The sequence below is a fragment of the Rhodococcus sp. 21391 genome (assembly GCF_016772255.1).
GTDB classification, from domain to species: Bacteria; Actinomycetota; Actinomycetes; order Mycobacteriales; family Mycobacteriaceae; genus Rhodococcus_F; species Rhodococcus_F opacus.
In genome coordinates, this window is the sequence record NZ_CP063781.1 from 4,534,359 (window position 1) to 4,591,439 (window position 57,081).

55 protein-coding genes and 1 tRNA gene (2 of these 56 running past the window's edge) are annotated in these 57,081 nt (G+C 65.1%); 33 read left to right on the plus strand and 23 right to left on the minus strand.

The genetic code is table 11. From position 1 onward, the window contains the following. From GO592_RS21020 to GO592_RS21055, 8 genes are all read right to left on the minus strand, one after another. On the minus strand, window positions 1–351 hold the 5' portion of the coding sequence (locus GO592_RS21020; protein ID WP_007300121.1) for an acyl-CoA dehydrogenase family protein. The gene continues 858 nt to the left of window position 1, outside the view; the window shows 351 of its 1,209 coding nt (coding positions 1–351); its start codon is at window positions 349–351; its stop codon lies off the left edge, out of view. Continuing rightward, window positions 348–590, minus strand: coding sequence for an acyl carrier protein (locus GO592_RS21025; RefSeq protein WP_005568608.1), 243 nt, complete (start codon window positions 588–590; stop codon window positions 348–350). Before GO592_RS21025 ends, GO592_RS21020 begins: the two co-directional genes overlap by 4 nt. Continuing rightward, a complete protein-coding gene (acpS, locus tag GO592_RS21030; RefSeq protein ID WP_039952695.1) occupies window positions 587–1,024 on the minus strand; it encodes a holo-ACP synthase in 438 nt (145 codons plus the stop codon). Before acpS ends, GO592_RS21025 begins: the two co-directional genes overlap by 4 nt. Window positions 1,025–1,261: 237 nt before the next feature. After that, window positions 1,262–3,106 carry a putative bifunctional diguanylate cyclase/phosphodiesterase gene (locus GO592_RS21035; protein WP_007300120.1) on the minus strand — a complete coding sequence of 615 codons (1,845 nt, stop codon included), beginning with the start codon at window positions 3,104–3,106 and terminating at the stop codon, window positions 1,262–1,264. 14 nt (window positions 3,107–3,120) lie between these two features. After that, complete coding sequence (locus GO592_RS21040) at window positions 3,121–5,250, minus strand: Rv1355c family protein (protein ID WP_007300119.1); 2,130 nt, start codon at window positions 5,248–5,250, stop codon at window positions 3,121–3,123. Further along, complete coding sequence (locus GO592_RS21045) at window positions 5,247–6,023, minus strand: hypothetical protein (RefSeq protein ID WP_039952693.1); 777 nt, start codon at window positions 6,021–6,023, stop codon at window positions 5,247–5,249. The genes GO592_RS21040 and GO592_RS21045 overlap by 4 nt, the downstream gene beginning before the upstream one ends. Before the next feature lie 194 nt (window positions 6,024–6,217). Beyond that, a complete protein-coding gene (locus tag GO592_RS21050) occupies window positions 6,218–6,643 on the minus strand; it encodes a hypothetical protein (protein WP_005568617.1) in 426 nt (141 codons plus the stop codon). Further along, a complete protein-coding gene (locus GO592_RS21055) occupies window positions 6,640–7,104 on the minus strand; it encodes a GyrI-like domain-containing protein (RefSeq protein WP_005568618.1) in 465 nt (154 codons plus the stop codon). Before GO592_RS21055 ends, GO592_RS21050 begins: the two co-directional genes overlap by 4 nt. Window positions 7,105–7,452: 348 nt before the next feature. Here GO592_RS21055 and GO592_RS21060 point away from each other — a divergent pair, with 348 nt between their 5' ends. From GO592_RS21060 to GO592_RS21075, 4 genes are read left to right on the plus strand one after another with little or no spacing between them, the layout of a single operon-like run. After that, window positions 7,453–8,712 carry a class I SAM-dependent methyltransferase gene (locus tag GO592_RS21060; RefSeq protein ID WP_005568620.1) on the plus strand — a complete coding sequence of 420 codons (1,260 nt, stop codon included), beginning with the start codon at window positions 7,453–7,455 and terminating at the stop codon, window positions 8,710–8,712. After that, entirely contained in the window at window positions 8,709–9,503 is a 795-nt protein-coding gene (locus tag GO592_RS21065; RefSeq protein WP_005238822.1) for a glucose-1-phosphate cytidylyltransferase, read from the plus strand. Before GO592_RS21060 ends, GO592_RS21065 begins: the two co-directional genes overlap by 4 nt. Beyond that, window positions 9,503–10,153, plus strand: coding sequence for a PIG-L deacetylase family protein (locus GO592_RS21070; RefSeq protein WP_037203464.1), 651 nt, complete (start codon window positions 9,503–9,505; stop codon window positions 10,151–10,153). The genes GO592_RS21065 and GO592_RS21070 overlap by 1 nt, the downstream gene beginning before the upstream one ends. 1 nt (window position 10,154) lies before the next feature. Beyond that, window positions 10,155–11,195, plus strand: a complete 1,041-nt coding sequence (locus tag GO592_RS21075) for an NAD-dependent epimerase/dehydratase family protein (protein ID WP_005255587.1) — start codon at window positions 10,155–10,157, stop codon at window positions 11,193–11,195. Between the two features lie 19 nt (window positions 11,196–11,214). On the opposite strand, the gene GO592_RS21080 is transcribed toward GO592_RS21075, so the two are convergent. Next, window positions 11,215–11,814 carry a dTDP-4-dehydrorhamnose 3,5-epimerase family protein gene (locus tag GO592_RS21080; RefSeq protein ID WP_005568622.1) on the minus strand — a complete coding sequence of 200 codons (600 nt, stop codon included), beginning with the start codon at window positions 11,812–11,814 and terminating at the stop codon, window positions 11,215–11,217. 17 nt (window positions 11,815–11,831) lie between these two features. On the opposite strand from GO592_RS21080, the gene GO592_RS21085 reads away from it, so the two are divergent. Together GO592_RS21085 and GO592_RS21090 are read left to right on the plus strand one after the other, a co-directional pair. Next, a complete protein-coding gene (locus GO592_RS21085; protein ID WP_007300117.1) occupies window positions 11,832–13,070 on the plus strand; it encodes a transferase in 1,239 nt (412 codons plus the stop codon). Beyond that, a complete protein-coding gene (locus GO592_RS21090; RefSeq protein WP_007300116.1) occupies window positions 13,067–14,515 on the plus strand; it encodes a sugar transferase in 1,449 nt (482 codons plus the stop codon). The genes GO592_RS21085 and GO592_RS21090 overlap by 4 nt, the downstream gene beginning before the upstream one ends. A 42-nt stretch (window positions 14,516–14,557) precedes the next feature. Here the strand turns inward: GO592_RS21090 and GO592_RS21095 are convergent, their stop codons facing one another. After that, window positions 14,558–15,406: a glycosyltransferase family 2 protein gene (locus GO592_RS21095; RefSeq protein ID WP_007300115.1), complete on the minus strand. Its 849-nt coding sequence runs from the start codon at window positions 15,404–15,406 to the stop codon at window positions 14,558–14,560. A gap of 302 nt (window positions 15,407–15,708) precedes the next feature. On the opposite strand from GO592_RS21095, the gene GO592_RS21100 reads away from it, so the two are divergent. The 8 genes from GO592_RS21100 to GO592_RS21135 are packed head-to-tail and all read left to right on the plus strand — an operon-like array spanning window position 15,709 to window position 25,331. After that, the gene (locus GO592_RS21100; RefSeq protein WP_007300114.1) at window positions 15,709–16,770 is read left to right on the plus strand and encodes a glycosyltransferase family 4 protein; all 1,062 of its coding nucleotides are present in this window, start codon (window positions 15,709–15,711) and stop codon (window positions 16,768–16,770) included. Further along, complete coding sequence (locus tag GO592_RS21105; protein ID WP_005255581.1) at window positions 16,767–17,951, plus strand: glycosyltransferase family 4 protein; 1,185 nt, start codon at window positions 16,767–16,769, stop codon at window positions 17,949–17,951. The genes GO592_RS21100 and GO592_RS21105 overlap by 4 nt, the downstream gene beginning before the upstream one ends. Continuing rightward, window positions 17,944–19,233 carry a lipopolysaccharide biosynthesis protein gene (locus GO592_RS21110; protein WP_005568632.1) on the plus strand — a complete coding sequence of 430 codons (1,290 nt, stop codon included), beginning with the start codon at window positions 17,944–17,946 and terminating at the stop codon, window positions 19,231–19,233. The genes GO592_RS21105 and GO592_RS21110 overlap by 8 nt, the downstream gene beginning before the upstream one ends. Next, a complete protein-coding gene (locus tag GO592_RS21115) occupies window positions 19,230–20,234 on the plus strand; it encodes a CgeB family protein (RefSeq protein WP_005568634.1) in 1,005 nt (334 codons plus the stop codon). Before GO592_RS21110 ends, GO592_RS21115 begins: the two co-directional genes overlap by 4 nt. Window positions 20,235–20,258: 24 nt before the next feature. Further along, window positions 20,259–21,950, plus strand: coding sequence for a hypothetical protein (locus GO592_RS21120; RefSeq protein WP_202714947.1), 1,692 nt, complete (start codon window positions 20,259–20,261; stop codon window positions 21,948–21,950). Window positions 21,951–21,955: 5 nt separating this feature from the next. Next, window positions 21,956–23,350 (plus strand): polysaccharide biosynthesis tyrosine autokinase, encoded by a 1,395-nt coding sequence (locus tag GO592_RS21125; protein ID WP_005568637.1) that lies wholly within the window; start codon window positions 21,956–21,958, stop codon window positions 23,348–23,350. Further along, the gene (locus GO592_RS21130; RefSeq protein ID WP_005568639.1) at window positions 23,347–24,711 is read left to right on the plus strand and encodes a glycosyl hydrolase family 28-related protein; all 1,365 of its coding nucleotides are present in this window, start codon (window positions 23,347–23,349) and stop codon (window positions 24,709–24,711) included. The genes GO592_RS21125 and GO592_RS21130 overlap by 4 nt, the downstream gene beginning before the upstream one ends. 2 nt (window positions 24,712–24,713) lie before the next feature. After that, a complete protein-coding gene (locus GO592_RS21135; protein ID WP_039952690.1) occupies window positions 24,714–25,331 on the plus strand; it encodes a YdcF family protein in 618 nt (205 codons plus the stop codon). Between the two features lie 24 nt (window positions 25,332–25,355). On the opposite strand, the gene GO592_RS21140 is transcribed toward GO592_RS21135, so the two are convergent. Continuing rightward, entirely contained in the window at window positions 25,356–26,468 is a 1,113-nt protein-coding gene (locus GO592_RS21140) for a glycosyltransferase (protein ID WP_007300111.1), read from the minus strand. A gap of 288 nt (window positions 26,469–26,756) precedes the next feature. On the opposite strand from GO592_RS21140, the gene GO592_RS21145 reads away from it, so the two are divergent. After that, a complete protein-coding gene (locus GO592_RS21145; RefSeq protein WP_082325022.1) occupies window positions 26,757–27,455 on the plus strand; it encodes a GNAT family N-acetyltransferase in 699 nt (232 codons plus the stop codon). Here the strand turns inward: GO592_RS21145 and GO592_RS21150 are convergent. Then, the gene (locus GO592_RS21150; protein ID WP_005568645.1) at window positions 27,397–28,821 is read right to left on the minus strand and encodes a polysaccharide pyruvyl transferase family protein; all 1,425 of its coding nucleotides are present in this window, start codon (window positions 28,819–28,821) and stop codon (window positions 27,397–27,399) included. The genes GO592_RS21145 and GO592_RS21150 overlap by 59 nt on opposite strands. Window positions 28,822–29,068: 247 nt before the next feature. Here GO592_RS21150 and GO592_RS21155 point away from each other — a divergent pair, with 247 nt between their 5' ends. Further along, on the plus strand, window positions 29,069–30,445 hold the full coding sequence (locus GO592_RS21155; RefSeq protein WP_007300110.1) for a glutamate-1-semialdehyde 2,1-aminomutase: 1,377 nt from the start codon (window positions 29,069–29,071) through the stop codon (window positions 30,443–30,445). A 23-nt stretch (window positions 30,446–30,468) separates the two neighbouring features. On the opposite strand, the gene GO592_RS21160 is transcribed toward GO592_RS21155, so the two are convergent. Together GO592_RS21160 and GO592_RS21165 are read right to left on the minus strand one after the other, a co-directional pair. Next, window positions 30,469–31,110 (minus strand): ScbR family autoregulator-binding transcription factor, encoded by a 642-nt coding sequence (locus tag GO592_RS21160; RefSeq protein ID WP_037203446.1) that lies wholly within the window; start codon window positions 31,108–31,110, stop codon window positions 30,469–30,471. A gap of 114 nt (window positions 31,111–31,224) precedes the next feature. Then, window positions 31,225–31,839, minus strand: coding sequence for a TetR/AcrR family transcriptional regulator (locus GO592_RS21165; protein ID WP_206031502.1), 615 nt, complete (start codon window positions 31,837–31,839; stop codon window positions 31,225–31,227). 238 nt (window positions 31,840–32,077) lie between these two features. Between GO592_RS21165 and GO592_RS21170 the strand changes: the two genes are divergently transcribed. The 8 genes from GO592_RS21170 to GO592_RS21205 all read left to right on the plus strand — a co-directional run bounded on the left by GO592_RS21170 (window position 32,078) and on the right by GO592_RS21205 (window position 38,517). Next, window positions 32,078–32,148 (plus strand) — tRNA-Gln (locus tag GO592_RS21170). 75 nt (window positions 32,149–32,223) lie between these two features. Next, window positions 32,224–33,726, plus strand: a complete 1,503-nt coding sequence (gene glmU, locus GO592_RS21175; RefSeq protein ID WP_039952684.1) for a bifunctional UDP-N-acetylglucosamine diphosphorylase/glucosamine-1-phosphate N-acetyltransferase GlmU — start codon at window positions 32,224–32,226, stop codon at window positions 33,724–33,726. After that, window positions 33,723–34,703, plus strand: coding sequence for a ribose-phosphate diphosphokinase (locus tag GO592_RS21180; RefSeq protein WP_005238800.1), 981 nt, complete (start codon window positions 33,723–33,725; stop codon window positions 34,701–34,703). The genes glmU and GO592_RS21180 overlap by 4 nt, the downstream gene beginning before the upstream one ends. A gap of 70 nt (window positions 34,704–34,773) precedes the next feature. Further along, on the plus strand, window positions 34,774–35,409 hold the full coding sequence (locus GO592_RS21185) for a DUF2461 domain-containing protein (protein ID WP_007300107.1): 636 nt from the start codon (window positions 34,774–34,776) through the stop codon (window positions 35,407–35,409). Window positions 35,410–35,673: 264 nt separating this feature from the next. Beyond that, complete coding sequence (locus GO592_RS21190; protein ID WP_007300106.1) at window positions 35,674–36,237, plus strand: hypothetical protein; 564 nt, start codon at window positions 35,674–35,676, stop codon at window positions 36,235–36,237. A gap of 43 nt (window positions 36,238–36,280) precedes the next feature. Continuing rightward, a complete protein-coding gene (locus GO592_RS21195; protein ID WP_005255557.1) occupies window positions 36,281–36,667 on the plus strand; it encodes a hypothetical protein in 387 nt (128 codons plus the stop codon). Window positions 36,668–36,721: 54 nt separating this feature from the next. Then, the gene (locus GO592_RS21200) at window positions 36,722–37,942 is read left to right on the plus strand and encodes a cytochrome P450 (protein ID WP_007300105.1); all 1,221 of its coding nucleotides are present in this window, start codon (window positions 36,722–36,724) and stop codon (window positions 37,940–37,942) included. Continuing rightward, the gene (locus GO592_RS21205) at window positions 37,939–38,517 is read left to right on the plus strand and encodes a TetR/AcrR family transcriptional regulator (protein ID WP_007300104.1); all 579 of its coding nucleotides are present in this window, start codon (window positions 37,939–37,941) and stop codon (window positions 38,515–38,517) included. The genes GO592_RS21200 and GO592_RS21205 overlap by 4 nt, the downstream gene beginning before the upstream one ends. 85 nt (window positions 38,518–38,602) lie before the next feature. Here GO592_RS21205 and GO592_RS21210 read toward each other — a convergent pair whose 3' ends face one another. From GO592_RS21210 to egtA, 5 genes are all read right to left on the minus strand, one after another. Beyond that, a complete protein-coding gene (locus GO592_RS21210) occupies window positions 38,603–39,088 on the minus strand; it encodes a hypothetical protein (protein WP_005574296.1) in 486 nt (161 codons plus the stop codon). Between the two features lie 70 nt (window positions 39,089–39,158). After that, entirely contained in the window at window positions 39,159–40,133 is a 975-nt protein-coding gene (gene egtD / locus GO592_RS21215; RefSeq protein ID WP_007300103.1) for an L-histidine N(alpha)-methyltransferase, read from the minus strand. Beyond that, window positions 40,130–40,876 (minus strand): ergothioneine biosynthesis protein EgtC, encoded by a 747-nt coding sequence (gene egtC, locus GO592_RS21220; RefSeq protein WP_039952740.1) that lies wholly within the window; start codon window positions 40,874–40,876, stop codon window positions 40,130–40,132. Before egtC ends, egtD begins: the two co-directional genes overlap by 4 nt. A 1-nt stretch (window position 40,877) precedes the next feature. After that, a complete protein-coding gene (gene egtB / locus GO592_RS21225; RefSeq protein WP_005255519.1) occupies window positions 40,878–42,182 on the minus strand; it encodes an ergothioneine biosynthesis protein EgtB in 1,305 nt (434 codons plus the stop codon). After that, the gene (gene egtA / locus GO592_RS21230) at window positions 42,182–43,396 is read right to left on the minus strand and encodes an ergothioneine biosynthesis glutamate--cysteine ligase EgtA (protein ID WP_007300101.1); all 1,215 of its coding nucleotides are present in this window, start codon (window positions 43,394–43,396) and stop codon (window positions 42,182–42,184) included. The genes egtB and egtA overlap by 1 nt, the downstream gene beginning before the upstream one ends. 145 nt (window positions 43,397–43,541) lie before the next feature. Between egtA and GO592_RS21235 the strand changes: the two genes are divergently transcribed. The 3 genes from GO592_RS21235 (at window position 43,542) to GO592_RS21245 (ending at window position 46,767) form a co-directional block, all read left to right on the plus strand. Then, on the plus strand, window positions 43,542–44,717 hold the full coding sequence (locus GO592_RS21235) for an aminotransferase class V-fold PLP-dependent enzyme (protein ID WP_007300100.1): 1,176 nt from the start codon (window positions 43,542–43,544) through the stop codon (window positions 44,715–44,717). 40 nt (window positions 44,718–44,757) lie between these two features. Continuing rightward, window positions 44,758–45,159, plus strand: a complete 402-nt coding sequence (locus GO592_RS21240) for a PPOX class F420-dependent oxidoreductase (RefSeq protein ID WP_007300099.1) — start codon at window positions 44,758–44,760, stop codon at window positions 45,157–45,159. A 135-nt stretch (window positions 45,160–45,294) separates the two neighbouring features. After that, the gene (locus GO592_RS21245; RefSeq protein ID WP_007300098.1) at window positions 45,295–46,767 is read left to right on the plus strand and encodes an FAD-dependent oxidoreductase; all 1,473 of its coding nucleotides are present in this window, start codon (window positions 45,295–45,297) and stop codon (window positions 46,765–46,767) included. Window positions 46,768–46,772: 5 nt separating this feature from the next. Here GO592_RS21245 and GO592_RS21250 read toward each other — a convergent pair whose 3' ends face one another. Continuing rightward, the gene (locus GO592_RS21250) at window positions 46,773–48,023 is read right to left on the minus strand and encodes a GAF domain-containing protein (protein ID WP_007300097.1); all 1,251 of its coding nucleotides are present in this window, start codon (window positions 48,021–48,023) and stop codon (window positions 46,773–46,775) included. After that, window positions 48,020–49,807 (minus strand): flavin-containing monooxygenase, encoded by a 1,788-nt coding sequence (locus tag GO592_RS21255; protein ID WP_005569427.1) that lies wholly within the window; start codon window positions 49,805–49,807, stop codon window positions 48,020–48,022. Before GO592_RS21255 ends, GO592_RS21250 begins: the two co-directional genes overlap by 4 nt. 333 nt (window positions 49,808–50,140) lie before the next feature. Between GO592_RS21255 and GO592_RS21260 the strand changes: the two genes are divergently transcribed. Then, window positions 50,141–50,767, plus strand: a complete 627-nt coding sequence (locus GO592_RS21260; RefSeq protein WP_039952679.1) for a 50S ribosomal protein L25/general stress protein Ctc — start codon at window positions 50,141–50,143, stop codon at window positions 50,765–50,767. Window positions 50,768–50,874: 107 nt separating this feature from the next. Beyond that, the gene (pth, locus tag GO592_RS21265) at window positions 50,875–51,447 is read left to right on the plus strand and encodes an aminoacyl-tRNA hydrolase (RefSeq protein ID WP_005255495.1); all 573 of its coding nucleotides are present in this window, start codon (window positions 50,875–50,877) and stop codon (window positions 51,445–51,447) included. 11 nt (window positions 51,448–51,458) lie between these two features. On the opposite strand, the gene GO592_RS21270 is transcribed toward pth, so the two are convergent. Beyond that, a complete protein-coding gene (locus GO592_RS21270; RefSeq protein ID WP_007300095.1) occupies window positions 51,459–53,090 on the minus strand; it encodes a fatty acyl-AMP ligase in 1,632 nt (543 codons plus the stop codon). 213 nt (window positions 53,091–53,303) lie between these two features. Here GO592_RS21270 and GO592_RS21275 point away from each other — a divergent pair, with 213 nt between their 5' ends. The 4 genes from GO592_RS21275 (at window position 53,304) to GO592_RS21290 (ending at window position 56,741) form a co-directional block, all read left to right on the plus strand. After that, on the plus strand, window positions 53,304–55,007 hold the full coding sequence (locus tag GO592_RS21275) for a peptide chain release factor 3 (protein WP_007300094.1): 1,704 nt from the start codon (window positions 53,304–53,306) through the stop codon (window positions 55,005–55,007). Between the two features lie 161 nt (window positions 55,008–55,168). After that, window positions 55,169–55,663 (plus strand): hypothetical protein, encoded by a 495-nt coding sequence (locus tag GO592_RS21280; protein WP_007300093.1) that lies wholly within the window; start codon window positions 55,169–55,171, stop codon window positions 55,661–55,663. Next, on the plus strand, window positions 55,660–56,118 hold the full coding sequence (locus GO592_RS44565; RefSeq protein WP_007300092.1) for an IclR family transcriptional regulator domain-containing protein: 459 nt from the start codon (window positions 55,660–55,662) through the stop codon (window positions 56,116–56,118). The genes GO592_RS21280 and GO592_RS44565 overlap by 4 nt, the downstream gene beginning before the upstream one ends. A gap of 110 nt (window positions 56,119–56,228) precedes the next feature. Further along, entirely contained in the window at window positions 56,229–56,741 is a 513-nt protein-coding gene (locus GO592_RS21290; protein ID WP_007300091.1) for a hypothetical protein, read from the plus strand. Between the two features lie 19 nt (window positions 56,742–56,760). Here the strand turns inward: GO592_RS21290 and GO592_RS21295 are convergent, their stop codons facing one another. Then, window positions 56,761–57,081, minus strand: partial view of a pyridoxine/pyridoxamine 5'-phosphate oxidase gene (locus tag GO592_RS21295; RefSeq protein WP_007300090.1) — the end only. 357 nt of this gene lie beyond the right edge of the window; the window shows 321 of its 678 coding nt (coding positions 358–678); the start codon falls outside the window, past its right edge; its stop codon occupies window positions 56,761–56,763.

A 57,081-nucleotide genomic window follows, 5' to 3' on the forward strand; every position in this document is an offset into this window, starting at 1 on the left:
CAGGAAGGCGGAGACGCCGTCGCCACCCGGATGCCGTACGAGCGAGAGGATCTGGGTCTGGTGCATCGCGAACACCATCGCCGTCGCGGCGCAGTGACGCCCGAGGGTCCGGGCGATCGTGCACAGTTCCCGCAGCGACGCGCCTTCGCCACCCAGTTCCGCGGGAACGGCACACGAGAGCAACCGCTGGTCTCGGAGCGCGTCGATCGCTTCCTGCGGAAAACGCGCGTCCCGATCGACGTCGACGGCCCAGCGCGCGGCCACCTCGGCCACGACTCTCTCGGCTCGCGCCGCCGGTCCCCACGACTGCCCGGACTCGATCCCGGTGCCGCTCGCGAGGGCGATACTCATGCCACTCCGAGTTCGACGAGTGCGCCCCGAATGGAATCCACACTCGCGAACGTGCTCTTGCGCAGCAGCTCGTCGGGAAACTCGATGTCGAACGAATCCTCCAGCGCCAGCATGACGTTGACGCTCGCGTGCGACGTCAAACCCAGTTCGTAGAGATCGGCCCCGACGGCGATGCTCGCGGCATCGGCGGACAACCGGGCGTGGTCGCCGAGAACCTTGCGGATGGTCTGCTCGCTCATGGGTGGCGTTCTCCTTGGTGATGGGGTGGGGTGCCGAGCCGGAACGCGGTGACCATCGCGATCGCGACGTCGGCCTCGTGCGAGATCGAGACGTCGAATCCGCCGAGCCCCTGCCGCTCGGCGAGGGCCGACGCGTTGCCGGACAAGCGCACTCCGCATCCGCCCCAGCTCTCGCGCCGGATCTCGATGGACTGCCACGGCAAGGCGACGTCCCCGGGTCGCAACACCTTGACCACGGCCTCCTTGGCCGCGAACCGGGCGGCCAGCCGTTGGGCCCGCGCAGGTCCTTCGCAGGTTTCCAATTCGTGGGGCGTGAAGATTCTCGTCAGATAGCGGTCGCCGAACCGCTCGACGCTGCTTCTCACATGCCCGACCGTCACCACGTCGCACCCGATACGGGACTCGGGGATCGACAAGACAGAACCACCAGACATCGATCCCCCTGCTCCAGTCTTCGCCAGTCTCACGTTCCGCACCGGAAGCCGTCGTCAGCGACTATCCAGCGAACCCTTCGAGAAGTTACCGCACACTTGCAATTCAAGACAAGAGGTACTGAGGTGTGGGCATAAACATACTCCGAGTCTGTAACCCTGTCTTTGTGACGCGCTGAATCAGCACATCCGGTGTGAGCGATCCTCCGGAAGTCCGCGGCGCCGGGCAGGTAGGGCGAGCTACAGCCCGACCTCGATGGCTCCGGCCGCCAGCAACTTGCCGATCTTCTCCGCCGAGACCGGGCGGCTGAACAGGAAGCCCTGGGCCCGATGGCATCCCATTTCGACAAGTTGCCGGGCCGACTCGACGTTCTCGACTCCCTCCGCGACCAACTCCAGGCCGAACGATTCGGCGAGACCGATGATGGACTTCACGATCGCCCGATCCTCGGGGTTGGTGTCCAGATTCATCACGAAGCCCTTGTCGATCTTCAGCGTCCCCACCGGCAGCGCCTTGAGGTGGCTGAGCGAGCTGAACCCGGTGCCGAAGTCGTCGATCGCCACCTCCACGTCCATCGCGTGCAGCCCTTCGAGCGCTTCACGCGTCCAGGTCAGATCACTGAGCACTGCGTTCTCGGTGATCTCCAGGCACAGCGCGCCCTTCCGAACGTCGAATTCCGTCAACGCGCTCGCAACGACGTCGAGGAAGTCCAGACCGGCCAACTGCCCCGGCGAGACGTTGACGCGCAGATCCAAATCCAGCTCGGGCACCTGCGACCGCCAGTCGGCCCACTGCCGGCAGGCCTTCCGGATCACCCAGCGCCCGAGCTCACCGGCCACATTCGTCGCCTCGGCGACGTCGATGAACGACGCCGGTTGCAGCAACCCGAGCAGCGGGTGATTCCACCGCACCAGGGCCTCCACGCCGATGATCCGGCCGGTCCGCAGGTCGACCTCGGGCTGGTACTCGAGGAACAGCGACTCGTCCGCGATGGCCGCACGCAGACTGAGCTCGATCACGTTGCGTTTCTCGCTCTCCTCCTGCATCTCGTCGGTGAACACGCTTATCGCATTGCCGCCCTTGGTCTTCGCAACCATGACGGCCTGGTCGGCCTGGCTGAGGAGCGAACTGGTGGTGGCCTTGCCCGGAATTCCGGCCGCGACGCCGATACTGACGCTGCGGCTGACCACCTCGCGGCCGAGACGCACCCGTTCGGTCACGACGTCGCGGATGTGCTGCGCCCGCACCTCCGCCTCCTCCAGGCCCACCGATCCGCCGAGCACGAGCACGAATTCGTCGCCGCCCAGCCGGGAGACGAGGTCGTCGGTCTGGCTGGTCGATCGGAGCCGGTCCGCGATCGTGGAGATGAACCCGTCACCGGCCCCGTGACCGAAGAAGTCGTTGAGAGGCTTCAGCCGGTCCAGGTCGAGGAACAGGATCGCGACCGGCCCCGGTTCGGACTCGGCGAGACGGGTGTCCAGGTGGTGGTAGAGCGCGCGCCGGTTACTGAGTCCGGTGAGGGAATCGTGGTCGGCGGAGTAACGCAACTGCTCCTCCACGACGATGCGCGCCTGGACCTGGGCGAGCAGGGCGGCGATCGCCTTGAGGACGTCGACCTCCGGAGGCGTCCAGTCGCGGTCGCCGAACTTGATGAATCCGAGCGTGCCCGTCGTCGTGTCACCGGACAACAGCGGAACGGCCGCGAGCGACACCTGCGGCACCCCGGACGCCTCGCGAACCCGCTCGTTGTAATCCGGACCGGACACCTCCGGCCGGAAGATGGCCACTTCCTTCTGGTGCTCGATCTGCGCGAATGTCGAGTCGGCGTCCTTGAAATAGACGACGCCGAGCGGGTCGGGGTCGGGGATGAAGGGCCGGAGCGGGTATTCCGCGACCAGGACCGTCGCCGCGATCTCGTGGTCGGTGAACCGGAGGAAGCTGGTGTCGACCTCGAAGTGCTCCACGAGATCCTGCAACACGCGGGTGGCCACGGGCTTGAACGAGACCGCATCGACAGGCGTGAGCCGGGACGCCACGGTTGTCACCAGGGTCTCGAGCTTTTCGGTTTGCTTCTCGGTGTTCACTGACCCTCCTGTCCTTACGATATCCGCCTGCGAACCCGGTCGGCGAGGCGCTCACTCCGAACCGACGGGCCCGGCGCATGGCTGAGCCGCAACACCATGGCGAGCGCTTCACCCGCCTTCGCTCCGACGACGTCGAACAGTTCCTCCCGCAGCCTCTCCAATGGTGCCGCATACCGTGGTGAGAGTTGTTCGAGTTCCGCACTTTCCACACCGTAGAGAAATATCGGTGAAATCGGCTGGACGGCGAGCCCGAGCGTCTGGGCGTGGATCCACACACTCTCGGTCGCCTCACCGCCGCGCACGTAGTCCCGAGGGGTGCTGCCCGGAATCGCAACGACCGCGACAGCCGAGCTCGACGAGACGCGGTCCGCAGTTGACTTACCCAGCGCCTGTCCCCCGTCCTGTGCGCCCAACCGTTCCATGACGTCGGGTCTCCGCAGCAGTGCGAGGGTCGACAGTTCCGCCGAGTCGAGTTCCAGTGCGCGAACGTCGATGCCGGTCTCGACCGAATCCAGGGGCGGCCACCGCAACTCGCCGATCATTTCGCGGTGCAGGGTCGGTGTGAGGAATCGGATACGGTCCGACTCCGCCAGGATGGCGGCGATCGTCGCGATGTCGTCCCTGTCGGTCACCAGGCAGAGGCGTGCACCCTCCCGAGATGCCGCCTCCGAGAGAAGCCGCGCCTGCGTGTCGTCCAATGGCCGGGGCACGCCCGGCATGCGGTTGGTGGTCCGGTCGAGCATGTGCTCGTAGCGGTCGGTGAGTTCCCGGTCGTTTCCGCTGCCGAACGTCATCGTGGCAACGGGAAGTCCCGGATCTCCGTCGTGGACCGTCACGGTGCCGAGCAGTCCGGCGGCCGACGCGGCGATCCGGGCGTTGTGCAGGGCGGCCCCGACCGCGACATAACTGCCCCGGTACCCGACGTCCATGGCCGTCGAGTGCTCCGGGGCCAGGGAGATGGTCAGCCCGTCGTCGTCCGCCGCGATCGTCCACGGCTGGACGTTGCCGCCGGACGGCGCGCGGGCCGCTGCATACACGACGGCGTCGACGGCGTCGCGCGAGACCGCGGCAGCCGCCTCGCGATCCGCGGGCTCCTTCGGCAGGTCGTGCGGTCTCGGCGGATCGGCGAGGGCATCGAGATGCTGGTCCAGGTCCATGCGGCACCGACCCGACGCGAGCGGTTGTCCGAGCCCGATGCGCCGCACCGCCGCCGCAACCTCCGCCCCGCCGAGCAGCACCTCACCCCCGAGCTGAGGCCACGTGGATATGGTTTCGTCCACCTCCACCAACGACGCGGCCATCGTCGCCGACAGCTGTCCGGCGTCGAGAATCCGAAGTACGAGCGGAATCTTGTCCCGTGAGCCGAGCCCCGCCAGCGACTCCACGTCGACGTCACCGATCAGTCCGTGAAAGACGGGCCGATCGGGTTCGAGGTCGAATCGCTCGACGTCCAGCAGACCCCTGTCACTGGTCGCCATCAGCACCGGCAATCCCCTGCGCCTGGCCTCCCGCCGGAGGGACACCTTCACGTCGAGGGAGTCACATTCGTCGATCACCACGTCCAAGCCGTCCAGGAATTCGGCCACCGACTCGACGTCGAGACCGTCCTCCCACAACGTCACAGTGACGTAAGGGTCGATCTCCGCGATACGGCGGGCGGCGACCACGGCCTTGTTCACCCCGAGGTCCAGGACGGTGCCGGGAACCCGGTTCAGATTGGACAGTTCGAGGGTGTCGAAGTCCGCAAGCCGCAGGCCGCCGCACGCCCCTTCCAGCGTGAGCGCCAACGCGACCGCATGACCGACGCTCAGACCGACGATCCCGACGGTCACATGCTCGAGACGTTCCTGCTCGTGCGCGGTGATCTTGTTCCGATTCCGGTCCAGCCGCAGTCGCCGAAACGACGTGCGTCCGAGCAGACGCACCACGGTCCGACGCCACGAGTAGTACGCCCACACCGGAGACTCGTCCAGCACGCCGGCCCCCGGCGTGGGAACAAGGGAACGCAGAGCGTCCCTCTGGTGCTCGAGCCGATCGACGAAGACCACCGCGGGGTCGCGGCGGAGGCGGTCGAGTACCGCCGCGTCCCCGGAGTGGCCCTCGTCGAGCAGCAGGGCGGTGTACTCATCGTGGGTTTCGTTCACGAGACGCTCCGCATCGGCCGAACGACGCCTCCTCCCGCCCCCGTCGCGATGGCTGCCGACGGCGTCGGTCGGGACGTCGTGAGTAACAGTTGGGACAGCTGCATTGCTTCGGCGCGGCCCCTGCGCCTACTCCGATCCCACCACATCAGCCGCGTCTCGTAACGGTCATCCGGATAGGGCACGGGAGCAATATGGTCGGCCACCACGCCACCGGTGGTTCGCCACGTGTCCAGGACGTGGGATGCGGCCGTCGCGAGCATGAACTGGACGTCGAGCAGATCCATCGAGAAGGTGGCGATGCGGCCCAGTGCGCCGACGAGTTCACCCCGCCGGGCGGCGGTATCCGACACCCATGCACCCTTCGCCTCCACGACACCGAACGGAAGTCGGTCTTCGATCATTCGACGGACGGCGGGAGCTCCAGGATGGTTGCTCCATTCCGTGATCGCATGCGCCTGAACTGCGGAAAGGTACGGTCCCTGCACCCGGACACCCGCTGCGACCGAACCGTTCGGCTCGATGGCGACGAAGAAGATCGCGGTTGTGTCGCCGCCCTGTATCCGGCGGTATTCGAGAGCTTTCTCGGCGCCGTACTTGCGATAGCCCGCTACCGCACCCTCGAGATATGCTTCCCAGAGCTCAGGCTCCTCGGTGGGCCGGGCGACGACGAAGCGACACTCCGACCGCGGATCCCACACGCTCAGAGTTCGGTCAATTAAGGTATCGGTCGACCGTGCGTCGATCTGCGGACGCGACAGCTGTTCAACAGGCATTGGGCTTTCCCATCGGAGTCGGTGCGGCAATTCCGGGGACTCACGGGTTACGTAAAGACCCCAAGAACTGGACACACGAACCCGGTCACAGCCCCGCGGCTACCTATTTTCCGCGTTTACACCGGATTTGTCACCTGTGATGCCACAAACGAGCTCAAAAACAAACTTCAGGTTGGTAATTGCCAACCAGGCATTTAAGTCAGGGAAATGAACAGCTCGACGTTGCTCGGAGCGTGGAAGACCTCGATCTCCTCTGCATAGGCGCGCTCGATGCGCCCTTCCTTCTCGGCCAGCTCCGCCTGAATCCATACATCCTCGATCGGGTCTGACGACCGCCCGTCAGGTGTGAACTTGGCGAAATAGCCGGCCGGGACTCGCACCAGCACGTCACCGATCTCGAGATTGCCGAGGCCGATACACCGATATCCGATCACGGCGGTCCACCCCAGATCTGGGACCGCAATATATACGGTGGTCAACTCCGCGGTGCCGCGTTGCTGGATTCGCTCGCGGGTGAACTTCATCAGGTCGGTCGAGTGCGCCGACGAACTGAGCTCCGTGCGTGGCAGAACAAGCCCACCGAAGTCGGCGGACTCACGCTTGACGATCTCGAAACTCATTGCGGCCCCTGCATCGTGGCGGGTGACACTATCGCCACGTACAAATCGATTCCGAAGGCGTGCGGGTAGAACTCGAAGTCGCCGGTGTAGGACCGTTGAATCTGCTGCGATTCCTCCGCATCACGAATCTGCCCCCAGAGCGCGTCGAAGAGGTCGGGAAAAGTTCCGACCGAGGAGAACTTCGCATAGGTTCCCGCAGGAATCCGCGATACCAGGTGCCCGCGTGCGACCTGATCGATCGAAGTGCACTCGTAGCCCACGATTTGCGTGTAGTACGAATTGATCTCGGGAGCGTGGTCGACGTAGGCAGACGCCAATGGCTTGTCCACGTTCTGCGCGAGAAGGGTCGACCACGTCTTTTCAAGATCCTTGTCGCGCGCTTTTCCCAGCGCCCTCTTCGGACTGCGGACGGCCAGTCCGGCGACCAGTGTCTCTTCGCGTTCGACTATGACGAACGGCATCGGGCACCCTCCGATGTCATCGGCACATTGGGTTTTCAATGACAATTATTGCTCGCCCGCCTTAAATTCGGAGGGCGAGATATCACCATACCTCGTCCAGTATCCGCGGTCTGCGGCCTTAGCCGCGAAAACCTCCACGACCACGGAAACACTCAATTGATCAAGTCCCCACGAGCTGTCAAACAAAAAGGGACTCTATCGCGTATTTGAGTGCTTAACATACTCAAAGTTGGTTTTGACCCTTGCAAGACGACCTAGAGTGTGGTTTATTGGACGGATCGAGACCCTGGGTGTGACGCAACTAACACAGAGCGACCTCCAGATCTCGGTGACGAGGGGAGACTGCCCGTGCGCTGCCGACTGTGCGACTCCGATCGCTTGCGAAGCGTCCTGGATCTGGGGGCGACGCCGCCGTGCGAGCTCTTCTTGACCGAGCAAGGCCTGGACGCCCCCGAGACGAACTATCCGCTGCACCTGCGCATCTGCGAGGAATGCCTCCTGCTTCAGGTTCCGGCCCTGATTTCTCCGGAGGACACCTTCACCGACTATGCCTACTACTCTTCCTACTCGGATTCATGGGTGGAGCACGCACGGCAGTTCGTCCGGTCCTCGGTGTCGCGGCTCGGCCTCGACGCGAATTCGCTGATCGTCGAAGTCGCGAGCAATGACGGTTACCTGCTGCAGCACGCGGTCGACGCCGGGATCCGCTGCGTCGGAATCGAACCGTCGCACAACGTCGGCGCGGCCGCACGTGAACGAGGTGTTCCCACTCTCACGGCATTTCTCGACGAGGAACTCGCCGCCGACGTCCGCGCCGAGCACGGTCCGGCAGACCTCGTGGTTGCGAACAACGTGTATGCGCACATCCCCGACCTCCGCGGGTTCACTCGGGCACTGCGTACCCTCGTCGCCGACGACGGCCAGCTGAGTATCGAGGTGCACCACGCACTGAATCTGATCGTCCTCGCGCAGTTCGACACGGTCTATCACGAGCACTTTCAGTACTACACACTCCTCTCCGCCATGCGTGCGCTTGCCACGGCCGGCCTCTCGGTCGTCGATGTGGAACTTCTGGAGACACATGGCGGCTCGATCCGGATCTGGGCACGTCCCGACACTGCCGGCGCAGTGCCCACCCCGAGCGTCACCGACGTATTGAAGGCGGAGGAAGACGCCGGACTGCACAACGTCGACGGATACAGCCGGCTCGAAATTCAGGCGAGAGCCGCTCGACAAGAATTGCTCGGGTTCCTTCTCGACTGCCGGGCCCAGAACAGGACCGTCGTCGGCTACGGCGCTCCCGGCAAGGGAAACACCCTATTGAACTACTGCGGAATTCGCCCCGACCTACTCGAATACACGGTCGACCGCAATCCGTACAAGCACGGCCGGTACACGCCGGGCACCCGGATCCCGATTCTCGATCCCCGACAGATCGAGAAAGATCGGCCGGATGTCGTTCTCGCCCTGCCGTGGAACCTCGAGGGAGAGCTGACCGAACAACTGCGCTACATCAGTGAGTGGGGCGGAGAGCTCGTGTATCCGCTCCCCTCCCTGCACAGAGCGACATTCCAACCCGACAGCGTGGCAAGGAGGCTCACGACATGAAAGTTGTCCTGTTCTGCGGCGGATACGGCCTACGCATGCGCAACGACCACAATGACGTGATCCCCAAACCCATGCAGATGGTCGGACCACGTCCGCTGCTATGGCATGTAATGCACTACTACGCTCATTTCGGCCATACGGAGTTCATTCTCTGCCTCGGGTACGGGGCGGAGGCCATCAAAGACTATTTCCTCGACTACCGCGAGGCGGAATCCAACGACTTCGTTTTGCGTGCGAGCAAGATCGAGCTGCTGAATTCCGACATCAGCGACTGGTCGATCACATTCGTCGATACCGGTCTGGAGTCTGCGATCGGCGAGCGTCTGCGACGCGTTCGCCAGCACCTCGGCGAAGACGAGTACTTTCTCGCGAACTATGCAGACGTGCTCACCGACGCCCCCCTCGACGACGTCATCACAAAGTTCCACGAGTCGGGCGCGGCAGCATCCATGCTCGTCGTCACGCCCCAGTCCTCGTTCCACTGCGTCAACGTGGCCGAGAACGGCGAGGTCAAGGAGATCATCCCGGTCAGCCGGCTGCCCATCTGGGAGAACGGCGGATATTTCGTCCTCAGTCGGGAGATCTTCGATCTCCTTCCCCCTGGCGGCGATCTCGTGGCCGATGTGTGTGAACGTCTTGCCGGTGAAGGCCGTTTGTTCGGGTACCGCCATGAGGGGTTCTGGAAGCCGGCGGACACTTTCAAGGAGCGCGCCGAACTCGATTCGAACTACTCGCAAGGCATCCATCCGTGGATGGTGTGGGAGCCGTCGCAGCCCGCACACAGCGCATGATGATCAGCCTCGACACATTGGGGCTCCACGAAGTGGCTGTACTCGGTGCGCACTGTGACGACGTTGCGATCGGGCTCGGAGGCACCCTCCTCACACTTGCTTCCAGCACTCCCGGCCTTCGCGTCCGGGCGCTCGTCCTGGCAGGAGCCGACGCCCGCCGCGAGATAGAGGAGCGTCATGCGTTGGCGGCATTGTGTCCCGACGCCGACCTCGAGCTCACGGTTCTCGACGTTCCGGACGGATACGCACCGGCATATTGGGAGCCGATCAAGAAGGCAGTCGAGGCCTTCGGGCGCGATTGCCATCCCGACGTGGTGTTCGCTCCGCACCGAGCCGATGCACACCAGGACCACCGAATGCTGGCGGAGCTGGTTCCGACGGTGTTCCGTGACCATCTGATCCTGGGGTACGAGATCCTCAAGTGGGAGAACGACACACCTCGGACGTCGATCTACCACCCGCTCACCCGCGCTGTGGCGACGGAAAAGGCGCGGATACTGCTGAAGCATTACCCCTCCCAAACCACCCACGACTGGTTCGACGAAGACTCCTTCCTCGGGCTGTCGCGGCTGAGGGGTGTGCAGAGCAGACAACCGCACGCGGAGGCGTTCGTCCTCGAAAAGGCAACCATCCGATTCGGAAGGACCTGACATGCGAGTGCTCCTTACCGGCCACCAGGGATACCTCGGTTCGGTCATGGTTCCGATATTGCACACGCGCGGGCACGACGTCGTGGGTCTCGATTCCGGGCTCTTCGCCGGGTGCGTACTCGGTCCTGCACCCGCCGACCCTCCCTCTTTCGATGTAGACCTGCGGGACGTGACAGAGCAGCATCTGGGCGGCTTCGATGCCGTGATTCACCTTGCAGCGCTCTCGAACGACCCGCTGGGGTCTCTCGCACCGGACATCACCTACGAGATCAATCATCGAGCGTCCGTCCGGCTGGCTCGCCTGGCGAAGGAAGCCGGTGTGCGGCGATTTCTGTATGCCTCGACCTGCTCCGTATACGGTTCGGCCGGTATCGAGTTGGTTACGGAGTCCGCACCACTGCGTCCGCTCACGCCATACGCCGAGAGCAAGGTGCGTGTCGAGGAAGACGTAGCCGCACTCGCCGACTCCGGGTTCTCTCCGGTTTTCCTGCGCAACGCGACCGCCTTCGGATTCTCCCCACGGCTGCGCGCCGACATCGTCCTCAACAACCTGGTCGGCACCGCGATGCTGACGGGCACGGTGCGAGTCTTGTCGGACGGCACGCCGTGGCGCCCACTGGTACATGCGCAAGACATCGCCAGCGCGTTCGCGTGTGCACTCACCGCGCCGGTCGACCGGATCCACTGCGTCGCCTATAACGTCGGTACCGAGACAAACAATGTGACGGTGGCACAGATCGCCGAGGCCGCCGCCGCCGCGGTTCCCGACTCACAAGTGCTCATTACGGGAGAGACGGGCTCGGACCCGCGGTCCTACCGTGTCGACTTCTCTGCCATCCGCACGGCATTCGAGGACTTCGTGCCGCGATGGAGCATCGTCGACGGAGCGGCCGAGTTGTACGACCGGTACACCCGCTGGGGCCTCACGGACGTGCTCTTCACGCAGCGTTTCACCCGACTCGCCCATCTTCAGCAACTCGAGCGCACCGGTGTACTCGACGAGTCCCTGCGTTTCCAGCGAGTTGGAGCCGGCCATGAATGACGGACACTGCCAGGAACGGTCACAGCCGTTCGAGCAACGCCGTCCAACTCCCTGCGGCGGCGTCTCGTTCGCTGATCAGCGATACCGGAAGCGGCCACGATATCGCGAGGCGGGGGTCGTCGTGGGCCACTGCGATGTCTGCCGTCGGATCGTGCTCACGATCGATGCGATAACACACATCCGCGCTCTCGGTGAGTGCCTGGAATCCGTGCAGGAAGCCGGGCGGAACGTAGAGATGCGCGAAGTCCACATCGTCGAGCCGGAATGCCTGCTTCCTACCGAACGTCGGCGACTCCCTGCGAATATCGACCAGGACATCGTAGATCGCACCATGGGCGCACCGGACCAGCTTCGCCTCACCTGGACTCGCCCGTCCGTGCATGCCGCGAACCACACCACGCCGCGACCGGGACTGCGAATCCTGCAGGAAGTCTGCGGCCAGGATTCCAGTCGCTCCCACATGTTCATCGAACTGGCCGGCTTCGAACGTGCGAGTGAAGAGGCCTCTGTCGTCACGATGGGGCACCGGCCGGAACACCCGGACGTCCGTCAATTCGGTGGTTTCAACGTGCACGCTGCAATTCTTGCGCACAAGGGCCGGGTCGGCCACCGATTCCATCGCACCGAGGTTCCGACATGATGGCCTGTCGAGGCTGTGGCGTCGCAGTGTTCGATCGAGTACTCGACCTCGGTTCGATGCCCGCGGCCGACTTCTTCCCTCCAGTTGGTAGTCCGGTCACGCCAGCCGAATCGGCGCACTGCCTGACAATGGCGTTGTGTCGCGAGTGCGGTCTTGCTCAGCTCGTCGACGACGACACGGCGCCGGAGGAACCACGTGGCGTCGAACCGGAGGCTTTGAGAACACAAGCATGCACAGCTGTTCGAGCCGTCGCCGATGCCGGGTATCTCACGGGCGACACGGTTACCGAGTTCGGCAGTCCACACGGCGGAACATGGTTACCGCTGCTCACCGCGCGGGGGTTCCGTGTCGCGACGGACCGGCGCACAGCCTCGGTGGTCATCGATTGTTTCGGGATCATGCACGAACCTGACCAGCGGGCTGCCTTCTCGGTGCGGGCAGCGGCACTCGACGCCGACGGCGTCCTGCTCATTCAATTTCATTCTCTTACTGCGATTGTGAAGCACCAGCAGTGGACGGCACTCCGGCACGGTCACTTCGCATACTATTCCTTGACGTCACTCCGACGGTTGCTGGCCGACGCAGGACTACACCTCACACACGCCTGGCTATTCGATCTTTACGGCGGCACGGTCTTGGCGGCCGCACGCCGTTCGCCGTGCGCACCGCCGACACCTCGCGTTCATCGCATACTGGTCGATGAACGCATGGCCGGTGTTACGAACCCTGTCACGGTCCAATCCTTGCAACTCGCCGCGGACACGAATGCGGCAGCCTTTCGCGACTGGCTGACAGCGATGGCGCAGCGGCACTGTCGGGTGTTCGCCTACGGCGCCGCATCTCGGGCAGTACCACTGTTCGCCCACGCGGGCGTCGACCGAGGCCTTGTGGCGGCAGTCGCCGACGCATCCACCGCCAAACAAGGGCGGCGAATGCCCGGCACCGATGTGCCGATCATCTCGCCTGAGCAATTGCTTCGCGCTCATCCGGACAAGGTCGTGCTCACGCTGCCGGATCTGCTACCCGAAGTGTCGCAGCGTTATCCGGAACTGTCCGGGCGGTGGGTCCTTCCATCCGAAACACCACGCGTTCCTGCTCCTCCGCTCATCCGCGCTCGGAGTCGAGAGCATCTGGCGCCGAGACACCGTGAGACGTACGCGGACACGCCGACGACCCGAGGCGGCCGGCTCGATTCGCGTTCAGCCGCCAGCAACCGAGATGAAGTACAGCCATGACCACCAGCACCCGTCGAATATTGCGAATCGGCCCCTCGTATCCACGACCTCCAACGACACGCACGGTCCGCCACTCCGCAGACATCGTTCCGGATTCGCTGCAGGCTCCCACCCGGCTTCTGGCGAGAAGGCGAGCACAGGCCTATCTGCTCCCGCTCGCTGCAGACTTCATCGTGCTGTCCGTCGTGTGTTCACTGACACGGATCGATCGTCCCGCACAGTCCGCAGCGATAATCGTCGCGGTCCTGGCCTTCACGGGCGCGTACCGACCCCACCTGACGCTCTCACTACTCGACACCCTGCCCCGGCTCGCACTAGCAAGCACGCTGGCGGCATTGGCCACCGCACTGGTGCTGACCCCGAACGGAACATTGGTAGGGGCGGCGAAGCTGGCTGCAGTGACCCTCTTGGCGGTCGTACTGTCCCGCAACGCCACCTATCCGGTCGAACGTTTCCTCAGACGGAAACTCCGCGGCGGTCGTCGAACGGTGATCATCGGCGGCGGTCCGGTCGCGAAGATACTGGCGGACAGCATCGTCACGGAGCCCTCGTCTGGACTGCAGTTGATCGGACTACTCGACGACTCCCCACAAGCGGAGACCGCGCGCAATGGGAACGTACCGATCACCCCGCTGCGGGGAAACCTGCGTGAGTACCTCACGACCCACTACGTCGACACGGCAGTACTCGCCTTTCCCCACGCCGTCGACGGCGCGGTCATCCACGCGTTGCGTGAGTGCGACCGCATCGACTGCGAGATCTTCGTTGTTCCTCGACTGTGGGAGATGACTGCGGTCACCGGCGACATGGAACACATCGGCACCGTCCCATTGAAGAAGTTTCGCCGAGCGGCACACCGATCGTTCCTGTGGCGGGTGAAGTTATGGATGGGCCGAGTCCTCAGCGCGGCAATGCTTGTGGCGTTGGCCCCGACATTCCTCGCGATCGCTCTCGCAGTGTATCTCTCGGACCGATCGGCACCGGTTTTGTTCAGACAGAAGCGAGTCGGTTTGGACGACCGGGTGTTCGAACTTCTCAAGTTCCGAACAATGAGCCCAGCAAGCGACCACGAATCCGCTACCCACTGGTGCATTGCACACGACGCCAGGATCGGGCGTCTCGGTCGGATCCTGCGGGCGACTTCGCTCGACGAGTTGCCTCAACTGTGGAATGTCATCCGGGGAGACATGACACTCGTCGGCCCGAGGCCGGAACGTCCCCACTTCGTCGACAAGTTCCACGCCACGGTTCCCAACTATGAAGCGCGCCATCGCGTGCCGACGGGAATAACGGGATGGGCCGCCGTCAACGGTCTGCGCGGCGACACGTCGATCGGGGACCGCACGCGGTTCGACAACTACTACATCGAGAATTGGAGCATGTGGTTCGACGTCAAGGTACTACTCATGACCGTAGTGGCGGTAGTGAGGCTCGGAGGCAAGTAGCAGAAGTGGCGCAGGGCCCACCGGTCGGCACCCCCGGCTGACTCAGCAGCCGACGTGCAGCCGGTTCCCCCGCGACACAACGGTGCGGGAGCGCACGGCGAGTCGCTGAAAGGCCGCTCTCATCAGGCGCATATCTCCGGCTAGAACATCTGCACGACAGAGGAACTCGGGATAATCACGGGCAATTCGGTGATGGAAGCGAAGCATGTCCGACAGCTTGCTGACTGTCGATGTTCGACTGCACATGTTGAAGGTGGAGTCGCGCCACGCAGCCACGAGCTCGGGCATTCCGAAGAACATCCCGAAAGCTGTTACCCGCGCAAAAAGATCCACGTCCATGGGGAATACGAGATCACCACGGAATCCGCCCACACGATCGAAATGCTCTCGTCGGAACATCGCGGCAGCTGTCGGCCCGAAGTCGGCCGGCCCTCGTCGGACAATTGTCCTCATCAGTGTGCGCGGAGTATGAAGCCCCTCCAAGCCGGGAATCCCCAGTCGTGACTCCCGCAACGCTCCGTTCTCGTCGATCACGTCGAACTTGGCGGCGCTGAGAGCTATTGCCGGATCAGCCATTACACGCAACTGAGTTTCGAGCGATCCCGGCATCAGGACGTCATCTGCACAGACGACTTTCACCAATCGTCCGTTCGAGAATTCGACTGCCTTGTTCCAGTTGGCGCCGATCGGCAGAACGACGTCGTTGCGAAAGACTCGCACTCGTGAGTCACTGAACGACTGCGCAATCGATTGAGTGGCGTCCTTGCTCGCATTGTCGAGAACGACCAGATCGACTGCGACGTCCTGGTCGAGGATCGATCGCAACGTCTCTTCGAGAGTACAGGCGGCGTTATATGCGGGAACGCAGACGGAAACCGTGGCAGCAGCCATCGCTATTCTCCCACCGAACTTTTGACGCGAGCGACAATCATGATCCTCGTTGTGCACCAATACTTCCTGGCGGACAGGACTGATTCAAATTCTATCACGCCGAGCGGCTCGAGACCTCGGCCGGGACGAGCATCGCGAAAGTCCCGCAACGACATCGCGCGGCCGTGCGCAGCACTGTAGAGTTTAATTGTCCGGTACCGAATGGACCGGCGTGACAGCGCAATAGCAACGACAGCCGGCGCGAAATGAACTTTACGGTGGGTAGCCCACAACTCGACAACTCTCGGTCTCTGCGACTCCACATGACGGGATCGGAGTGGTTCACGTCGGGGCCTGGTGGACTGAACCGATATTTCACCGACCTGTATTCCACACTGAATCAGCGACCGGGCGTCGATGTTTCCGCTGCGGCGTTCGGTAGGCCCGAGCAGGGTGGGCATTCGTGGGGCCCGGTCGGTGCATCGACGCTGCGCCGCGCGTACACCGCTTTCCGCGACGCCAGCGCTCTACCGCCGGACGCGGTCATCGACCGACATTTCTGCCTCTATGGACGCTCGGCGATCGACGGGCATGGCAAACACCCCCTGGTTGTTCACTTTCACGGGCCCTGGGCGGCCGAAAGTCGCATGGTCGGGGCCAGTGAGACAGTTGCGCGGTCGAAGTACTGGATCGAGCGGCTCCGCTACGCCGGCGCAGATCGCTTCGTCGTGCTGTCCAAGCACTTCCGCAATCTGCTCGTCGCGAACTACCAGGTGCCAGAAGACAGGATCAGGGTTATTCCTCCTGGTGTCGATCTCAACCGATTTCGCCCATCGGATCATCCCTCGGCGTCATGCACGATCCTCTGCGTGCGACGCCTCGAGAGGAGGATGGGTATACATGTTCTGCTCCGGTCATGGCAAGCAGTCATCGCTGCTCATCCCGACGCCCGACTCGTGATAGTCGGTACGGGCACCGAAGAATCGGCGCTCCGGGTTCAAGCTGCCGAGTCCGGCTACGGCGACGCCATCACATTCGAGGGCACCGCCACTGACGGACGACTGGCTCAGTTGTACGGACAGGCAGCGGTAACCATCGTCCCATCCGTCGCCCTCGAAGGGTTCGGACTCATCGCGCTCGAATCCCTGGCCTCCGGGCGCGCCCCGATCGTGACCGAGTGCGGCGGATTGCCGGACGCTGTACAGGAACTCGACACTTCCTTGATCGTTCCTGCCGGCGACGCCGATGCGCTCGGAGACCGGATCGTCCGCGCTCTGGACGGAAACGTTCCCGGGCCCGGACAGTGCCGTGCTCACGCCGAAACGTTCTCCTGGGACGCCGCCTCGCAGCAGCACATCTCGATGTACGAGGAACTGGTCTCATGACGAAGGCCCTGTTCATCACACACACAGCCGCACCCTCCGGAGCAGAGTTGGCCACACTTCGGTTGGCAGTCGCTCTGCGCGACACTGGGGCAGATGACTCCAGGTGTCGGGGAATCGTTGTCGCGGTGGTGTGTGCGCAGGACGGTCCGATTGTCGATCGCATGCGCGAAGCAGGTGTGGAAACCATCGTCCTTCGAAACACTTTCGACAGTCGCGCCATGACTGTCCACAGCAGGAGCCTGCGCCGACTCATCGTGGGATTCTTCGGACTCGTCAAGATCGGGTGGTCGGCCGGTGCGACCGCGAGGGCGACAAGGGCGACAGTTCTTGTCGCAGAGAGTACCAAGGCTCTGATCATCGGCGCCGTCGCTGCGAGACGCGCAAGGATCCCACTCGTCTGGCAGGTGCACGACCGCGTATCCGCCGAGTACTTCGGAGGTCTCCTCTCGAGCCTCATTCGCGGGCTCGGCTGGGTGGTCAGCCGAGGGTACATCGCCAACAGTAGATCCACGATGAGTACGCTGTTCGCCTGGCACAGGGCAGCGCTCGTCGCCTACCCCGGCGTCGAACCGAGCAGTCGCGACGATCACGTAAGTCAACGTCGCCCCTCCGAGACTGTTGTCGTCGCCGTCGGACGCTTGACGCCCTGGAAAGGTCAGGACGTGTTGCTGCGCGCGCTAGCCGAGACGACTGTCCGACCTGAGCGCGTCTATCTCGTCGGAGGGACACTCTTCGACGAGGAAGCATTTCGTGTACGTCTGGAGCGCCTCGCGCACGAACTCGAACTTCCAGTCATCTTCACGGGACACGTCGACAACCCCGACGCCTACATGCGGCGTGCCGACATATTGGTGCACTGCTCCGTCATCGCGGAACCGTTCGGTCAGGTCGTGGTGGAGGGGATGAACGCGGGCTGCGCGGTAATCGCCTCGGGCCCCGGTGGCCCAACCGAGATCGTCGAGTCAGGGATCAACGGGCTACTCGTCGACGGCGGTGATCAGAAGCAACTGACAACGGCGCTGAATACATTGATCGGAGACCGTGAGCTCCGTCGACGTCTGTCGGCAGCGGGCCGACGGCGCGCAGCTCACTTCGGCATAGCCGCGTCCGCTCGCGACATAGCATCGTTTCTCGACACCGTGACTGCTACGCCGAAACGTAAGCGAGCAGCACATGCCTGACGATCGCAGAGAAATCCACATCATCACTGTCGTACGTGACATCGCATTCGTAAGCTTCGGGAAGTACGGCCAGTATGTCATCACGGTGGTGACACTTCCGTTGATAGCGCGAGTTCTCGGAACTGAAGGACTCGGGCTACTCGCGATCGGAATGTCTTCCTACTTCATCGGATCTCTGCTCGTCGATCTCGGTATCACCCAGTTTCTCGCCGCGATGGTCCACAGCGCAGATATCAATCAGCTCCGCGGAAACTACCTGGTGATCCGAGCGGCCATCCTCGGGACCATCGGTGCCGCACTGATCTCCAGCCTGGTCGTCGGCGTCGATATCCACCTGCACATGATCTTGCTCGGGTTGTTCGCCGGTGGGTTCTGGTCCCTTTCGGAAGACTGGGTTCTCATCGGGCAAGGTCGATTCGGAGCCTCGATGGCGTATCAGGGCATCGGCCGAATCGCATATCTCGTGCTCCTGATGTCGTTACTCCCACGCCTACCCCATCCGTCCGTCGCACTCCTCTGTTTACTCGTGTCGTCCACTCTGACTGTCGCGCTGACCTGGCGGGACTCTCTCAAGAAATTCGGCCGCCCTTGTCGTCCGTACAAGGTGATATCCATTCTCCGAATGGGAGCGCCCGTCCTCACCTCACGTTTGCTCGTGGCAAGTTACGGCCAGGGCGCAGCAGCGGTGTACTCCTCGGTGCTCGATGCGGTGTCCATCGGCCTGTATTCTGCCGGAGACCGACTCGTGCGAGCCATACAGTCCTTGCTCGACCCCATAGGCTTCGCTCTGCTGCCACGCATGGCCCGCCACAGTGACGACGATCGGTTCTGGCGACGCGCAACCCAAGCACTGGTCGTATGTCTCTGCGCGGCCGGAGTTGCGACTGTCGCGGTGTGGATTGCAGCCCCGACCTTGATCAACCTCATCTTCGGAAGCGAGTTTTCCGAGGCAATTCCGCTCCTGCGGGTCGAGGTACTTATACTTCCCGCGACCGCCTTGACGTCATTTGTCACCACCGCGGTCTTACCCGTCAAGCAGGACACGAGCGGCGTCTTGATCGGTGCAACCGTCGGAACGTGCGTCGCAGCCGCGTCATTGTTCGTCGCTGCACTGACCCAATCGGTGTGGGCCCTCGTCTACGGCACATTGTGCTGCGAGTTTTCCGTGGCGCTGTGGTACATCGTCCGTATGCGGCAACTCGCCGGTCGCGAACGGAACGAGCGCAATGCCGGCGGCACCGTCACAGAGGTCGCGCTGGTGCACAAGGAGAATCGACTATGAAGATCCTGTATGTCGGCGACGACTGGGTCGGAAGCAACGCTCGATCGCTCGCCAATGGCTTCCGGCAGGCGGGACACGACGTCGTCGTTGTCGACTCGACGTCAGTGTCACTTCCGACGCGGCTGTCACCTCCGTGGATTTATGCGAAGGCTACTCACCGGCGTGCTCCCTGGAGCGTCGAAGCTGTTCATTCGCGCATCGATGCGATCGCTGCCGAATTCCGGCCCGACATGGTGTTCGGATTCAAAGCAGTCTTCCTCGACCAGCGACGCCTCCTCGGCGTCCCGGCGAAATTCCATGTTCACTACAGCCCCGACGACACGTCGAACCCTTACAACACTTCACCCGGCTACCTGGAACTCGAGAACGAATGGGACCTCGTCGTCACCACCAAGCGTCACAACATTCCGGAGTTGCTCGACCGTGGTGCGCGCGCCGTCAAGTTCGTTCTCAGCGCGTACGACCCCGCGTGGCACCACCTTTCGGCGCGACGCGACTCCAGGCAATACGTCGTCGGGTTCATCGGAGCCTGCCGTCCCGACCGCCGCGATCGCTTGATCTCGTTGGCACGAAAGTACGGCGGGAAGATGCTCGTCCGAGGGCCTGGCTGGCGCCGGGTACCGGAGTTGCAGGTCACCCACGCCCACGTCGCGGGTCCGGTGTACGGAGAACATTTCGCCTCTGAAGTCGCATCCGTGACGGCGAACCTCGTTCTGCTCAACTCTGACAACCGGGACACACACACCTGCAGAAGTTTCGAAGTGCCCGCCTCCGGCGGACTCTTCGTGGGTGAAAGGACAAGCGAACATGCGGAACTTCTGGAGGAGGGCGCGGAATGTCTCTTGTTTTCGAACGAGAACGAGTTGAACGAGATCGTGGAATGGTGCGTGAAGAGTCCCGGCCAGGCGGAGAAGGTTGCCGAGTCGGGTTTCCGGCGGATCGTGGAGGGTAGACACAGATATGTGGATCGTGCCCGAGAGATCGTCGATGAAATCGGCTGACAATCGAGAATCGGAACGCGATATATGAACAATCCCGAACTCCAGATATTGCTCGTCATAGGAGCACTGGCGACAATCGTCATCGCCGCTGCATACGTTCACGGAATCGCACGTGTCTTCCTCATCGCGCAGGCGGCCTACTGGAGCCTGTCCTACGTCGCGCGTCCGATCGTCCTTCTCCTGGTGCGGCCGCAACCACGGTTCGGCGACAGCATCGCCGATCCGCGACTGGCCACGATTGGATACGACTATGGGATCGCGATGGTCTTGCGACCCGTGGTGTTCGGGCTGTGGGTGTACGCGATCATCGTTGTGGCGTATGCGGTCTGGATCCGGCATCGCCCAGCGCGGGACCGTGACGCGTGCGTTCCAGTCCGTTCCGCTGTTGACGCGAATCTGATTCCTACACTCTGGACCATCTATGCGATCGGCGTGCTCGGGCGAGTTGTATCGTACGCAACAGGTTCCACCGCCTCTGCCGGACAAACACAAAGCCCGAACCCGATACTCAGCTTCGTGACGCTGATGGCGGTTATCGGCGCCCTCGGGCTGATCGTCTTCTACCGACCGGTCAATCGCAGGGCCACCATTGCGGTTATCGGTGCGCTGACTGTCATGGAGTTGATGTGGACTGTCGCAATCGAATCGAAGACACCGATCATGGGCGCCGCGCTGGCGATTGCAGTCCGCTTCGCACTCACCGGATGGTCCAGGATCAAGGTCGCCGCGATCGCGGTGATCTCGGTTCTGGGAATAGCCGCGTTCGGCTGGCTGCAGGCCATCAAGGCATCCGCTCTCGCGAAAGCACAGTCCGAGATTCTTGATGCGAGCTATCCGGCAGCCATGCAGCCTTTCCTCAGCATCCTGCGCAGGTTCGATCTGCTCGAGGCCGCGACGGACAGCTACTACCTGGGCGGACGGCCTTGGCTCAACCTGTCGGACGTCACACACCATGCGCTCATCAGCATGGTGCCGGAACAGCTTCTCGGGACCTCGAAGTTCCAGTCCGGGACCGCGTGGGCAATCGAAGTCCGCGGGTCGTCTGTCGACATGACGAGGGTGTCCGTCTCACTGGCCGAGGGAAACATCAACGAGGGTTTCGTACTCGGCGGGTATCCCGGGGTCGCCGTCGGCGTCGTCTTCACCTTCGCGTTGGTGCTGGCGGGAGTGCGTGCGTTGCATTCACGGAACATCATCCCGATCTCTATGGGTCTCATGCTGATCGAGGTTCCCGTCTTCTTCGAGCGGGGAATTCTGGGCAGCATGGAACTCCTCGGAAAGTCACTTCAGGTGGCCATTCTGGTCTGGATTGTCTACCTGCTCGTCGGAGAATACCGAAGACGAAGTGAAGGGTCTTCGAAACAGAAACCGCAGGAACCGCCACACACACTCGTCGGCGCGGCGCGGTCGAAAAATTGGAGCGGTACGTCCCTCTCGCCGATCGGCATGCCCGCGCAGTCGGCGATCACCCCGCCGTTCACGGTCGGGCCACGGAGAACGCGTGCAGCTCCAGCCTTCTTCGATCGGGGAATTCTGGGCAGCATGGAACTCCTCGGAAAGTCACTTCAGGTGGCCATTCTGGTCTGGATTGTCTACCTGCTCGTCGGAAAACACCGAAGACGCACTGAATGGTCTTCGAAACAGAAACCGCAGGAACCGCAGGAACCGCCGCAAGGGGAAATTGCACTCGTCGGCGCGGCGCTGTCGAAAGGTTGAAGGACATGCGATTGATCGACTATTGGCACATTGCTCGCCGCCGCTGGATTCTCATCTCGGCGATCACGCTTCTCTGTGTGGCGGGCGCCGCCGGCTACAGCTCCATGCAACCGACCACATATCAGTCGACCAGCCGACTGTACGTGACGATGGCAACCGGAACGTCGGTGAACGACGTATACCAGGGTGGTCTTGCCGCCCAGCAGCGAGTGACGTCATATGTAAACCTCGCCGCGAGTTCCAACGTCGCTCAACGTGTCGTCGACCAACTCGGTTTGCCGATGTCTGCCGGCGAGCTGCAGGGCAAGATCACCGCCTCATTCCCCCCGGCCACCGCGCTGCTGGACGTCACGGTCACCGATTCGACAGCCGAGGGTGCCGTCATGTTGACCGACGCCGTGGTCTCTCAGTTCCGAAGGCTGATAGACGAATTGGAGACCATCCAGACCGACGCGGCTCCTGCTGCGAGGGTTTCGGTCGTCGATCCGGCCACAGATCCCACCGCGATCAATGGACCCAACTCGCGGCGGCTGCTCGGTATCGGCCTTCTCGCCGGATTGGTGCTCGGCTGTTTGGCGGCACTCGTGAAAGACCGCATGGACCGCACGATCCGGACATCGCATGAACTCGGTGAAATTCTGCCGGTCCCCGTTCTCGCCATTCTCGATATCGGGGAACCCGGTGCTGTCGGGGAGGCTCGCCGACTGCGCACTCGATTGATCCAGGCGGGAGGTGGCGACAATGGGATGACAGTGATGCTCACAAGTCTGTCGGCACGTTCACAACCGGATGTCTCGGTCATACTTGCGAAGGCATTCGCCGACAGCGGTCGGCGGGTCGTGTTGATCGATGCGGATACCACGGGAAGTGGGATCTCCAACGATCTTCCCGTGTCCGACTCGGGCCTCGCAGACCTCCTGCGCACGACGTCGTCCCCCATCGACGAGTTGTCGACATGCGCTGACACCGGGATCAGCGTGCTGGCCCTCGGATCTGTCGACGATCAAACAAGTGACCTGCTCGCATCCGAGCGCCTCACGCAAATCGTATCCGCACTCCGTAGCGACTTCGACTACGTCGTCATCGACGCCGCCCCGGTCGGATCTGCCGCCGACGCACTTACGCTCTCCGGGCATTGCGACGGCACAGTCGCTGTCGTCGAAATGGGGAGATCCACGTCACCGCAGGTACTCGGCGCACTGGCGACGTTCGATCAAGGTGGCTCCCGGATGGTCGGAGCCGTAGCAATATCGAAGAAGCACGTCAACTGGCTTCGCAAGATGATTCGCAGGCCGAACAGCGGACCACTCCGCACACGGATTACCGACACGGAATCGCAGAAGGAGGAACCCGCGATCGTCCTCGATGCAACGGCAGACACACTCGAGGCGGACCGGTGACCGACGATGTCCTGAATCGGCGGCGGTTGCTGGCTCGTTCACTGGGTGTCGCAGCAGCACTACCGCTGGCGGCTGCCGCGTGCTCGTCATCGGCCGAGGAACCGACTGTCGAGTTCACCTCGCCACATGTCTCCGATGTCCCCTCCGCGCGCAACGTGCGGGATTTCGGGGCTGTCGGCGATGGCAAGGCCGATGACACGACGGCGATCGCCACCGCTTGTGCGGTCGGCGACGGGCCCCTGGTTCTCTACCTGCCCGCCGGTGCCTACCGCGTCACCGCATGGCCCGACCTGCCCGACTACGCCGCTGTCATCGGAGACGGCAGCGACGTCACAACCATCGGTTACGCCGGGGACGGGCCACTGATCGCACTTCGAGGAAAGCACCGGGTGAGTTTCAAGCGCCTGGGGATCTACGTGACCGGCGCAACCGGCGCGGCGGTGTCCCTGTCCGAGTGCTTCAGATGCTCGTTCGATTCCGTCGTACTCCGCGGCGGACACGTCAGTACCAACTATCCCGAGTTCACACAACAGCGAGGGGTCATACTCGACCAGAACACGGGTGGCACTGCGTTCATCAATTGCGATGTCAACAACTTCGGAATCGGACTCACAACCAGATGCATTCAGAACTACGTCACCTCTTCGAAGTTCACGAGCAATTACGTCGGAGTGCTGGGGACGGGAAATGATCACAGTGCCGGGCTGTCAATGGTCAACGTCGAGTTCGTATCCGACACCGATCCGAACACCACGGACAAGCACGTGTTGATCGACGGAGCGGCAAACGATTGGTGGTTGACGAATGTCTGGTTCGAGGGCGCCGACATCGCCCTGTCGATCGGGAATCGCGATCGTGGGGGGCCCGCGCAATTCGGCCTGGTCAACTGCAAGGTCGCAGCACGCTCGGTGTGCATGGACCTGGTGTATTGCCGGCAGCCCTACCTTGCCAACGTCCAGTTCGATTCGGATACCCAGCGGCCGGCAATCGAAGTCCGCGTCGATTCCGAGGGGTGTCCGGACGGCACCGCCGTCAATCTGCTCTCCAGCACAGCTTCCGACATCGATCCGAAATCGTTCCCTGAAGGGTGGAGCGTGACTGGTCGCGGGCAGGTAAGTGGAGTTACCTTCGTAGGAACCGTGATTACTCGCGCAGGCATTGGCAGTGCCGACCTCCTGCAGGCGCAATCCCCCAATGGTGCAGTACTTTCCGCGGTTCTGTCGACCGGAGAGTGGATCGTCGACCGAGCCGACAGCGGAGTCGTGCTGAAGGATTCGGGCGACAACTACTGGAGACTCACGGTCTCGACCGATGGCAGTGTGAAGACCTCACCGCTCGGTAGGCGCCGACCGACTGGCTAGACATGCGCCGCTCGCCTCGCGACCCCGAACCACGCTCGGGCCGACAACCTGAATGTGCGCACTCCGCCAAGGCACCGGCCCGGTTCAAGCGTGCACTGTGGACGCTCGTCGTCCTCTTCTCTGCTCTCACCGCAATTGCTGCGGCAGGCTGGCCAGTCTACGTACGTCCGCAGATCGACCCATTGAGAACAGCGGACGCCATTGTGGTTCTCGGTGGAACTCCATACGAGCGTTTCGACATCGGCGTCGAATTGGCAGAGCGCGGATACGCACCACAACTCGTCATCTCGAACTCCGTCGGGAGTGGCGACAGGACGATGGACAAGTACTGCCATGGCCACTTCGACTTCGTGGTGAGTTGCTTCGAGCCCGATCCGTGGACCACAAAGGGAGAAGCCCAGGAGATAGGGCGCCGCGCCACCCAGCAAGGGTGGCATCACATCATCGTCGTGACCTTCACGCCCCATCTCTCGCGCGCGAGGTACATAGTCGAAAAGTGCTTCGACGGCGAGCTGACCATGGTCGCAAGCCCGAGCCCGTCCGGGCTGCTCTTCTGGGCAGGAATGTACATCCGCCAATCCGCCGGGTACCTCAATGCCTTAACCGATCGAGGGTGTTGAAATACCCATCACCGTGTAACTCGGTCACGACGCCAGCACGCCATCGACAACTGCCTGCATTCTGCGCCGAAAGATGCTATGAGAAAACAGCTCGGCGTGTCGACGGATTGCAGCCGCGTCATAGATCGAGCCGTCGAACGCGCGTATCGAGTTCACGAAACCAGCCACTATCTCTTCGTCGAGAACGCCGGAGACGAATTGGCCCGTCACATGCGGCACCACGCTGTCGAGTGCACCACCTCTGCCGAGCGCAATCACCGGCGTGCCGCAGGCCATGGCTTCCACCGGGACTATTCCGAAATCCTCTACACCGGGCATGAGCAGCGCACGAGTCCGGCGCAGCAGATTCAACAGCTGCGCATGCGATACGTGCCCGAGGAAGACAACTGTGGGCCCCGCTATGCTGCGGCAATATTCGAGGCTGCGGCCGTCCCCCGTAACCACGAGGGGCACCCCGGCGGTGTTCGCGGCGAGAATTGCCAAATCGGGCCTCTTGTAAGGCACAAGACGCCCTGCGACCAGGAAGAAGTCCTCCCTGCGGGTACCGGGGTCGGGCGTGAATGCATCGGTGTCGACAGGCGGATGAACCACGACCGCATCGCGGCCCCACCACTGCCTGATGCGCTGTGCGACAGTAGTCGAATTCGCGACTAGTTCAGTCAACAGCGGAGCTGCAGCGAGCTCGGCACGTCGAGCTGTCGACGCGAGCATCCTCAATGCGGCAGCGCCGGCTCTCCCGCCTGCTTCACCCTCACGGAGCGATGCGTCCCACGCCCAGCGCGCCGGGCTGTGCACATACGCGATTGTGGCGGCGGATGTCGAGAACACGGCCTGGGTCGCAAATGCGTGATGACTGATGATCACTGCAGCAGCGTCTCCGATATCCATTCGCCGGAAGGCATTCGGCATCAACGGCAGCAACGGCGCATAGGAGCGTTCGCCACCGAGTCGGTACAACTGATTGAGCCAAGTGGTCTCCGGCACCGTCCGCAGTCCCGACGGAATCCCTTGCGGACGCGCGACCGGAACAAGTACGCGCGCATCAGGCCATTGTGCCGACAACTGTTCGACAACGTGCTCCGAACCGGCGACTTCCGTAAATCGCTCGTGAACGAGCGCGACGCGGGGAGTGATCATCGAGCACCTCGTTGGACGATGCTTGCGGCGGAGGAAATCACGCTACACACCTTCTTTCCGATCTGCGCCGGCGACCCGTCGACCAACACCGCCTACAATACCAGCCCGATTTCAGCGAAAAATCGCATTCATGCAGGTAGCGGTACCTTTATCCAGGTTCGCATGATCTGCCTTCCCCCATGTTTTCGGGACCTCGGTTCGGGTAGGCTTACTCCAAGCTCTCCACCGTCGTCGTCTGGCGTGGCAGATCGACTGCTTCAGTCAGGCTTGCTGGCCAGAGGTGAAAGCATGAAGCCTCCACGATCATTGGTGGTTCTCGTCGCGGCTGGCAAGCTCTATTCGAGGCCCTACCGGCATCGGATCGGATCCCACCATGTACCCAGCGCTGGAATCCGGTTGGGCCCTGTGACGTCGGCCGAGCATCGCGTTGCTCTTCGCTCGCCCAGGCTTTCGGATGCCTCGGCGTGGCAAACCCTACGGCTACGGGATCAACACTTGATCGAACCGTTCTGGGTGTCGTCCCCGAAATCCTGGTCTCGGCGCCACACCGAGGGGGCCTGGGTAGACGAATTTCTACACATGCGTAAGGAGGCCCGCGCAGGCCGGGCACTGCCGCTGGTAATCGAGGTCGAAGGCCGATTCGCCGGTCAGTTCAACATGGAGCACATCGACTGGGGAGCAAAGAGCGCAGAAGTCGGCGTGTGGATCGATTCTTCGCTCACCGGACAGGGAATCGCGCTGGCAGCTGCGAACCTCCTCGCAGAGTACGTATTCGACATACTCGGATTGCGCCGGGTCACCGCTCCCGTCTGCGTCGACAACCGACAGGCCACCCGGCTCGTACAACAGGCCGGGATGCAGCGAGAGGGCACGATGGCCAGTTACCTCGACGTCGGCGGTCGACGCAAAGATCACGACCTGTGGGCAATCACGTCGACGATGTGGGCGGCCAAGTCGGCCCGGGATTCGAATTCGACCGCGTCGTGATGTCACCCTTGACAAGCTGCGCGGCACGGTCGAACGCAGCTCTGCTCGCTTCGATCTGGTTCACCGCCCGACTGAGCAATCCAGCCCTCAGTTCCGGCGCGCGCAACCATGTGCTGCGCATCGCACGGCGAAGCCGGTCGTCGAAGTCTTCCCCGTCCAGCCTTACCAACTCGAGTCCGGCGTCGAACATCGCGGCCAGGCCCTCGAACTTGTCGTCGTAGTACCGTGAGGTCGACAGCCCGACAACAGGAATTCCTTGCGACAGGGCGAAGACTGCGACGTGGTAAGCACCCGTGACGATTATCCGGCATCGCCCGATCCGGCGCGAGAGTGATCGCGCACTCGCAAAACGACCTAGTGGCGGTACCACGTCGGGGAACCCGGCGAGGAGTGGCATCGTCGAGCGACGGTCTTCGGAATCATGCTCGGATACGATCAGCGGAACCAGTCCGGCACCGGATTCGGTGGCCACGCCCCGAATGACGCGCCCCAGCACCTTCTGCATCTCGTCTCCGACCGGAGAGTATTCCGCGACTCTGAGACAGACGCCGATGTCCGTGCCGAGATCCCTGCGCCGAGTCGAATAGCCGAGTTCCACCGCGTCGTCCCCGGTAACCACGACACGTTCGGGCGGAACACCGAGGGAGTGCAAGAGTTCTGGGCCCCGTAGTCCTTCGCGCAGCGCGATGAAATCGACCCGGGGAAGCACCCGGGCGGCGTGTTCCAGCACCCCGGGGTCGTGAATCGGGCCAATCCCCTGCCCGACCATCGCGGTAGGAATTCGATGATTCGTTGCGTACTCGAGCAAATCGAGTGTGCGCTCTGTCTGGAACCGATCGATATCGGTAAGGTACCCACCGCCGATCGCGAGCACCAAAGATGCGCCGTCGATGGCATTCGGCAGCCGTCCACCGTCACGACTCAGTAGCAACCGTTCCGAATTCGTTGTCCTCGCGTCGGACTCACCGTTCGTACCATCGCCCTCGCCCCCGCGAAGGACGACGCGACGTGCCCGCCGCACGACAGACGCGGGTGCGGCCGCCGCGGCTTCCCATCCCCTGAGCAACGGCCCCGCCGCCTCGGGGCCGAAACGGCCTGCCAATCCACCCCAACCGCGCCTTCTCGGCCAATCGCCGCCTCGCTGATACCGAATCGGCTCCGCGTTCGGCTCATAAGCCTTCAACAGTGACGATCTGTCGGTGAGTACACCGATTGCGGCGTTGGGCCATCTCTCGGTAATCCTGCGCACCGTGACGTTGAGAATCGCCAGGTCACCTTTGTTGTTCAGCCAGTATTCGCCGTTTTCCACGAGGACACGGATGTTGGATCCGCCGACCGGCGTCGCGCGGGATTCGCGATTCTCCATATCGGCCCTTCGGACACTCATTCGCGCGAGGAGGTCACCGACCCCCGAGCATGTGGCACCATGTCAGCCCTGACCGAAGGGGCAGGTAGAGGTCGATTCGACGATACCGCAACCCTTTCCTCAACACCACGGTCCGCGCCCGCTACTTCGAGATCCACGTCCAGCACTTGGTTGGCCCGTTTCTCCCGATCAGCACAACAATCGACCTACTGGGTGGCACAATTACGTCGCGATGCATCTCCGAGCCATGGAGGTCGCCATGCCCCTCACAGACGACACCGTCAGTCGCTCCTTTTCTCGCTCGAACGAGCTGCAGGCACGGCTGAACAAACTTGTGCCGGGCGGTGCGCACACCTATGCGCGCGGTCCCGACCAATACCCGGACTTCATGGCGCCCGTACTTGTCCGCGGGAAGGGCGCCCGCGTGTGGGATGTGGATGGGAACAGCTTCGTCGAATACGGCATGGGCCTCCGGTCCGTGACACTGGGACACGGATACCCCCCCGTTGTCGACGCCGTGTGCGAGGCCATCGCCCACGGTACGAACTTCAGCCGACCGACTGAACTCGAATTGCACGCGGCCGAGGACTTTCTCCAACTCGTTTCCGGCGCAGACATGGTGAAGTTTGCCAAGAACGGGTCCGACGCCACCACGGCAGCGGTCCGCCTCGCGCGGGCTGTGACGGGACGAGAGCTGGTTGCGGTCTGCGATCAACCGTTCTTCTCCGTGGACGACTGGTTCATCGGCACAACCGCAATGAACAGCGGCGTGCCCTCCGATGTTGCTGCCAAGACACGCGGATTCCGATTCAATGACCTCAACTCACTTGTCTCGGTGTTCGACGAGAATCCACACCGGGTGGCCTGTGTCGTCATGGAGGCGGCCACCGCTACAGCTGAGCCGGTACCCGGATACCTCGACGCCGTTCGGTTACTCTGCGACGAGCGCGGAGCCCTTCTCATCTTCGATGAGATGATCACAGGATTCCGATGGTCGCCGGGCGGCGCACAAACGGAGTACGCGGTCACACCCGACTTGTCGTGCTGGGGTAAAGCGATGGGTAACGGCTTCCCGATTTCAGCCCTCGCGGGTAAACGCGAGTACATGGAGTTCGGCGGCCTGAACACGGACCACGACCGGGTCTTTCTGCTGTCCACCACACATGGACCCGAATGCGGAGCGCTCGCGGCTTTCCGCGCAGTCGTACACGCCTACGCTACCGAGGATCCGATTTCGCGCATGGAGCAGTCCGGCAGGCGTATCGCTGAGGGAGTCAGCGCAGCCGCTGCAGATATGGGGATTGCGGACTACGTCCAGGTGATCGGCCGGCCTTCATGCCTGATTTTCGTCACGCGTGACCTGAACCGTCAGCCATCACAGGAATTCCGGACGCTCTTCCTACAAGAACTGTTGTCAGGTGGCGTTCTGTGCCAATCGTTTGTCACGTCTGCCGCGCACCGCACGGCCGACGTCGATCTCACTCTGGAAGTAGTCCATCGCGCACTCGAAATCTACAGTAGAGCAATCGAATCCGGCGGCGTGACAGGATTCCTCCGCGGACGCCCTGTCGCCCCCGCCCTGCGCCGTTATGCGGCACCCCGCCGGATCGATACATCGGACTGATCGTGCAGCCGCCGGAAACGCACTCAGCGCAGCAGGCGGCGCGAGGCGAACTGCCGGAAGTACACGAGCTTCGACGGCTCGACAAGCCCGGGAAGAATGAAGTACCAGACCCGTTCCATCCGACGCGGAAGATCGTCGAAGGCTCCTGTCGCGGTCGCGACCACATGGGCGCCCAGCAGCGACCCGAGCAGGAACGTGGACAGTGTTCCCGTGGAGACGTCGTCTTCCGCGAGAATGTCGCCCTCCTCGACCGCGCGTGCGACAAGTCGTTCGAAACCCTGCTGCCACGAGGCCACCACGTTGCCGTGCGTCCCCTGGTAGTCACCGATCTCGTGCTGCAGTCGCAACATCGCCGCGACGATCGGATCGGAACTCGCTGCCTCGATCGCCACATAGGACAGGGCGACGAGCGCTTCGAGTGCCGGCGTCGGCCCGTCACTGACGGACGTCATTCCGGCGGTGAGCCGGATCTGTCCCTCGTCGATGACACCGCGGGCCAGGTCTTCCTTGGAACTGAAGTGGAAGTACAACGCACCTTTGGTCACACCGGACTGCTCGATGATCTCGTTGAGACCCGCGTTGGCGTACCCGAGGCGTAAGAATACGTCGGCCGCCGCCATCAGGACCGACGCCCGAGTTACCTCTGCTCGAACCTGTCTCGCCATCGACTGCCTCCCGAACAACCCCCCCGACGGGGCGCGCAAACTCCAGCGAACCCTAGCACTTGACAGGCGCAGCCCTGGTGAAGTTGAACCGCGAGTCGGAAAACGAGAACACGTTCACTGAGGTGTCGTGCGGGGCCGATCCGTGCCCAGCTGCGGATCCGCCTCGAGATTGGTCAACCCGTTCCAGCACAGGTTGACCAGATGCGCGGCGACGACTTCCTTCGGCGGTGTCCGCTCGTCCAGCCACCACGTCGCGGTGGTGGACACCATTCCGACCAGTGCCTGCGCGTACAGCAGGGCAAGATCCGGATTGAAGCCACGCCGCGAAAAATCGCCGGCGAGGATGTGCCCGACCTGACCGATGGCCTCGTTGAGCAGGCTCGAGTACGTGCCGTCCGGTGCCGCCACCGGAGAGTCGCGGACGAGGATGCGGAATCCGTCGGTGTGCTCCTCCACATAGGTCAGCAGCGCCAGCGCCACCCGCTCGACCCGGACCCGGGAGCGGTTCTGCTTCAGCGAGGACGTCACCATCTCCAGCAGCCGCGACATCTCCCGATCCACGACCACGGCATAGAGGCCCTCCTTGCCGCCGAAGTGTTCGTAGACGACAGGCTTGGAGACGTGCGCCCGCTGTGCGATCTCCTCGATCGACGTCGCCTCATAGCCTCGCTCGGCGAACAGGGCGCGGCCGATCTCGATCAACTGCTCCCGGCGTTGCGTACCGGTCATCCGGGTGCGGACCGCCCTCTCGGGGGTCGCGTCCACGTCCGTGGGTCGGGGCACCGAGGCACCATCCTTTCCTGACACTCGCGACGACGAAGTGCCGCGGGCAGCGTCGAAACACTGCAGGTAGCACCCACTCTATCGGGACGTTCGAGACAAATTTCCGCAGCGGTTCGACGGGCGGCGGGTCGGCATGCGAGGATTCTCTCGCGCAAACGGGCGTGACACCCCGTGTGTGTGGCAATCCGCCGTAGTGTAATGGCAGCACCTCTGATTTTGGTTCAGATAGTTCAGGTTCGAGTCCTGGCGGCGGAGCGGAGCCTGCGGAGCTGATTCCTGCAGGCGGAGCTGTCGAGAACAGCAAGAGCGGAACGATCCAGAGGGAGCTTCATGCCAGTGCAGACCGCCGTGGTCGTCCTCGCCGCCGGCGCGGGAACTCGGATGCGGTCGAAGATCCCCAAGGTGTTGCACACCCTGGGCGGACGCACGATGCTCGCGCATTCCCTGCACGCCGCCTCGGAGGTCGATCCGGCACACCTCGTCACCGTCGTCGGGCACGACAAGGAACGCGTCGGAGCCGCCGTCACTGCCCTCGAGGCCGAACTGGGCCGTCCGATCACAATCGCCGTCCAGGAAGAGCAGAACGGCACCGGGCACGCCGTCGAATGCGGCCTGTCCGCTCTGCCCGCCGATTTCCGCGGGACCGTGCTGGTCACCGCCGCGGACGTCCCGCTGCTCGACGGCCGCACCCTGCACGCTCTCGTCGACGAGCACCGCAGCGAACCCACGCCCGCGGCGGTCACGGTACTGACGTTCACCGCCCCGGAGCCCACGGGCTACGGGCGGATCGTCAGACTGCCCCACGACGGTGAGATCGCCGAGATCGTGGAAGAGGCCGACGCCACAGAAGAGCAGTCGGCCATCACCGAGGTCAATGCGGGTGTGTACGCGTTCGACGCCGAGTTCCTCCGCTCCGCGCTCGGGCAGCTCAACGCGAACAACGCGCAGGGTGAGCTGTACCTGACCGACGTCGTCAAGATCGCCCGCGAGGCCGGTGCACCCGTCTTCGCCGCCCACCTGTCCGACTCCGCGAAGGTCGCGGGCGCCAACGATCGCGTCCAGCTGTCGAGGCTGGCCGCCGAACTCAACCGCCGCACCGTCGAGAACTGGATGCGGGCCGGCGTCACCGTCGTCGATCCGACGACCACGTGGATCGATGTCGGCGTCACGCTCGCTCGCGACGTCACCATCCATCCGGGAGTGCAGCTGCTCGGCACCACCGCCGTCGGCGAGGACGCCGTGATCGGTCCCGACACCACACTCACCGACGTGACGGTCGGCGGAGGCGCCAGCGTGGTGCGCACCCACGGCGCGGAATCGACGATCGGCGAAGGCGCCACCGTCGGCCCGTTCTCCTACCTGCGTCCCGGCACCGTCCTCGGTGCGTCCGGCAAGCTCGGCGCATTCGTCGAGACGAAGAACGCCGACATCGGAGCGCACTCCAAAGTTCCTCACCTGACCTACGTGGGCGACGCCACGATCGGCGAGTACAGCAACATCGGTGCGTCGAGCGTGTTCGTCAATTACGACGGCGTCACCAAGAGCCGTACGGTGGTGGGGTCACACGTCCGGACCGGATCGGACACCATGTTCGTCGCTCCGGTACAGGTCGGTGACGGTGCTTACACCGGCGCCGGCACGGTGCTGCGTTTCGACGTACCACCGGGGGCACTCGCGGTCTCCGGCGGGAAGCAGCGCAATATTGACGGCTGGGTGCAACGAAATCGGCCCGGTACCGCCGCCGCCGAGGCGGCAGCCGCCGCGGGACCGCACCACAGTTCAGATCTGCACGAAACCGAGAAGCAAGATTTAAAGGATGGCATAGAGCAGTGACCGCGAATTGGATCGACAACCAGAAGAACCTCATGCTTTTTTCTGGTCGCGCGCATCCGGAGCTGGCCGAACAGGTAGCGAAGGAACTCGACGTGCGGGTCACCCCGCAGACTGCCCGTGACTTCGCGAACGGCGAGATCTTCGTCCGTTTCGAGGAGTCGGTCCGCGGCTCCGACGCCTTCGTGCTGCAGAGCCACCCGGCCCCGCTGAACACGTGGGTGATGGAACAGCTGATCATGATCGACGCGCTCAAGCGCGGATCGGCCAAGCGCATCACCGCGATCCTGCCGTTCTACCCCTACGCACGCCAGGACAAGAAGCACCGCGGCCGTGAGCCCATCTCGGCTCGCCTGATCGCCGATCTCCTCAAGACGGCCGGCGCCGACCGCATCATCACGGTCGACCTCCACACCGACCAGATCCAGGGCTTCTTCGACGGCCCCGTCGACCACATGCACGCCCAGGGGCAGCTCGCCGAGTACATCCGCGGCAATTACGGCACCGAGAACATCGCCGTCGTCTCCCCCGACTCCGGTCGCGTCCGGGTCGCCGAGAAGTGGGCCGACACCCTCGGCGGCGCGCCGCTGGCGTTCATCCACAAGACGCGCGACCCGCTGGTGCCCAACCAGGTGAAGTCCAACCGCGTCGTCGGTGACGTCGAAGGCCACACCTGCATCCTGATCGACGACATGATCGACACCGGTGGAACCATCGCCGGCGCCGTGAAGATCCTCAAGGAGGCCGGCGCGGGCGACGTGATCATCGCCGCCACCCACGGTGTCCTGTCCGATCCGGCAGCCGAGCGCCTCGCCGCGTGTGGTGCCAAGGAAGTCATCGTCACCAACACGCTCCCGATCGACGAGTCGAAGAAATTCCCGACCCTGACGGTGCTGTCCATCGCACCACTGCTGGCTCGCACCATCAAGGAAGTTTTCGAGAACGGCTCGGTCACGTCGCTGTTCAACGGCAACGCCTAAGTGCTTCGCACCCGTGAGTGGTTGACGAGTCCAGACACTCGTCAACCACTCACAGGCGTAGCCTTTCCCTGTGTTCACCGGGATCCCCACCGCTGCTCTCGACTTCTACGAGGACCTCGAGGCCGACAACAGCAAGAGCTTCTGGACCGCGCACAAATCCGTCTACGACGACTCTGTGCGCGCACCCATGACCGCCCTGCTCGCGGAACTCGAATCGGAGTTCGGCGCGGGCAAGGTGTTTCGCCCCTACCGCGACGTCCGGTTCTCGAAGGACAAGACGCCCTACAAGACCCATCAGGGCGGATTCGTCGAAACCCGCCCCGGCGTGGGCTACTACGTGCAGATCGACGCCGCCGGACTGTTCGTCGCGGGCGGCTTCTATTCGCATACCCCGGTCCAGGTCGGGCGTTTCCGTGACGCCGTCGACGACGACCGCAAGGGCCGCGAACTCGTCCGGCTCGTGAAGAAGGTCCGGTCGTCGGGATTCGAGATCGGCGGCGACACACTCAAGACCCGTCCCCGCGGCGTCGCCGAGGACCATCCGCGACTCGACCTGATGCGTCACAAGTCGCTCACCGCCAGCCGGAGCTACCTCTCCCCCGAGTGGATCGAAACTCCCCGCGCCGCTGACGAAGTGCGCACCGCCTGGCGTTCGATGCGGCCGCTCGTCGACTGGCTGACCACCGTCATCGGTGCCGGAGAATGAAACTTACCGGTCGGGAAAACACGTGTGGCACACAGCGTTTGCGGAGCAGTTTGCGAGCATCGGCATGATCTTCGTCACGCTTGGCCGCAGAACCGCAGGTCGTACTTACGGCGATGTGACTCGCACGCTCGAATTCCCCTACTGTGGCTCGTCGTGATCGACGCGCAGACTCTCTCCGGCCCTATCGATATCGCTGCAATTCGAAACGTCCGGCGTTGGTCGCCGGGGGCGTGCGTGTGGTGCGGAGACGACAACGCAGTCGAAATGTTCCGTAACGAACCTCGCTGTGGCACTTGCCGCGAGAAGGAATCGGTCATCGACGAGGCCCGCCGCTTCCTGGGTATGTACGGTCTGCGTCCGCTCGGCGGCACGTTGCAGTCGGACGACGACGAAGAGCGTGAGCACCGGGTCAACGCCCGCGATGCGCGTCGCGAACTCAACGAGATGAAGCTCGCGGAACTCCCGGACCCGGCCGCCGTGCGCAGGGCCCTTCGTCCCCGGGCGGCCAGTGTGGTGTCGGAGCCGCGCAGCACCTCCCATTCCGGAACGTCGTCGACCACCGCGTCGACCCGCCCGAGCACGTCCCGCACGTCCGCCACGCCGCCGGTGGCACCGGTGCGCACCGACGCCGTCGACGTCGCCGCACTCGAATCCCGCGTCACGGGACTGCTCGATCAACTCTCGGCCATCGATGCCCAGATGAACCTGATCGGTGAGCCCGCCGGACTGGCCGCGCGTGCCCGGATCAGCGACCTCGAGAAGCAGCGCGCCACCGTGCTCCGCACCCTCGCAGCGCTGGAGAAGGCCCGGATCGCGGCCGGCCAGTAGGCCATCCGTTTCGGGCTGCCGCAGGGTGATACTGTCGCCCTTCGTGCAGCCCGCCTCCTCACCCACCGCGCTCGTCATCGACGCGAAGAAACCGCCGATGGGCCCGATGCTGGTGACCCCCAATGCGCGCATCAACGGGTATCCCGTGCCGCTCCGGTGGGGACACAACGAAATTCCGGCACCGCCGGGCGTGCACCACATCCAGATCTCGGTCCCGTGGATCTGGGAGCAGGGCAGGGCGCAGATCACCGTCGACAACCGGTACCACCCGGCTCCGCCGGTGTATTACGCGTCGCCGTTCAGCAGTTTCAGCAAGGGCGCCATCGACCATCGGCCGGTGAAGAATCCTGGACTGCTCGGGTTGCTGCTCATCCTCACACCGGTACTCGTCCTGATCCTCGCCGTCGTGGCGTTCGCCCTGTTCGGCTAGAGGAGTGCCAGCCGCACCATTGACACATTGTGGAATGTGTCTCACTATCGGTACATGACCGCACATGTGTCGAGCGTCTCGTTCGTGCCGAGGTCCGGGCAATCGTGGCGGGCCCCGTGGCAGATGTACGCAGACCTGCGCGACCACGACCCCGTCCATCACGTCGTCCCCGAGGACGCACCCGGGAACGACTACTGGGTGCTGTCCCGGCACGCCGACGTCTACGCAGCGGCCCGGGACGCCGAGACGTTCTCCTCCGCAGCCGGCCTCACCACGACATACGGCGAGCTGGAGAAGATCGGCCTGCAGGACAATCCGCCACTGGTGATGCTCGACCCGCCCGACCACACCGCGTTCCGCCGCCTCGTGTCGAAGGGATTCACCCCACGGCAGGTCACCGCCGTCGATCCGGACGTCCGGGCGTTCGTGGTGGAGCGCATCGAACGACTGCGGGAGACAGGTGAGGGCGATGTGGTGAACGAACTGTTCAAGCCGTTGCCGAGCATGGTCGTCGCCCACTACCTCGGTGTCCCCGAAGAAGACCGAGCGCAGTTCGACGGCTGGACCGAGGCCATCGTCGCGGCGAATGCGCAGGGCGACACGCTGCAGGCGACGAGTGCGGTCACGGATCTGATGGGCTACTTCGCCGGACTGATCGAGCGGCGGCGCACCGACCCCGGAGACGACACGATCTCACACCTCGTCTCGGGCGGAATGGGAGCCGACGGCGACGTCACCGGGCTGCTCTCCATCCTCGGTTTCGCGTTCACGATGGTCACCGGCGGCAACGACACCACCACCGGGATGCTCGGCGGCGCAGTCCAGTTGCTCACCGAGCACCGGGATCAGCGCCGCGATCTGATCGAACATCCGGAGCTCATCGGCGACGCCGTCGAGGAATTGCTGCGTCTCACGGCCCCCGTCCAGGGCCTCGCCCGCACGGTGACCCGCGACGTCGAGATCGACGGCACCGTCGTTCCCGAGGGACGGAAGGTGCTTCTGCTGTACGGCTCCGCGAACCGCGATCCGCGCCGGTTCGGACCGGATTCCGAGGTCCTGGACGTGCGTCGCAGTCCGAAGCAGATCCTCACGTTCAGCCACGGGGCCCACCACTGCCTGGGTGCGGCCGCAGCACGGATGCAGGCGCGGATCGCGCTCGAGGAACTGCTGGCCCGCTGCCCCGACTTCACCGTCGACATCGACGCCGTCGTCTACGCGGACGGCAACTACGTGCGCCGCCCGACTAGCGTCCCGTTCCGGGTGCGTGAAGCATGACTGCCGACTGGATGCGGGACGAACGCCCCCGCCTCGCCGCCGAGCGAATCCTCGACGTCGCGGCCCAGCTGTACGTCGAGAACGGCATCGCCGCCGTCGGTATGGCCGAGGTCGCCCGGGCGGCCGGATGTTCCCGCGCCACGCTGTACCGCTACTTCGACAGCAGGCAGTCGTTGCAGCTGGCGTTCGTCCACCGCGAGGCCCGGCGCATCGGCGCGCTGGTCGCGGAGGAGGTGTCCGGGGTCGGCGACCCCAAGGACGTGATCGTGGACGCGATGCTGGCCGCGATCCGGCTGGTGCGCGCCGACCCGACTCTGGCCGCCTGGTTCCAGCTCGGCGACTCCGGACTCGCCGCGCAGATCGCCCACTCGTCGGACGTCATCGAGTCGCTGGGCACCGCCTTCCTGGGGCAGGCGGGGTTCTCCGGGGAGGAGACGGTAAGGAAGGCACGGTGGCTCGTCCGGATCATCGTCTCCCTGCTCACCGTGCCGGGCGTCGACGACGCCGACGAACGCACGATGCTCGAGCAGTTCGTCGCGCCCACGATCGCCCAGCACGACTCCGGACGCGCCTGACACCTGCCACCGCCCGAACGAACGGGACGCTCGTTCGATCTGACGCAACGAGCGTCCCGTTCGTCCGAGGCGAAATCGGCGACGGTCAGGGAACGAAGAAGTAACCCAGGCCCGGCACGATCGTGCCCGACGAGGCGCCGAGGACGGTCGCCGTCACATGCCCCGATCCCGTCGGCACGTCGACGACCGGTTCCTGTCCAGGCACCCCGAAGGAGCCCGACGGCACGGTGGCCGTCCCCGTCACGCCGGTACTGAGATTGAGCCACCGAATCGTGGTGGCAAACGCGTACGTCGTGCAGTTCGCGTTCGGGGTGAACGCCGGGCACATGCTCGTCGCGGACAACCGCACGACACCCGGCCCCGGGTTCGCACCGGTGGACGCGGCCAGCGACACCGTGGCGAACGGGAACGGGTCTCCGATGACACCGGTGAACGGAACCTGGAACGCCGTCGTCGTCACCGACACCGGATCGGGGACGGCAGAAGCGATGCCGGCGGACGCAGTCGTGAAGGCCACAGCAGCGGCGCACGTGCCGACGAGCGTGCCGAGACGTCTGATCCTCGTTGCCATACTTACCCTTTCCTTGTCGCTGCATATGAGTGCCACCGCGTGCGCGGGCACACAATGCCACTCACATGGGTCAGTTCCGCGCGGCGCACACCAGCGCGAAGCGGTCGTCGGGATCGGTCCAGGTGCGGTCGACGTCGAATCCCGCCTCCGCCAACTCCCGTCGGATGCCGTCGAGGGTGAACTTGGCGGAGATTTCCGTCCGCAGCTGCTCACCCTCGGTGAATTCCACGTCCAGATCCAGCTCGCCCACGCGGACCGACATGGCACGCTCGGCTTCGAGCCGCATCTCGATCCACTCGTTGTCGGCGTCCCACAGCGCGACGTGCCGGAACTCGTCCACCGGGAAATCGGCGTCGAGCTGTGTGTTGAGGACCCGCAGCACGTTACGGTTGAACTCGGCGGTCACCCCGGCCGCGTCGTCGTAGGCGGGCACGAGGACGGCGGGATCGGTGACCAGTCCGACCCCGAGGAGCAGGTGCTCCCCCGGCTCGAGGACGTCGGCGATCCCGGAGAGGAACTCCGCCCGCTCGGCGGGCACCATGTTTCCGAGGGTGCCACCGAGGAACGCGATCGTGCGGCGGCCACCGCGTGGCAGGTGGTGCAGCGACTCGGTGAAGTCGCTGACGACGCCGCGCACGGTCAGATTCGGGAACTCCACACCGATCTGCTCCGCCGCGCTCTCGAGCGCGGACACCGACACGTCCTGCGGTACGTACGTATGGAGGCTTCCGTGCCGCGTGCCGGCGCCCAGCAGCAGCCGTGTCTTCTCCGACGACCCGGATCCGAGTTCGACGAGAATCTCCGGCGCCGCGACCTCGGCGATCTCCCCCGAATACCGTCTGAGCAGTTCCCGTTCGGTACGCGTCGGGAAGTATTCAGGCAACGCGGTGATCCGCTCGAACAGCTCGCTCCCGCGGGCGTCGTAGAAGTATTTGGGAGGCAGCCATTTCGGGTTCGACGTGAGCCCGACGGTGGCGTCCTTGCGCAGAGCGGCCTTCAGCTGCTCGGGCTGCAGGTACACCTCGAGTGTCGGTGTGGTGGTCATCGTGCTCCCATCTCGAGCGGGATGACGATCAGGTGTCCGGGGCGTGCGCTGACGAAGTGCCGGTCCGGAATCGATTGCCATGCGGGGTTGTCGTCGTAGGGTTCGGACATCAGGATGGCCCGCTCGTCGTCGACGAGCGCCGACAGCGAGTGATGCCAGGTGGTGGCCCACAGTTCGCTGCCGTTGCCCAGCAGCAGATTCACTCGCGAGTTCGGGGCCGCGGCGACGACGTCCTGCACGAGCGCACTCATCGCCTTCTCGGGGTCCTGCTCGCCGAGTGCCCGGCGCAGGAGCAGCCACAACGCGGCCGAGTCGGTCGGTGCCTCGAGTTGCAGCAGATCGCTCACGGGTAGCTCCGCGGCGAGCGCGCCGAGCGACTCCGGCCACCCGCGCACCACCCCGTTGTGGCTGAAGGCCCAGGTCTCGTCGGAGAACGGTGCACAGGCCGTGTGCTGCACGGGCATCCCGACCGTCGCCGACCGCGCAGCGGCCATCACCGCGCGGGAGCGGATGTTCGGCAACGTCTCTCGCACGACGGGGTCGGACCACAGCGGCTGAGCACTGCGGTAGCGGGAGAAGCCGTCCGTTCCCCACCACCCCACACCGAATCCGTCGGCGTTGATGGTTCCGCCACCCCTCATGTCGTGTGGCGCGTAGGACTGGCGCAGTAGCGAGTTCTCGCCGCGACTCAGGAGGTCGCCCACCGACTGCTCCGGTCCCAGATAGCCCAGGTGTCGGCACATCTCAGCGGTCGTCTCCCGGAAGGTCCCGGGCACAGCGGAATCCGGAGAAGATCTGCCTGCGGATCGGGTGGTCCCAGTTGCGGAACGTCCCACGGCATGCCACCGGATCGGTGCCGAACGAACCGCCGCGCAGCACGCGGTAGTCGCCGCCGTAGAACACCTCCGAGTACTCGCGGTACGGGAACGCCGAGAAACCGGGATAGGGCTCGAAGGGCGACGACGTCCACTCCCACACGTCGCCGATCAGTTGATGGACGCCGAGCGGGGACGCCCCCGACGGGTATGCCCCGACCACCGCGGGTCCGAGGTGGTGCTGCCCGAGGTTGGCCAGCGAGGCGTCGGGTTCGTCGTCACCCCAGGGGAATCGGCGCGACCGGCCGGTGAACGGGTCCCATCGCGCGGCCTTCTCCCATTCGGCTTCGGTCGGAAGCCTCTTGCCGTCCCAGCGCGCGAACGCCTCGGCCTCGAAGAAGCAGACGTGCACGACCGGTTCCTGGAGATGGATCGGCTCGGTGACCCCGAACCGCCGTCGCCACCACGTTCCGCAGCCGTCGTTCTCCCAGAACTGGGGAGCGTCCAGCCCCGCTTCGAGGCGGTGCGCCCATCCCCGCTCACTCCACAATTCGGGACGTGCGTAACCACCGTCGTCCATGAACTCGAGGTAGCGGCCGTTGGTGACGGGGACGGCGTCGATCACGAACGCCGGGACGTGCACGGGGTGCGCGGACCTCTCGTTGTCGAGTGCCCACGGATCGTCCGACGTCCCCATCGTGAATTCGCCGGAGGGAATGACCACTTCGTCCTCGTCCATCGCCCCGCCGACACGCGGCGCGCTCTCCGCGGCCAGTACTGCTGCACCGGTGCGCAGTTGATGGGTGGCGAGCATCGTTTCGGCGTGCTGCTGCTCGTGCTGCGCGATCATGCCGAACGCGAATCCGTTCTCCTCGAGCGGCCGGCCCCGGAACGTGCTGCGGTCGAGCACGTCCCACGCCTTGTCTCGAACAGTTCGTATGTATTCCCTCGCCTCGTCCGGGTTCAGTAGCGGCAGGGACGGCCGGGAGTTCCTCGAATGTTTGAATGCGTCGTACAATTCGTCGATATCGCGGCGGACCGGTTCCCGGCCCCCGACATCCCGCACGAGCCACAACTCTTCCTGATTGCCGATGTGCGCGAGATCCCACACGAGCGGGCTCATCAACGGCGAATGCTGCGCGACGAGGTCTTCCCCGTCCACGCAGTCCGTCAACCCGGCGGTGCGCTCCCGCGCCCGTGTCAACACCGTCTCGATCTTCTCGCGGGTACCCATCAGCGTTCCCCGCTCGGTGCCTGGCCCCGGCAACATCGCTCGGCAGCGGCATCGAGCAGTCTGACGAACTCGGGGTCGGGCGAGTACGCCGCCGCCAGCGAAAGCAGAGATGTTGCCGCAGCGCGCAGTTCGAGGTCGGCCAGACCGAACTCGGCCGCGTCCCGCCAGCGTTCGGCGGTGGGCAGCGCCGCGTCGAGCGCCTCGGTCATGGCACCCGGACCCGACAGCAGCGCGTCGATCGCCGCGATGGGAACCCGCCACTGGTCACCGGGTTGCGCGTCGAGGTAGCGCACCTCGAGATGACCGGCCGCACGAACGGGCGGAAACAGGGTGGTGAGATGGTAGTCGAGGTCGGCGGGCATCGGGCGTCCGATCACGTCGTCCAGCGCGCCCTCGACCCAGTCGGCGAAAGTTGCACCGTCGGGCGCAGTCCAGTCCGTTCCGTCGTTGCGGATGCACAGCAGCGGCACGTCCAGTACCCACCCCGCATAGTCCGCGATGTGCGGGGTTCCGGTGGTGCGCGGCGAATCGAGTTCGAGCCACGTTCGCATCCGCTGCGATGCCCATTGCCCGTCGGGTACCCCGTAGAGCCGCGGCGAACACGCGAAGGCCGCGATCAATGCAGGACCGATGGCATGGAGCAGGTGCCACCGCTTCTCCACCGCAACCGGATCGGCCCCGGCGTCCACGCTGATCTGCGTTGCGGCGGTGTTGCACATCATCAGTTTCCCGAAGGGCCCGATGCCGGTGAAGTGGGATTCCATCGCGCAGTACCGCGGCGATTGGAGGAGACGCTGCGCGGGCCGGCGGGTGTCCGCGGCCTCGGACGACATGAGGATCGATTGGGACGACAACAGGTCCGCGAGAACCGCCTGATCGGCGGCGAGATAGTCGCACAATTCGCGTGCGGAGTAATAGGGGGCGCTGGACAGTTCGATCTGTCCGCCGGGTTCGACCGTGACGACGCTGCCACCGGGAAGGGGCTGAGCAGGAGAAGAGGGATCGATGGTTCTGGGAGTGTGCGGCCCGAGAGCTTCAGCGAGAGCGGCGAGGTCGGGGCGCACGATTTCCGGCAGTTGCGCGGTCAGCCACTCCAATTCCGCGCCGATCAGCTGCGGCGGCCCAAGTTTGAAGCACACACCACCCAGGTACGCCTCCGCCGCCGGCCGCGACGTGAAACACGTTGCCTCGACGGACTGAACTGCAGTAGCCATTCGACCCTCCCCTTCGGGCGCCGCCTGAACGTCGTTATCGACATTAGAGCGCCTCGGCCGTCGATGCACGCCTCAACGGCATACTTTTCGAGGAACCTGCACAGGTACGTTCGAGTCCATTCACCGCGAAAGGGAGGTATCGGACATGCTCGACCTCGAGCAGGCGCGACGGGACACCCCGGGCTGCCTCGACAAGGTGTTCCTCGACAGCGCGGGCTCCTCGCTTCCGCCGACCCCGGTCCTGGACGCCGTGTTCGCGCACCTGCGCCGGGAAGCCGACGTGGGCGGCTACGTCGCGGCCGCCGAACGGGCCGACGATCTCGCCGCCGTCAAGTCGTCCCTGGGCCGGCTGATCGGGGCGAGCGCCGACGGCATCGCCCTGGTGGACAGTGCCACCACCGCCTGGAACGACTTCTTCCATGCCGTCCCGCTCCGGGCCGGTGACCGAGTGCTGATTTCGGAGGTCGAGTACGCCAGCAACGCCATCGCCGTCCTGCAACGGGCCCGGTCCGTGGGCGCGACGGTCGACGTGATCCCCAGCGACCCGGCGGGCCAGATCGACGTGGCCGCCCTCGAGACGCTTCTCGACGACCGGGTCCGTCTCGTGTCCCTCGTGCACGTGCCCACCAACGGCGGTCTGGTCAACCCTGTCCGCGAGGTGACGGAGCTGACACACTCGCACGGCGCGCTCGTACTGCTCGACGCGTGCCAGTCAGTCGGTCAGATCGCGCTCGAAGTGGGCGAACTGGGCGTCGACGCGCTCTCCGCCACGGGCCGCAAATGGCTTCGTGCACCGCGGGGCACCGGCTTCCTGTACGTCCGGCCGGAACTGGCCGCGACGCTCGAGCCGGCCGCTCTCGACCTGCACAGCGCGGAGTGGACCGCAGCCGATGCGTACCGGCTCGCCACCGACGCCAGCCGGTTCGAATTCTGGGAATGCGACGTCGCCGCGCGCCTCGGACTCGGAGTGGCGGCCGACTATCTCCTCGACCTCGGGGTGGACGAGGTCGAGGCGGTCGTTGCTGCCGGGGCGGAGCACCTCCGGTCGGGGCTCGCGGCGATCCCCGGTGTCACCGTGCGCGACCTCGGCGCCCGCCGCTGCGGAATCGTCTCGTTCACCGTCGACGGGTTCGATCCCGGCGACGTCCGGAAACAGCTGGCCGCCCGCAACGTCACGGTCACGGCCAGCCTGCGTGGATCGACGCTGCTGGACATGAGCGCCCGCGGACTGGATGCCGTGGTGCGGGCGTCGCCGCACTACTTCTGCTCCCCGGACGACCTCGACCGGTTCCTCGCGGAGGTGCGGACACTCGCGAACTAGGGCAGTACGCTGGAACTCACCCGAGTATCAGGACTTCGCGATGACGGACCAGGGATCACCGGCGCTGCCGCGCTTCGCCGCGGAGAAGGTCGTGCAGTTGCAGACGCGCAGACGCGACGGCTTGTGGGTGGACACTCCGGTCAACTTCGCCGTGCAGGGCGATCGGGCATACTTCCGGACCCCGGGACGGGCGTCCAAGAACAAGCGGCTACGCAATTTTCCCGACGTCCGGATCCGCCCGTGCACGTGGTCCGGCAAGCCGACCGGTCCGGCGCAGGCCACGGCGCGACTGCTGTCCGGTGAGGAGGCGCGGGCCGCGGGCGCCCTGATCGACGAGAAGTATCCCGTGGTGCAGCGGATCGGGGTGCATCTCGCGCACCGGCTGGCACGCACGTCGACGCTGCACTACGAGCTGTCCGGCGTGACGGACATGCCCGGATAGCCGGGCGCTCGCCGACCTCCGAGCGCGGCGTCCCACTGACCGGGAGATCCACCGAATCGGGTTTTGGAACAGGTTACAGTTTGAGGGTAACCCACGTCACACTTCGCCTGTGACCGCCCGAGAGGACTTCCACCCATGGTCGACGCCACACCGATCCGCCCCCGGTCCGCAGCAACGGTCACCGAGTGGGACTACGAGGCCGATGTCGTGGTCGCGGGTTACGGCATCGCCGGTGTGTCCGCCTCCATCGAGGCGGCGCGCGCCGGCGCCGACGTCCTGGTCCTCGAACGCACCAGCGGCTGGGGCGGTGCCGCCGCTCTCGCGGGCGGCTTCATCTACCTCGGCGGAGGCACGCCGTTGCAGAAGGCGTGCGGGTTCGACGACTCGCCCGAGAACATGAAGACGTTCATGATGGCGGCCCTCGGCCCGGGTGCCGACGAGGAGAAGATCACCGACTACTGCGAGGGCAGCGTCGAACACTACAACTGGCTCGTCAACTGTGGTGTCCCGTTCAAGGAGAGCTTCTGGGGCGAACCCGGCTGGGAGCCCCCGTTCGACGACGGACTCATGTACTCCGGCGGCGAGAACGCGGCACCCTTCAACGAGATCGCGACTCCCGCACCTCGCGGCCACGTTCCGCAGATGGACGGCAAGCGGACCGGCGAGAAGGGCGGTGGCTACATGCTGATGAAGCCGCTCGTCGAGACCGCCGAAAAGCTCGGGGTCCGAGCCGAATACGACATGCGCGTCCAGACGCTCGTCACGGACGACACCGGTCGCGTCGTCGGGATCGTCGCCAAGCAGTACGGCAAGGAGGTGGCCGTGCGGGCGCGCCGCGGCGTCGTCCTCGCCACCGGCAGCTTCGCCTACAACGACAAGATGATCGAGGCCCACGCGCCGCGGCTCATCGGCCGCCCCGGCGCCGCCATCGAGGAGCACGACGGACGGTCGATCCTCATGGCGCAGGCCCTCGGTGCCGATCTCGCCCACATGGACGCCACCGAGGTCGCGTTCGTCTGCGACCCCCAGTTGATCGTCCGCGGCATCCTGGTCAACGGCCGGGGGCAGCGCTACGTGCCGGAGGACACGTACTCCGGGCGGATCGGCCAGATGACCCTGTTCCACCAGGACAACCAGGCGTTCCTCATCATCGACGAGGCGTCCTACGAGGAGGGCGCGGCCGCCACCACGGCCACGCCGTTCCTGCGCGTCCAACCGAAGTGGGCGGCGGAGACCGTCGAGGAACTCGAATCGGACATGGGCCTGCCCGCCGGCGCACTGCAGTCGACCGTCGAGGTCTACAACACGCACGCCGCCGAAGGATCGGACCCGCTGCTGCACAAGAAGTCCGAGTGGGTGAAGCCGATCGGCACCCCCGTCGCGGCACTCGACCTGCGCGGGTTCACCCTCGGCTTCACGCTCGGCGGCCTGCGGACGACCGTGAACTCCGAGGTACTGCACGTCTCCGGCGAACCGATTCCCGGCCTCTTCGCGGCGGGACGGTGCACGTCCGGTGTGTGCGCCGGCGGCTACGCCAGCGGCACCTCCCTCGGCGACGGCAGCTTCTACGGCCGCCGCGCCGGAATCAGTGCGGCGACGCGCGCCTGACCGGACTACCCGACGAGCCGGACCGTCACGCCGGCCGCGAACCGGTAGGGCTGGGTGCTCAGGACCGCGCCGAGACTCTTGCGCAGACGCGAGACCTCGGCGCGGACCGCCACCACGTGGTCGCGGTCGCCGAACAACGATTCGCTGAGCGAGGCCGCGTCGACGCCCGCCGGTCCCGCGACCGACAGCACCCGCAGGATCTGGGCGTGCCGGGGCGAGAGCGCCCGCGTCCAGTTGACGTCGCCCCGGACCGTCACGTGCGGCGCGTCCCCGAGGTCGAGTTCCAGTTCGATGGCTGCCCCGTCGACGCGCCTGCGCACCAGCCAGCCGTCGCCGAGCGGTTCGGGCACGCACAGCCCGAGCCCCGGGACGAGCAGTGGCCGGTCCAGGCTCGGCGGCGCGACCCGCTCCGGCGCCGCGATGCCACTCGCCTCCGCGACCCACCCGTGCTTGTCGACGACCAGCGCCGGACCGCCCGCCGACGCGAGCAGCGGTGCCGCCCGACCGCGCAATTTGTCCAGTTGCGCCGTGTGCTCGCGCCACAGTGTCGCCTCGGCCAGACGCACGGCGGTGCGGACGAGTGCGACCGTGGTCGGGTGAATCGACATCGCCGACCCACTGATGTCGACGACGCCGAGGATCTCACCGGTGCGCGGATCGTGCACCGGCGACCCTGTGCACGACCAGCCGTGATGCGAGGGCGCATAGTGCTCGGCCGAGAACAGTTGCACCGCAGCATCTTCGATCAGCGCCGTGCCGATCGCATTGGTCCCGACCGCCTGCTCCGCCCAGCGAGCACCCTCCGTGAACCCCAGGGCGTCGGCCGCCTTCCGGACCCCGCGGGATCCTTCCCTCCACAACAGGACACCGTCGGCGTCGGCGATGACCACGATGAAGTTCGCATCGTCCGCGACCTGCGTCAGCGTGCTGCGCAGTTCCGGGAGCACCGTGCGCAGCGCCGTCCGGGTACGCCGCGCCTCGATCTCGGAGAAGTCGGCGGGCTCCACGTCCGCGCAGTGGTCCGGGCTCACACCGCCCGCCTGCAGTCGGGACCACGACCGCGCCACCACGTCCCGGGGCAGCGCGGGCGGCTGCTCCCCGGACAGCACGGCGTCGTGCACCCGGCTGAGCAGCCGCGCATGTCGCGGCAGATCCACACCGGTTGCCACTGCGGTCAGCCGGTCGGCGGTCGGACGTTCAGCGCTCACAACGCCGAGGCTACCCCCGGCGTTGTGAGCCACACCACTGTCCGTCATCGGATCGGCTGCAACCCTTCCTCCTGGGCCTTGATCTGGAAGGCCAGATACTTCGAGTAGTGCCGGGACTGATGCAGGTTGCCGGCCATGAACCAGAAACCCGGATGACCGGACCGGCGCCACACCGTGCGCAGCTCGCCCTCGTCGTCGAGGCCCCACACGTCCTGGCAGCGGTCCGCGACCGCGTCGCCGAGGAACTTGCGGGCGCTCTCACGCATGTTCTTGTATCCGGTCGCGAGAACCACCACGTCCACCGGCATCTCGGTGCCGTCGGCGAACACAACCCCGTCCGGGGTGAAGTGATCGATCTCGGTTCCCTGCTTCACCGTCACCTCGCCGCTCGCGATCAGCTCGGATGCGCCGACGTCGATGTAGTAGCCGCCGCCGCGTCGCAGGTACTTCATGAACAGGCCGCTGCCGTCCTCGCCGAAATCGACCTTGAATCCGGCCTTCCGCAGACCGTCGAGCATCTCCGCGTCCTTCTCTGCAATTGCCTCCGTCGCCCCGGCGTGAATTCCCGCGAGCAACGGGTACGGCAGCGACGCGAAGATCAGGTCGGCGTCCTGCACCGCGGGCCCGCCCTCCTCGTACACGCCGCCGAACAGTCCGGGGATGCCGTGCTTGCTGCTCATCACATACGTGGACGAGCGCTGCAGGATGGTCACGTCCGCACCCTGCTCGTTGAGTTCCTGGGCGATGTCGTGGCCCGAGTTGCAGCAGCCGACGACGAGGGCCTTCTTGCCCTGCATCTCCCGGCCGCCGACGAACCAACTCGAATGCTCGATGGTTCCCTCGAACGTGTCGGCACCAGCGATCCGCGGAATGTTCGGCACCCCACTCATTCCCGTGGCGAGGACGACGTGCCGGGGGTGCAGCGTGCGGGTGGAGCCGTCGTCGCGGGCGACGGTCACGGTCCATTCGCCGGTGGCGTCGTCATAGCTGCCGCCGGTGAACTCGGTCCCCGTCCACACGTTGAGTTCCATTGCGTCGGCGTAGAACTCGAACCAGTTCGCGAGCTTGTCCTTGGGCGTGAACACCGGCCAGTGGTCGGGGAAGTTCAAGTACGGCAGGTGGTCGTACCAGACCGGGTCGTGCAGGACCAGCGAGTGGTAGCGCTTGCGCCAGCTGTCACCGATCCGGTCGTTTCGCTCCACCAGCAGGGTGTCGACTCCGAGCTGTCCCAGACGGGCCGCGAGGGCGAGACCACCCTGGCCGGCGCCGACGATCACGACGGCCGGCTGCTCGGTCTCGAACTCACCCTTGACGGTTCGCCGGTCGAGCCAGTTGATCTTGCCGCGGTGGGCGCCGTGATTCGTGCCCTGAACCCGCCGATGCCCCTTCTTCTCCTCGTGACCCTTGATCTCCTCCATCGCGCTGATCAACGTCCAGGCACGCCACTCGCCGTCGTCGTCGCGCCTCAGCCGAACGAAACCGCGGCTGCGGGCCAGGGTCGTCTCGAACGTGAAGAAGGCCTGTATCCAGTCACCCTCGGGATCGGCCACCGCCTCGGCGGGGTGCGCGGGTGACAGGACGAGGTGGCGCGGCTCGTGCACCGGAACCGAATCCGCGAGGCGCGACTCGATGTCCGCGCGACCGTGCGTGGTGTGCAGATCCCAGGTGAACGACAGCAGGTCGCGCCACCAACCGTCGACCAGGAAGTGCTGGGCGGCCCCGCGCACGTCGCTTCGTTCGAGGGCGGCACCGAATCCGGCCAGCCAGCGCCGGGCGATGTCACCCGGCTGCGGGATGGCGGTGTCGACGGGTGCGTCGAGTGTGGCGGTCATGATGTCCTCCGTCGTCGGGAATCGAGAAGTTCGATATCTCTGTGATACGGGTCACAAGGACGGGGCGACAGCGTTGCATCGGATTGCACCGTCCCCACCTCGGCGCCGCGCAGCCTCCCGAGGACACCCGATTAGCAGGTCAACAGGCCATCCGGTAGAGTTCCATAAGTTGTCTCGGCGAGGGTGAACCAGAAGTTCCCATTGACTGGCTCACCGTGATCGACGCGGCGACGGCTCTGCTCGAGCGTTTCGCTCCTGGCCGTCGCGTGTTCGTCCCTCGTCGACTCGAACCGCCCGCCAGTTACCACCGTGAGTTGTAGGAGCCGTTTCACCATGTCTGACGAAAATCGCCTCGTAGCCGCCGTGCGCACCGAGTTCGGCAAGGGTGCCGCCCGCCGCGCGCGCCGCGACGGCCAGGTCCCCGCAGTCCTGTACGGCCACGGTGAGGACCCCCGCCACCTGAACGTCCCGTCCCGCGACTTCGCCGCCATCCTGCGCGCGCACGGCACCAACGCCATCCTGACCCTCGACATCGAGGGCAAGGAGCAGGTCGCGCTCACCAAGTCGGTCGTGGTTCACCCGATCCGCAACTACATCGAGCACGCCGACCTCCTCGTCATCAAGAAGGGCGAGAAGGTCACCGTCGACGTTCCCGTCGTCGTCACCGGTGAGGCCGCTGCCGGCACCCTGGTCGCGCAGGACGCCGCCACCATCTCCCTCGAAGCGGACGCGCTGCACATCCCCGAGCAGATCGAGATCTCGGTCGAGGGCCTCGAGGTCGGCACCCAGATCCTGGCCAACCAGCTCGAGCTGCCCAAGGGTTCCACCCTGCAGGCCGACGAGGAACTGCTCATCGTCAACGTCGTCGCAGCCCCGACCGCTGCCGACCTCGAAGAGGAGACCGGCGAAGCCGCGGCCGAGCCCGCCGAGGCTCCGGCCGAAGAGGGCGCCGAGAGCTGATCCTCTCGCAACCGCACTGATGTCGGCGGCGCGTCGTCCCGGATTGTCCGGGGTGACGCGCCGCTGTCGTCTGACACGACCCCCTCACGCATGGAAGGACCCTGTCGGTGAGTGAAGACACCGCCCTGGTGGTGGGTCTGGGCAACCCCGGACCGCAATATGAGAAGACCCGGCACAACGTCGGCTTCATGGTGGCCGGCGTGCTGTCCGCTCGCATGGGTGGCAAGTTCAGCGCGCACAAGAAGAGCGGCGCCGAGATCGTTCAGGGGCGACTCGAGGGACGTCCGACGATCCTCGCCAAACCGCGGTCGTTCATGAACCTGTCCGGTTCCGCCGTCGCCGGGCTGGCCCGGTTCTTCTCCGTCGATCCGGGCAACATCGTGGTCATCCACGACGAACTCGACCTCGACTTCGGGACCATTCGACTCAAGCAGGGCGGCGGCGAGGGCGGGCACAACGGCCTGCGGTCCATCTCGAGCGCGCTCGGCACCAAGGAGTACCTGCGCACCCGTGTCGGGATCGGTCGTCCCCCCGGACGGATGGATCCGGCGTCGTACGTGCTGAAGCCGTTCTCCTCGGCGGAACGCAAGGAACTCGACCTCGTCTGCGAAGAATCCGCGGATGCCGTCGAGCTGGTCCTGCGCGTCGGGCTCGAGGCTGCGCAGAACCGCCTGCATTAGGCGCTCCGCGCCTAGTGGACCAGATTCACCGACGTGGCGCGGCGGAGTTTGCCCGACGACGTCTTGGGAATGCTGCCGGGCCCGAGGACGGCGACCGTGCGCGGTCGCACGCCGACCTCGGAGAACACGGCGTGCACGACCTCGTGCTCGATGCGCTTGACCACTTCGGGGTCCTGATAGTCGTTGGTCTCCACCGCGACGGCGAAACTTTCCCGCTTCTGCCCCGCGTCGAGGCGGACGGCCACCGCGTTGCCGGGACGTACTCCGGCGACGGTGCCGGCGGCCCGCTCGATGTCCGTCGGGTAGATGTTGCGGCCACCCATGATGATGACGTCCTTGACGCGGCCGCACACGACGACGAGGCCTTCTTCGGTGAAGTAGCCGACGTCGCCGGTGTTCAGCCAGCCGTCCGAGTCCTGCGCGGGCTTGTGTCCGTCGACCGTGATGTATCCGGGGGTGACCGCCTTGCCGCGGACCTCGATGATGCCGACACCGCGGGTCGGGAGCAGCTCACCCTCGCTGTCGACGACGCGTCCCTCCAGGTTCGGCACCATCTTTCCGAGGGTGGCGAGGGCACGCGCGTTCGGCTTGCTCGACGGGACGGCGCGCTGCATCGCCTCGAGGAGATCCGGGTCGACGAGGTCGAGGACCTGGCCCTGATCCGGATCCGGGATGGAGACGGCGAGGGTGGTCTCGGCCATGCCGTAGACGGGGGCGAGTGCGGACGGGTTCAGGCCGAGGCGGGCGCCCGCCTCGGCGAGCTTGGTCATCGTCTCGGGGTCGACGGGCTCGGCGCCGTTCCACATGTACCGGACGGTGCTCAGGTCGACGGCGCCGTCCTCCGCCTGCTTGAGGCGGCGGGCGAGCAGCGAGTAGGCGAAGTTGGGGGCGGCTGTGACGGTGCCCTTGTACTTCCCCATCAGTTCCGCCCACAGCAGCGGCGTGCGGAGGAAGTCCATCGGGGTGATGCTCACGACCTCCGCGCCGACCTGCATCGGCACGCTCAGGAACCCGACCATCCCCATGTCGTGGAACAGGGGCAGCCAGCTGATCATCACGTCGTCCTCGATGGAGAACTTGATGCGGTCGATCATGGCGTACGCGTTGGTGTAGAAGTTCTCGTGCGTGATCTGCACGGCCTTGGGGGAACCGGTGGAACCGGACGTGAGCTGCTGCAGCGCGATGTCGCTCTCGAACGTCTCGACCGGGTCGATCTCCGTGCCCTCGTTCAGCTCGGCCACCGTGACCACGGTGATGCCGCGCTCCTCCAGCAGCGGCTTGGCGGCGTCGAACGGCGCACCGAGGATGACGGCCTTCGCCTGAATCATGTTGATGACGGTCTCGGTGTCCTTGGCCCACACGGCCAGGTCGGTGCGCGGCGTCGGCTGATGCAACATGGTGACGGACGCGCCCCGCATCCAGGTGCCCTGGCAGGAGGGTGCGATGTCGACGGGCTGACCGGCGAGGATGCCGATGGCGTCGCCGTGTCCGATACCCGCCTCGGCGAGTGCGCCCGCCATGCGGCGCGCGGCCTGGTGGATCTCGCCCCACGACTGCCGCAGCGGCGCGTCGGGCTCACCCGTGTTGAGACCACGGGTGCTACTCGCCGCGGTCGCGTACATCTCGTCGGTGAACTTGCTCACAGTCTTCCTCCTGCACATACGGGTGTCCGAACGCAGAAACGGTGAACTCCGGAGCGCCCCGACGACTCACCCATATAAATCCCCCACCGGCCTCCGATCGTTACTCCTCCCTGGATGCGACTGTGCTGCGCGTTCGTGTTCGGCACCCGAGTAACCTGGTATGCGGCCACACGGCCTTCCTGCACGCATCACGTCCCCCCGAGAGGTTCTTCGTTGACTACCCCGTCCGACTCGGCCGACACCATTCCAGCCGAGGCGGCGTCCGTCGCCACGTCCGCCGCACCGGAAGGGAAATCCGAGAAGGGTGTCCGTGCGGAGGCGTCCCGTCGCCGCACGTTCGCCGTGATCTCGCATCCCGACGCCGGTAAGTCGACGCTGACGGAGGCTCTCGCGCTCCACGCGAAGGTCATCTCCGAAGCGGGCGCGGTCCACGGCAAGGCGGGCCGCAAGTCGACGGTGTCCGACTGGATGGAGATGGAGAAGGCCCGCGGCATCTCGGTCAGCTCCACGGCCCTGCAGTTCAACTACCGCTCCACCGAGGCGTCGGCGGACGACCCCGTCGACAACGTGATCAACCTGGTCGACACTCCCGGTCACTCCGACTTCTCGGAGGATACGTACCGCGTTCTGACCGCGGTCGACGCCGCCGTCATGCTGATCGACGCCGCGAAGGGCCTCGAACCGCAGACGCTGAAGCTGTTCCAGGTATGCCGTCACCGCGGAATCCCGGTGATCACCGTCATCAACAAGTGGGACCGGCCCGGCCAGACGCCGCTCGAGCTCCTCGACGAGATCCAGGAACGCATCGGGCTCACCCCGACTCCCCTGTACTGGCCCGTCGGGATCGCCGGCGACTTCCGGGGCCTGCTGCGGCGCGGCGAGGACGGTGCCCCCCGCGAGTACATCCGATTCACGCGGACCGCGGGTGGAGCGAAGATCGCCCCCGAAGAGGTCATGGATGCCGACGCCGCCCTCGCGAAGGAGGGCTCCGAATGGGAGACCGCCGCGGAGGAGAGCGAACTGCTCTCGGCCACCGGTCAGGACCACGACCAGGAGCTGTTCCTCGGCGGCCAGACGTCGCCGGTGATCTTCGCGTCGGCGATGCTCAACTTCGGTGTCCGCCAGATCCTCGACACGCTCGTCGAGCTGGCGCCGCCGCCGCGCGCCCGCGAGGACGTCGGCGGCACCCCTCGCGAGGTCACCGACCCGTTCAGTGCGGTCGTCTTCAAGGTCCAGGCCGGCATGGACACCGCGCACCGCGACCGGCTGGCGTTCATGCGCATCGTGTCGGGCGTGTTCGAGCGCGGCATGGTGGTCACCCACGCCCAGACCGGCAAGCCGTTCACGACGAAGTACGCGCAGACCGTGTTCGGTCGCGAGCGTTCGACCGTGGAATCGGCGTACCCCGGCGACGTGGTCGGACTGGTCAACGCCACCGCACTCGCCCCCGGCCACACCCTGTTCTTCGAGAAGAAGGTGGAGTTCCCGCCGATCCCGTCGTTCGCGCCGGAGCACTTCTCCATCCTGCGGGCCGAGAGCGCGGGCAAGTACAAGCAGTTCCGGCGGGCTGTGGATCAGCTCGATTCCGAGGGTGTCGTGCAGATCCTCCGCAACGACCTGCGTGGCGACGCCTCCCCGGTCATGGCGGCCGTCGGCCCGATGCAGTTCGAGGTGGTCGCGGCGCGGATGAAGGCCGAGTTCAACGTCGAGGCCCGGATGGAACCCCTGGGCTACGCGTTGGCGCGGCGCACCGACGCCGAGTCGGCCGACGAGCTGAACCGTCAGCGCGGCGTCGAGGTATTCACCCGCTCGGACGGGGTGATGCTGGCTCTGGTCAGCGACAAGTGGCGGCTGCAGTACATCCAGAAGGAGCTGCCCGACCTCACACTCGAGCCGCTCGTGGCCGCCGCCGATTAGCGTCTTCTACTACAGCGTCTACACAGATCTCACACTCTCCGCCACTGGCGCAACGGATAGTTGAGATGGATGCGTGTCACGGCTACCTGTATCACCGTGCGGTGGTGCGGGTTTGACCGTGTCTCACACCGACGCTTGTGGTCAGCGACGGGTCTGACGGGATGGACTTCGCCGAGCTCGCTGAGGACATCGCCCACGAAGCCGAACATGCACTGTTCCTGACCCGTCAGATCAAGCAGATCGACGAGCGAGTCGCGAACCTCTACGCCGACGCCGACCCGGCCGGCATCGTTGCCTCTGCTCCCGGCGTGGGGGCGGTGATCAGCGCCGTCATCGCTGGACGGATCGGCGACCGGCACCACGAGTCTGCGATCTGTCATCTGGCCACCCATCTGGTCACCCGGATCGCCGCCTGCATGCCTACCGGCCAACCGTACGCCTTGCGGGACGTCGACGACACGCCGATCACCGAGGCCGAGGGCCGGGCGATCGTCAAGGCGCGCTACAAGATCAACCCGCGGCGGCGCGAGAACGTCCGATACAAGCGGATGCGTGAGCGCCGCAAGCAGGCGGCGGGCCAGGAGTCCCCGGGGTCGCGATGCGCTCCAACAGGCCAGCCCGCCAAGACCAAGCCTACGAGCCGCCAGGTGGCTTGACCTCCGCTAGGAACTCAGGTACCGCCCGACAAACGCTACAGGCGAACGGGGCCAGTCTGTCTCGCCGGATCGGCCACACCACCGCGCTCTGGACCTTCTCCGCGTCGAGGCGCATCCGGTCCAGTCACTCCCATTGCTATTCGAGCCCGCAAGCGCGGCACTGGCGGACCCGGCGCACCACGTCACCGGGGCGATCCCCCGACGTCGACGAACTCGTCACCGAACTGGGCGAGGTCCGCAACCGCGGGTGGGCCCTGGAACGGGAACAGGGGACGGTCGGCGTGGTGTGTATCGCGACCGTCGTGCCCTACCGGATCCCCGCCACCGACGCCCTCAGCGTGTCCGTGCCCGCCGAGGTCGCGTCGTACCCGGGTGAGCTGGAGCGGATCGCCGGCGTGCTCACGAAGCACGCGTCCGCCTGGGCCCGGGAATTGAGGGCCGAGGGGGTCCGGTGAGCCGTCGAGGTGTGCGGCGCGCCGGACCCTCCTGGTAGCTTTCAGGTCGAATCGAGCACACTGACGGGCTTTGCGCGGTACCCGTTTGGCCACGAGCAGGAAGCGACACGATGGAGAACGGCATTTCCACCAACGGATCGGGCAGCAACGGCTCCGCCGGCACGAACTCGGCGTCGGAGTCCCCCTTCGCCGAACCGAGCACGGGCGGGCTGACCGGCAGCAACGGCAACGGCAACGGCAAGTCCACGACCAGCTCCGCCGAGAAGTTCACCTTCCCGCTGCCGACGCGCAGTTCGGGTTCGCACAGCACCGAGGAGCCGGCCGAGGCCTCCGACACGACGGCGTCGCTCGAATCTCGTGGGCGCACCGTCATGCGACGCAACGCGATGGGAGTGGCAGCCGTGCGAGTCGCGGGCCGTCTTGCACACACCGAACTGCTTGAGGAGCACCTCGCCTCGGCGAGCAGTCACTCCGCCGATCCCACCGTGGACGCTGACGAACTGCTGGCGCTGCTCGGCGAATACCTCGTCGCAGCCGGGTTCGAGCGCCCCGAGATCCACGCGAAGCTGAACGGCCAGTCGATCGTCGTCGACCTGCGCTCGCCGTCCGCGACCGCACGCTGACCCCCGCTCCCGGGCGTCGTCAGGGCCACAGCACCTCGCAGATCCACCGGCCGGACTCGCGGCGGTAGAGCTGGCGCACGTGCCTGCGCCCGGCGTCCGCCTGCCAGAACTCGACACTGTCGGGGACGATGCACCATGCCCGCCAGGTTCCCGACACGAAGTCGGGGTCGGCCTCGATGCGGGCCACCGCCGCCGCGACGGCGCGTTCGTATTCGGCGGGATCGGCCAGGACCTCGCTCTGACGACTGGCGGCGGCCACGGCCCGCGCGGTGACCGACCGTTCGCGGAAGTCGCGGGCGGAGAGCGCCGGATCCCCCTCGACGACGGAACCGCGCACCCG

Bases quoted from the DNA above. Each gene is read 5' to 3' on its own strand.
- GO592_RS21025 (WP_005568608.1), bottom strand. From the start codon at position 590: ATGAGCGAGCAGACCATCCGCAAGGTTCTCGGCGACCACGCCCGGTTG.
- acpS (WP_039952695.1), bottom strand. From the start codon at position 1,024: ATGTCTGGTGGTTCTGTCTTGTCGATCCCCGAGTCCCGTATCGGGTGC.
- GO592_RS21045 (WP_039952693.1), bottom strand. From the start codon at position 6,023: ATGCCTGTTGAACAGCTGTCGCGTCCGCAGATCGACGCACGGTCGACC.
- GO592_RS21050 (WP_005568617.1), bottom strand. From the start codon at position 6,643: ATGAGTTTCGAGATCGTCAAGCGTGAGTCCGCCGACTTCGGTGGGCTT.
- GO592_RS21055 (WP_005568618.1), bottom strand. From the start codon at position 7,104: ATGCCGTTCGTCATAGTCGAACGCGAAGAGACACTGGTCGCCGGACTG.
- GO592_RS21065 (WP_005238822.1), top strand. From the start codon at position 8,709: ATGAAAGTTGTCCTGTTCTGCGGCGGATACGGCCTACGCATGCGCAAC.
- GO592_RS21070 (WP_037203464.1), top strand. From the start codon at position 9,503: ATGATCAGCCTCGACACATTGGGGCTCCACGAAGTGGCTGTACTCGGT.
- GO592_RS21075 (WP_005255587.1), top strand. From the start codon at position 10,155: ATGCGAGTGCTCCTTACCGGCCACCAGGGATACCTCGGTTCGGTCATG.
- GO592_RS21080 (WP_005568622.1), bottom strand. From the start codon at position 11,814: ATGGAATCGGTGGCCGACCCGGCCCTTGTGCGCAAGAATTGCAGCGTG.
- GO592_RS21085 (WP_007300117.1), top strand. From the start codon at position 11,832: ATGATGGCCTGTCGAGGCTGTGGCGTCGCAGTGTTCGATCGAGTACTC.
- GO592_RS21090 (WP_007300116.1), top strand. From the start codon at position 13,067: ATGACCACCAGCACCCGTCGAATATTGCGAATCGGCCCCTCGTATCCA.
- GO592_RS21095 (WP_007300115.1), bottom strand. From the start codon at position 15,406: ATGGCTGCTGCCACGGTTTCCGTCTGCGTTCCCGCATATAACGCCGCC.
- GO592_RS21100 (WP_007300114.1), top strand. From the start codon at position 15,709: ATGACGGGATCGGAGTGGTTCACGTCGGGGCCTGGTGGACTGAACCGA.
- GO592_RS21105 (WP_005255581.1), top strand. From the start codon at position 16,767: ATGACGAAGGCCCTGTTCATCACACACACAGCCGCACCCTCCGGAGCA.
- GO592_RS21110 (WP_005568632.1), top strand. From the start codon at position 17,944: ATGCCTGACGATCGCAGAGAAATCCACATCATCACTGTCGTACGTGAC.
- GO592_RS21115 (WP_005568634.1), top strand. From the start codon at position 19,230: ATGAAGATCCTGTATGTCGGCGACGACTGGGTCGGAAGCAACGCTCGA.
- GO592_RS21120 (WP_202714947.1), top strand. From the start codon at position 20,259: ATGAACAATCCCGAACTCCAGATATTGCTCGTCATAGGAGCACTGGCG.
- GO592_RS21125 (WP_005568637.1), top strand. From the start codon at position 21,956: ATGCGATTGATCGACTATTGGCACATTGCTCGCCGCCGCTGGATTCTC.
- GO592_RS21135 (WP_039952690.1), top strand. From the start codon at position 24,714: ATGCGCCGCTCGCCTCGCGACCCCGAACCACGCTCGGGCCGACAACCT.
- GO592_RS21140 (WP_007300111.1), bottom strand. From the start codon at position 26,468: ATGATCACTCCCCGCGTCGCGCTCGTTCACGAGCGATTTACGGAAGTC.
- GO592_RS21145 (WP_082325022.1), top strand. From the start codon at position 26,757: ATGAAGCCTCCACGATCATTGGTGGTTCTCGTCGCGGCTGGCAAGCTC.
- GO592_RS21150 (WP_005568645.1), bottom strand. From the start codon at position 28,821: ATGGAGAATCGCGAATCCCGCGCGACGCCGGTCGGCGGATCCAACATC.
- GO592_RS21155 (WP_007300110.1), top strand. From the start codon at position 29,069: ATGGAGGTCGCCATGCCCCTCACAGACGACACCGTCAGTCGCTCCTTT.
- GO592_RS21160 (WP_037203446.1), bottom strand. From the start codon at position 31,110: ATGGCGAGACAGGTTCGAGCAGAGGTAACTCGGGCGTCGGTCCTGATG.
- GO592_RS21165 (WP_206031502.1), bottom strand. From the start codon at position 31,839: ATGACCGGTACGCAACGCCGGGAGCAGTTGATCGAGATCGGCCGCGCC.
- glmU (WP_039952684.1), top strand. From the start codon at position 32,224: ATGCCAGTGCAGACCGCCGTGGTCGTCCTCGCCGCCGGCGCGGGAACT.
- GO592_RS21190 (WP_007300106.1), top strand. From the start codon at position 35,674: ATGTTCCGTAACGAACCTCGCTGTGGCACTTGCCGCGAGAAGGAATCG.
- GO592_RS21200 (WP_007300105.1), top strand. From the start codon at position 36,722: ATGACCGCACATGTGTCGAGCGTCTCGTTCGTGCCGAGGTCCGGGCAA.
- GO592_RS21205 (WP_007300104.1), top strand. From the start codon at position 37,939: ATGACTGCCGACTGGATGCGGGACGAACGCCCCCGCCTCGCCGCCGAG.
- GO592_RS21210 (WP_005574296.1), bottom strand. From the start codon at position 39,088: ATGGCAACGAGGATCAGACGTCTCGGCACGCTCGTCGGCACGTGCGCC.
- egtD (WP_007300103.1), bottom strand. From the start codon at position 40,133: ATGACCACCACACCGACACTCGAGGTGTACCTGCAGCCCGAGCAGCTG.
- egtC (WP_039952740.1), bottom strand. From the start codon at position 40,876: ATGTGCCGACACCTGGGCTATCTGGGACCGGAGCAGTCGGTGGGCGAC.
- egtB (WP_005255519.1), bottom strand. From the start codon at position 42,182: ATGGGTACCCGCGAGAAGATCGAGACGGTGTTGACACGGGCGCGGGAG.
- egtA (WP_007300101.1), bottom strand. From the start codon at position 43,396: ATGGCTACTGCAGTTCAGTCCGTCGAGGCAACGTGTTTCACGTCGCGG.
- GO592_RS21235 (WP_007300100.1), top strand. From the start codon at position 43,542: ATGCTCGACCTCGAGCAGGCGCGACGGGACACCCCGGGCTGCCTCGAC.
- GO592_RS21240 (WP_007300099.1), top strand. From the start codon at position 44,758: ATGACGGACCAGGGATCACCGGCGCTGCCGCGCTTCGCCGCGGAGAAG.
- GO592_RS21245 (WP_007300098.1), top strand. From the start codon at position 45,295: ATGGTCGACGCCACACCGATCCGCCCCCGGTCCGCAGCAACGGTCACC.
- GO592_RS21250 (WP_007300097.1), bottom strand. From the start codon at position 48,023: ATGACGGACAGTGGTGTGGCTCACAACGCCGGGGGTAGCCTCGGCGTT.
- GO592_RS21255 (WP_005569427.1), bottom strand. From the start codon at position 49,807: ATGACCGCCACACTCGACGCACCCGTCGACACCGCCATCCCGCAGCCG.
- GO592_RS21260 (WP_039952679.1), top strand. From the start codon at position 50,141: ATGTCTGACGAAAATCGCCTCGTAGCCGCCGTGCGCACCGAGTTCGGC.
- GO592_RS21280 (WP_007300093.1), top strand. From the start codon at position 55,169: ATGGACTTCGCCGAGCTCGCTGAGGACATCGCCCACGAAGCCGAACAT.
- GO592_RS21290 (WP_007300091.1), top strand. From the start codon at position 56,229: ATGGAGAACGGCATTTCCACCAACGGATCGGGCAGCAACGGCTCCGCC.